Raw genomic sequence first — 55,456 nt, 5'->3', positions numbered from 1 at the left:
GCCCCGGACTGCAAACGGCCCCGCACGCGCGCGTGCTCACCGTCGTAGGCGCTCTCGACGGCGGAGGTGAGCCGGAGGGCGGCGGCGTACTGAGCGGCGACGGCGGCGGCCAGCTCGGGCATGCGCGACTTGAGCGAGTCGAGCAGGCCGTGCGCCGTGCGGGCCATGACGTGCTCGCGGGCCGCCGCGTCCTGCGCGTGGTGCACGAGCCAGGTCCGCAGGGCCGCCACGGCGGTGCTGGGCAGCAGACCGGCGCCCCAGGCCGACTCGGGCAGCTCGGGCACGGTGAAACGGGGCACGTCGCCGAGCCCCGCCTTCGTGAGCAGGGCGCCGTACTGCCGGGAGACCTCCGAGACCACCTGGTGCGGCACCCGGTCGAGGACGGTCACCAGGGTGACGTCGTACTCCTTGGCCGTGCGCAGCAGATGCCAGGGCACGGCGTCGGCGTAGCGGGCGGCCGTGGTGACCATGATCCAGATGTCGGCGGCGCAGATCAGCTCGGCGGCCAGCACACGGTTGTCGGCGAGCAGCGAGTCGATGTCGGGGGCGTCCAGCAGGGCGAGCCCGCGCGGGAGGCTCTCGGCGGTCTCGACGCGTAGCACGCGCGCGGGGGCCACGCCGGGGAGCAGCAGATCGTCTCCGCTGTCCGCCTGGGGTCCCCACACGCGCGTGAGGTCGGGGAGCACGCGCATGCCGCTGAACCAGTGATGATCCTCCGGATGGCAGACCAGGACCGGTGTCCGGGTCGTCGGCCGGAGCACGCCCGCTTCGCTGACCCGGCGCCCCACGACGGAGTTCACGAGGGTCGACTTACCCGCCCCGGTGGACCCGCCGACGACGGCCAGCAGGGGGGCACCGGGATCTTTGAGCCGGGGCACCAGATAGTCGTCGAGCTGCGCGAGCAGCTCGTCACGGTTCGCACGCGCGCGTGGGGCCCCGGCCAGGGGCAGCGGAAAGCGTGCGGCGGCGACACGGTCGCGCAGAGCGGAGAGAGTGTCGAGCAGCTGAGGCCGAACGTCCAAGGTCACCACATGTGAAGAATGCCCAATTTTAGGGGAATTCTGAAGCATATGGACATCTCAGCGCGCCGATGGAACACATCGGACGTAAGGGACGACTGGTACGAGGGCACAGTCCAGGCATAACGAGTGCACAACACCCGGTGCGTCGGAGGCCAAAAGCGATGCACGATTCGTACCTGCCTGCGATTATCAGGACCGCTTCACCGAACCTCCACATCGAGCCACGGAGGCGAAGCGACAGGGTCGGGGAACAAGGAGCTTTATCCTTGTCCCGCCACCAGGCCCCCGTAGCTCAGTGGATAGAGCAGGCGCCTTCTAAGCGCTTGGCCGCAGGTTCGAGTCCTGCCGGGGGCGCTCACCCTCAGCCCTCCCCCCGGGAGGGCTTTTCGCTGCTCAGGACGGGCGCCGGCCGACACGACGAAGCCCCGGACGCCCTCTCGACGATCAAGGGCGGGCTCCGGGGCTGTCCGGCTGTCACCGGGTTTTCGCGGGTGGCTGTGTCGAATACGTGTCGAAGTTCTCGACCGGCGGGAGATCAGCCAGCGCCCGGCTCCTCCTCCGGAAGGCCACCCGCAGCTTCCAGCCGCCGTTTCAGGTCAGGCAGCTGCCCGTCGACGCAGCGGGCGTAGGTGGTTAGGAGCACCGCGACGTTGTTTCCGGCCCACTCGGCCACCTGGACGGGCGGGATGCCGTCGTTGAGCCACTTCGTCAGGCGCGTGTTCCGGTTGTCATAGACGCGCGTGAGGGCCGGATGCCCGGGAACGGTGCGTGTCTCACCCTCCGCACGTCCTTTCAGATCGCGTCGCTCGTGGATCTCCCCCGTGTCGGTCCACTGCTTCCCGGCCTCCGGGGTCGCCGTGTGATCAGCAGCTCGCACCACTGGTCGTCGGCACCTGGCACGGGCAGCGTCACGTCCTCGACGCGCATGGCTACGGCATTCTCAGGCCGGGGCCCGCAGTGCAAGGTGGCGACGGCGTTCGTGGTCTTCGTGAGGGCCGTGGACTCCTTGCCCTTGGGCAGTGGGCTGGCCCGCAGGATGCGCCGGCGGACCGCGTACTTCATGGCGACGTTGAGGATGCGGCGGTTGCGTTTCCTGGACCAGGCCGCCGCCTGCTTGCCGTCGAGGCGCGTGTCCATGGCGAGCAGGACCTGGTCGACCTTCTCGGGGTCCTCCCAGGACGAGACGGGCAGGGAGTTCCGCTCGACCCATCGAAGGATGGCCGGCACGTCCCGGGGCGCCTCCGGGCGTCGGTTGGTGTTGAACGCCCATTCGCGCAGAGCGGTGCGTACGGCCGCTGGTGCGAACTGGGTGGGCTTGGCCCGCAGCAGCGCGATGGTGGTCGCGGTCAGGGTCTTGGCCATGTTCTTGCGGCTGTTGCCGCCGAGTTGGGGCCAACGGGCGTCCACGTACTCGACGGCGAACGGAGGGGAAGCCCTCGGCGAGCGCGACGGTGTCGAAGGGCTCGCGCCAGCGCGAACGGGAGCGGTTGTCTCCGGGCATCGTGTCAGTGGCGCTGAGCGTGTGGTCCGTTCGCGTTCACGGCACCAAGCGCCGATGGAGGCCGTGGGAGGACGAGTTCACCTGCCCGTGCTGCGGCGAAGGCCGGGCTCGGGACAAGCTGCAAAAGGCTCTGTTCATGCTGCCGCCGAGAGCCGCCACCGAACTCCAAGGACAGATCGAGCGCCTGCACGCGGTGCTGCTCAGGCGAACGCACCACGACCCAATGACAGATCGACGGCTGAGCGGCCTCCGGACGAACAGCGCGCCGATCGGGCCGCGGACGACGCGTCCGCGGCCCGATCGCCATGTCACCGTCAGGCCGACGACCGGCAGGGCGAGCTGAGGTAGCAGGTGCCGCAGGAGGTGTAGCCACCGACCACATGGCAGATCTGCCGGTAGTAGAAGCTGTTGCGCTGGCTGCAGTAGCAGATCTTCTCGAAGGTGGTGTCCGCCTGGGCCACGGCCTTGGGCACGAGCCTGCCCAGAATCTTGTCGCCCATCGCCCCCATGAATCCCATCACTGCCGTTTCCTTTCGAGTACGCACTGCCGGAAAGAAGCAGATTCGACCGTAGCAACGGCAGATACGGCGCTTCCTACAGTTCGGATACAGCGAGCGGAAGAGGCCGGTCCGCAAACCGTGTCCAGCGAACCGCCCGATACGCCCATATACACTCAACTTCTACGCGAATTGCAAAGGGCGCGAACAGGGCGCGACGCACCCCCGGGTTTCCCGCGGGGGCAAGAAGAAATACATTGACAGGCAATACGGCGGGCGGGCACGATCACACCGACCGGCGGAACCCACGGGGGGTGTCTGTGCCTGTTCTGTTGATTGCCGTTGGGTTCCTTGTCGGCCTCGCCGGCGCCGTCCTTGCCGCGCTCCGCATACGCGGCCGATACACCGTGGTCACCGTGGAAGGCACCAGCATGGCGCCGACGCTTTCGCCCGGCGACCGGGTGGTGGTGGAACGCCGCACCGTCGACCGGGTGCGGACCGGGGACATCGTCGTACTGCAGCCCCCGCGAAGGACGGGCGACTACGAACCGCTGAGCGACCGTTGGAACATCAAGCGGGCCGCCGCGCTTCCCGGGGACCGTATTCCGGAAGGAATACCGGGAGGCGGAGACCTCACCGAGGTCCCGGACGGGCGGCTGGTGGTGCTCGGCGACAATCCGGACAGTATTGATTCCCGTCATCGGGGATTTTTCGAGGCCGACCGGATCATGGGCGTGGCGGTCCGCCGACTGGGCGGCAGTGCTTTATAAAAATCACATACCGGGGGACAGCCACAAGCATGACCGTCGAGTTCCGGGCTCTCGGCCCGCTGGAAATCGTGGACGGTGGCCAGACCGTCCGTATAGCCGCTGACAAACAGCGCACCATTCTCGCGATGCTGGTCGCCCACCGGGGCGGCGTCGTCTCCGTGCCCGCCCTCGTGGAAGAACTCTGGGGCGGCACGCCGCCCCGGTCGGCGGTGCCCAATCTGCGCACGTATGTGATGCAGTTGCGCCGGCTCCTGCCGCCCGCCGCGGACGGCACGCACCCCCGGCTGATCACGTCCCGCTCCGGCTACGCGCTCCGGACGGACGACGGCGAGACCGACATCGCCCGCTTCGAGGCCCTCGTCGAGCGGGCACGGCAGGCGGCGGCCGGGCACGACCTGGCGGGGGCCACCCGCGCACTGGGCGGCGCCCTGGCACTCTGGCACGGGGCGCCACTGGAGAACGTCGTCAAAGGACCCGCCCTGGAGGGCATCGCGGCGGACCTCACCGAGCGGTACCTGAGCGCGATCGAGGCACAGGCGGACGTGGAACTCGCGCGCGGTACCGGGGCGGCCGTGGTCGACACCCTGCGCCGGGCCGTGCGCCGGCATCCCCTGCGCGAACGGCTGCGCAGCCGCCTGATGCTCGCCCTGCACCACAGCGGCGACACGGCCGGGGCGCTCGCCGCCTTCACCGACGCCCGCGAAACGCTGCGCAACGAACTCGGCCTGGACCCGGGGCCGGAGCTGTGCCGCACCCAACAGGCCGTGCTGCGCCGGGAACCGGATCCGACGTCCGTCCCGGAGGTCACCGCCCTGACGACGGCGCGGCCCGCGCACCCGGCCACCGGTACGGTACCGCGCCAGCTCCCCCGGGCTCCCGGGCCGTTCGCCGGACGGGCGCACGAGACGTCCCTGGTGCGGGACGCTCTGCGCACCCGGGACGGGACGACCGCCGGGGCGCCGGTCGTGGTGCTGCACGGGCCGGCCGGACGCGGGAAGTCGGCGCTGGCCCTGCACGTCGCCCACCGGGCCGCCGCGGACTACCCCGACGGCCAGCTCTACGTCGATCTCGACAGCCCGCGGGCCGGCGCCAGCCCCCTGACCCCGGTCACCGTGCTGCGCCACTTCCTCCGCTCGCTCGGCATGCCCAGGGCGGACGTGCCGACCGCCCTCTCCGAGGTCTCGGCCTACTACCAGTCCATGGTCGCGGGTCGGCGCGTCCTCGTGGTCGTCGACAACGCCTTCCACCGCGGCCAGGTCCTTCCGCTGCTGCCCGCAGGCCCGGGGTGCGCGGTGCTGGTCGCGAGCCGGAGCGTCCTGCCCGCGCTGGATGCGGTGCATGTGCCGGTGGACCCCCTGGACGAAACGGACTCCGTCCGCCTGCTGTCCCTGCTGGCCGGGGACGCGCGCGTCACCGCGGAGCCCCGGGCGGCGCGGGAGATCGCACGGCTCTGCCACGGAAACCCCCTCGCGCTCAGCATCGCGGGGGCCCGCTGCGCCGGCCGCCCGCAGGGGAGCCTCGCCGGACTCGCCGCCCGGCTGCGCGACCCGGCGCGCACCCTCGACGAATTACGGGTCGCCGACCTGACGATGCGCTCGTCGTACGCCAGGAGCTACCGGGAGCTGTCGGCCCACGACCCCGAACACCGCGCCGCCGCACGGGCGTTCCGCCGGCTGTGCACCCTCGGGGCGTCCTTCAGCGCGACGCGCGCCGCCGAGGCCATCGGCGCCGCCCTGCCTGCCACCGAGCGGGCCCTGGACTGCCTAGTGACCGTCGGGCTGCTCACTCCGGTGGCGCGCGAGGGGTTCCGGATGCCTGATCTCGCGGGCCTGTACGCGCGAGAGCTCGCCGCCCGCGACCAGGTCCGCTACAGGGAGCCGGTGCTCAGCCGATCGGCGATATGACCGCGTGCGACGGCTCCGCCGCCGGGGCCCCGGGCCGGTCCGCCACGTCCGGACGAGCCGGTGCGTCCACGGCCTCGGGTGCGTCCGGTGCGTCCACGGCCTCGGGTGCGTCCGGGGCGTCCGGGGCGCGATAGCCCTCGGCCTGGATGGCGAACAGACGCGCGTACTCGCCCTCCCCGGCCATGAGCTGCTCGTGCGTTCCCCTTTCCACGATCCGGCCGCCCTCCAGCACGACGATCGCGTCCGCCTCGCGGACCGCGCCGAGCCGGTGGGAGACGAGCAGGCTGGTGCGCCCCGCCCGGTGTTCGCGCAGCCGGGCGTGGATCTCCGCCTCCGCCTGGGCGTCCAGGCCGGCACTGGGCTCGTCCAGGATCAGCAGGTCCCGGTCGTCGCGCAGCAGGGTGCGGGCGAGCGCGAGCCGCTGCCACTGGCCGCCGGAGAGCACGACCCCGGACTGCGGGTCGTCCTCGGCCTGGTCGGCGAATATGCGGCTGAGCATGGTGTCGTAGCCACGGGGCAGCCGCTCCACGGTGCCGTCGGCATCGGCGAGCCGGGCGGCCTCGCGCAGCCGCGGACGGTCGTCGAGCGCCTGGAGTTCCCCGACGCCGATGTTCTCCGCCGCCGTCAGGTCGTAACACATGTAGTCCTGGAACAACACGCCCATACGACGGCGCAGTTCGGCCGGCGGCACGTCGCGGATGTCCACTCCGTCCCAGTAGATCACCCCTTGGGTCGGATCGTAGAAACGGCAGAGCAGTTTGATCAGGGTGCTTTTCCCCGCGCCGTTCAGCCCGACGAGGGCGACCGCGGTTCCGTGCGGGACGGTCAGGTCGACGCCCCGGAGAATCCACGGATGGTCCTCGGCGTACCGGAACCAGACGCCGCGCAGTTCGATGCCCCGGCGCAGGGCCGGCAGTCGCCCCGAAGGGTCCGCCGACGGCAGGTCGTCGGGGAGCGACATCACCTTGTCGTGGTACCCGAAGACGAGCAGCGCCTCGTGCGCCATCGCGACGTTGTCCACCAGACCGGTCAGGGCGGCCTGGGTACCGGCCACGGCGGCGACGAACGCCGTCACGTCGCCCACGCTCAGGGCCCCGGTCGTGGCGGCCCGCACCGCCCACACGAGTCCCAGTCCCGCGACCACCGTGGACAGCAGCGCGAGGAGGGACTGCGTCCGCGCCTCCTGGCGGTCGAGCCGCTGTTCACCCTCCTGCCGGATCGCGAGCTCCGTGAGCATGCGCCCCTTGAGGAAGTCGCCGAGGCCGAACAGCCGGGTCTCCATCGCGCTGCGGACGTCGGTGAGAAGCAGCGAGTAGAAGACCTGGCGGCGGACCGCGGGGGAGACTCCCGCGAGCATGCCGACCCTGCGCCGGGACAGGGAGAGCCGCGCGAGGAGCGCGGGGACGGCGGCCACTGTGACGAGTGCGGCCATCGACGGGCTCAGCAGCGCCAGCGTCCCGAGCAGGCTCACGAGCGTGATGACGTTGCGCGCGGTGTCGAACAGGCCCGTGGTGACGGGGCCGAGCCCGCCCCCGGACGCCTGCATGGCCATGTTGAGGTCGTTACGGAACCCCGGGTTCTCGAACCGGGACAGCCCCTGCAGCCGGTTGACGGCGCCGTACAGGCGGTCCTGCATCAAGCGGTCCAGCCGGCGGCCCAGTTCGTTCTGCAGGTAACCGCTCAGGTGCGGCAGCGCACCGGCCGCGAGGCCCACGGCGGCCAGACCCGCCGCCAACTCCAGCACGTGGTCAGGTCGTCCGCCGACCAGGTCGTCCACGACGAGTTTCGTCAGCCATGCCGTGGCGGTGGGCAGCAGGCCGAGGACGACGGTGACGAGCGAGTACGCCAGCGCGTGCCACGGTCCCGCCCGCCAGCACATCGACCAGGCGACCCCGAGGTGCCGCACGGTCCGCCTCGGACCCGCCGTGACCGCCCGCCCGGTGGGCCCGGCCTGCGGTCCGTTCCCCACGCTCACGCCGCCGGGGCCGGCTCGGGCAGCTCGGCCAGCTCGGTGGACGCCTGCACCACGGAGCCCTCCCCGTCGACCAGGACGAAGGTGGGGAAGGCCTGGATGCCCATGTCGTCGGCCACGGCGTGGGCGTCCTCACCCCGGATCACCGCCGTGTCCGGACCCACCGCGGCGACCAGCTCGTCGGCGCGCGCCCCGTCGCCCGACACCACCGCCAGCGCCCCGTACCGGCGAGCTCGGACGGCGAACTTCGGCGCGTGGTCGTGGCAGGTGTCGCACTGCGCGTCGAAGAAGGCCACGAGGGTGGCGCCGGATGCCCGGGCGGCTTCCGGAAGCCGGTGGCCCACCAGCATGCCCGGGTCGTACGAGGAGAAGCCGGGCCGACCCGCCAGCCGTTCGAGTTCCGCGGTGTGCTCGCGCAGCCGGCGCAGCACCGCGAAGGTGAGGAGCAGGTCGAACAGGCACAGCACACCGACCAGGACGACGGCGGCAATCAGAAAAGGCATGAAGGGGACCTCACTTGTGGACGGCGCGTGGACGGGCGGCGACCGGGGCCGGCCGGCCGGTGCGGAAGAGGGCGGCCAGGTCGTCGAGCCGGGCGACCAGCAGGGCCGCGACGATCGCCGCGACCGCAGCGACCGCGCCGCCGCCGGCGTGAGCCGGCCATCCGGCGGCGGGCAGCGCGGTCATCACCGCGAAGCCGGCCGCGCCCGTTCCGGCCAGGATCAGGTTGCGGACCACGTGCAGCGGTCCCAGCGGAGTGGCCGATGCTCCGAAGCAACGGCACGGGGCGCGGCGTCCGCCGCGCAGTGCCACCACGATGCCCGCGGTGAAGGCGAGCAGCAGGAGCACCGCGGCCGCCAGCCCCAGGGGCGCCGTTCGCGGGGGCACGAGCAGCAGAAGTACCGCGACTTCTCCGGCGATCACCGCGGCGCCCGCCGCCCTCGACACCTTCCGGGGAAAGAGCCGCAGGTCAGTGATCGACCGGGCGAACGAGGCGAAGGCGGTCCTGCTGCGCACCTTTCCGGCGAGCGCCAGCAGAAAGACACCGAACAAGAGAATCCGGCATGCGAAAGCGACGTAGGTCATGCGCGAAGTCCTCGTATGTGGGGCACGGGAGCGGACGGCCCGGACGCGTGCCAGCGCCGCCCACCCCGCACTCGTGTTCTGTCAGCAGCCGATGTAGCGGACGTTCTCGCACTTTCCGCACGAGGTCCGTCCGCCCACCACGTGACACAGGCGGTAGATCTTGCGCCAGTCGGCGGTGCAGTAGCAGTAGTCCCACCAGCTGGTGTCCGCGGACGCGGACGCCTTCGGCACGAAACGCTCGAGCACCCGGTCGGCGACCTTGCTCAATGACGGCATCATGAGTTCCCCTCCTCCTTTCGGCAGACGGTACGCACGGGCCATAGACCGGCCCGTACAGCGGACATACAGCGGCCGCCGGGCCCGCGCCGGTACGGGAATCCGGGGCGGGGCCCGGGGCCGGCTCCTCAGCTTCCGGCCGGGAGCGTCACGCTGCTGAGCCCGGTCCTTACGGTCATCCGCGTGCCGGGCCGGGTGGTGCAGCGTGTAGCCGTGGTCGGTGGAGATCAGCACCACGCCGAGCCGGTGCCCCTTCTCGACGGCGTAGTCCTGGGGCTGCATGGCCCAGCGCAGCCGGCCTGATGCGGTGTTGGTGGATTCCGGGTTCGTTGCGCGGGTCCCGTGAGTCGTGTTTGGCTCGCCCGATGAACTTTCTGTTGACGGCGAGTGGCCTGCGTAACGAGACGCTGCGGGATGCGCTGCGGGACATGCTGGGTAGGCCGTTCGGATCGGCGAACGCCGTGTACGTTCCCACGGCATCGGTCGCCGAGTCCGGGGACCACGGGTGGTTCCTCGCGGACATGAACCGGGTGCACGGCCTCGGCTGGCGGGAGTTCGACGTCCTGGAGCTGAATGGGCTGCCCCGGCAGATGGTCCTCGACCGGCTGCTCCACGCCGACGTCATCTATGCCGGGGGCGGCAACCATTACCACCTCGCGCGCAGCATCACCAGGAACGGCCTGACCGACGGCTTCCTGGAAGCGCTGGAGAGCCGGGTCTATGTGGGGTTCAGCGCCGGATCAATGATCTTCAGCCGTCATCTCGCCGAACACTCGGCCGACGTCATCGGGGACACCACTGACCTCCACGTGCTCGGCGCGGCGACCGTGGAGCCGCCGTTCGGCCTCTTCGACTGGTATCTCAAGCCTCACCTGTACTCGCCGGATTTCCCCGAGCGGGACGACGCCTGGGCTGATCGCATCGCTGCGCGGGCGGACTTCCCGATCTACTTCATCGACGACGAGACGGCCGTTCGAGTCAGGGACAACGAGGTGGAAGTCATCTCTGAAGGGCGGTGGCGGTTCCATCCGTGACCACGGCGTGCGCGTGGGGCCCCGGGTGCCGCCTGCCATGCGCCGTCCCCTACGTGTGCCGGATGAGGAACGCGGCGGGTCGTGGGAGTACTGCCGCCGGAAGGGCGTCGGTGTGCACGGGTCACGGAGGCTCGGGTGGCCAGTCGGTCAGGCGCGCTCGGGCTCGCGGCTGATCAAACGGGGATCCAGTCGGGCCACCGGGGCGGGACGTTGCTTGCGGGGCAGAGGCCGGAGTCGCCGGGGTAGCCGTCCAGTGTTCCTCGGCTCGCGAAGAACCACCAGGCGAGTCCGACCGTCGCGGCGACCACCAGCAGTGTCGGCAGTGCGGCACGGACTGCCCTCGGCACGCTGGACACCAGGCGCTTGCCGAGGGCCCGTGCCAGGAGTCCGACCAGTGCTTCGCCTCCCACCAGCAGAGGGAGCAGGAGGTTGAGCTCGAAGCGCCCGCCGGGGTCGTAGCCCGCGTCGCAGTAGGCGCGGGCCCAGACCGTCAGTGACCAGGCGGCGCCCCCCATGGCGGCTCCGAACAGCGCGGAGCCCGCCCAGGGGAGACAGGAGTCGGATTCCGGCTGCACTGTGTTCACGACATGACACGACACCGGACACACGACGCACGGTTCCGCCATGGGCGAGTGAGTGTCCGACCGCGTGACCGGCGACTCCTTCTCAGCGCAGTTGCTCGGCCAGTCCGACGATGACGCCCTCCGGGCCGCGGACGTAGCAGAGCAGATAGCTGTCCTCGAACCGGGCGATCCGGCCCAGGAGTTCCGCGCCGTGGGGGCGCAGGCGGGCGACGGTGTCCTCGATGTCGTCGACGGCGAACATGACGCGGTGCGTGCCCAGGATGTTGTGCGGCCGGTCGCGCGGACCGGCGCTGATGGCCGCGGGGCTGCGGTACTTCGCCAGCTCCAGCCTGCTGTGTCCGTCCGGGGTACGGACCATCGCGATGTCACAGCGGACGCCTTCGAGCCCGGTGCACTGGTCGGCGAAGGGGCCCTCGATCTCCGCCCTGCCCTCCAGCTCCATACCGAGTTCCACGAAGAACGCGATGGCGGCGTCCAGGTCCTCGACGACGATGCCTACGTTGTCCATCCGCTGAATCGCCATGCCGGCCTCTCCTGTCCTGCTTCCTGGTGCGGCCGGTGCCGGCCGCTGATGTCCCTGGGACGGAGCCGGTGGCACGTTCTCGACATCCCCGGGCCGCGGACTGCCCCCGACCTCTGCTCGGCGGCCCGGCTGTGCTCCGGGGACGTTGTGAGGCAGCGCGGGTCGGTGGCGGAGTCGGAGAGACGTTACCGGCTGCCCTCGGTGCTTCAGGCGGCCGACGCGGGAAATCGCGTGGCGGCGCGGGCGCGGAGAGGCGGAGACTCGGGGCGTGGCTGACATGGGGGCGTTGCGGGATGCGGTCGGTGTGTGGGCGGCCGGTGGGGACGGTGAGCGCGCGCGGGAGCTGGCCGGGCAGGTGTCCGTGCGGGTGGCCGTGCTGCTCGAAGGGCCGAGCGACGTCGCTGCCGTCGACGCTCTCGCGGCGCGCCGGGGGCGGGACTTGGCGGCCGAAGGCGTCTGCGTGGTGTCGATGGGCGGCGCCATGAGCGTCGGGCACTTCGCCCGGGTCCTCGGACCGCCCGGTCTCGGGCTGCGGCTCACGGGGCTCTGCGACGAGGCGGAACGTGGTCACTACGTCCGCGGGTTGGAGCGGGCCGGTGCCGCGTGGCAGGGGTTCTTCGTCTGCGCGGCGGATCTGGAGGACGAGCTGATCCGCGCGCTGGGCGTGACAAGGGTGGCGGAGCTCGTCCGGGCGGAGGGCGACGAGCGGGCACTGCAGACCTTCCTGCGCCAGCCCGCGCAGCAGGACCGCACCGCGCAGCAGCGGTTGCGGCGCTTCTTCGGCACGAAGAAGGGGCGGAAGATCCACTACGGACGGGTGCTGGTGGAGGCTCTCGACGCCGATCGCGTTCCGGCGCCGCTCGACGGTCTGCTCGCCGCTCTCTGACGGGCGGGACGCAGCCGCGCGGGGCCACGACGTCGGGCCACGACGTGGGGGCCACCACGTGGGGCCCCCTGACCGTGTCCACCGCCCAGGTCCGCCGCCCGGCTCCCTCGAGTCCGCCGCGGCTCCCCCGAGCTTCAGACTCCGGCACCCCGTCGTTCGCCCCGCGTCGCCGTCGTGATCACGGCGGACACGACCGTGGTCGCGGCGAGGCTGCCCAGCATGACCATGCCCACGCCGACCACGAAGAGGCCGCTGGAGTCGTCCGACCAGTCGTAGTACGCGGCGGCGGTCAGGCCTGCCGAGGTGCCGAGCACCGCGGCGGCGACGTGGTCACGGAACGCCGCCCAGCACACCGGTACCAGGAGGGTCAGCACGAGCCCGATGACCTGCCACGCCTCGTACGGGCCGGTCGTCGAGCCGTCGGGGTGGACGTCCCGGTGCTGGTCCCAGCCCAGCCAGGCCGCCCACAACGCCATCGACACGCAGGCCAGGACGAGGACCGACAACAGCTGGAGGGCGGGCTTCCGCGGTTCTCTGCTCATGGGTCAAGCGTCGCGGCCCGCCCCGGTACGCGAACAGGGCGCTGGTACTCAGGTCCACCCGAGTACATCAGCGCCCCGTCCGCCGGGTCTTCCGCTCAGGCCGCCAGTTCCGGCGTCGCCTCCTCGGCGCGCTCCGCCGCCGCCTTCGCGGCCAGGGCGTTCGCGGCGGCGTTGAAGCGCTCCATGGAGGTCGGGTGGTCCGGGCCCAGGACGTACTCCTTGAGGGTGCGGCGGTCCAGGGCCATGGGGTCGGTGTGCGGGGCACGGACGGAGTCGAGGATCTCCGTGAGGCGGGCGCACTCGCTGTCGAGGAGGTAGGCGCCGCCGGCCGTGGTGTAGGCCGCCCGGAACTCGTGGTCGGGCAGGTCGTGGGCGTTGGTCAGGACGTACGGCTTGAGGCTGGCGACGAAGTCGGCGACGACCGAGGAGACGTCGCTGATGAGCATGTCCGCCTGGTTGAAGCACTCGTAGAGGGTGGGGAGCTGCTTGAGGATCACGTTGTGGCGGACCGGGCCCTGGGCCTCCCAGAAGATCCGGTGCCACTCGGCGCGCAGCTCCTGCCATTCGGCCGCCGCCGCGCGGTCCGGCACCCGTGCCTCGCGCATCTGCTCGGCGTCGTCTCCGCCGAGCCGGCCGGACAGCTCGTCGAGGCGGGCCTGGATCTCCTTCAGCCGGGGCTTGGCGGCGGCCGCCGCGGCCTCCGCCTCGGCGGCGCCGCGCCGCTCGTTGTCGGTGCGCAGCAGTTCGCGGATCGCCTTGTCGGCCGCGGCCGCCTCGGCCGAGCGCTTGCCGGTGAGCGGGTGCGGCTTGTAGACGACCCGGACGTTCTCAGCGAGGAGCTTCTCGATCAGGCGTACGCCCATCGGGATGAGCGAGGTGTGGCAGTCGTCGTCGCTCCAGCCCTCCCACGTGGGCGCGTACAGGACGACGGGCAGCGGGCCGGGCGTGTGGTCGGCGTGCAGCCGGATCGGCGAGAGCTGGGGACGGCCCACCTCCACGATGGCGCTGTCGCTGATGGCGTGCCGCACCCGCTGGTAGCGGTCGCGGCCGGCCCGGCCGGCCACCCAGATCTCGTCGTACACCTTGCTGACCCGGTTGCTGCTGGCGAGCTTGTCGCTGTCGCCGTGGCCGATGAAGACGTGCTTGGCCTCGGCCACCCGCAGCATGTGCACGTTCTTGCCCGCGTTGCCCGGGTAGAGCACGACGCGCACCCCGGACAGCTCGAGTTCGGCCAGGTCGTCGGCCTTGGGGACGCAGACCACCGGGATCCAGGTGCGGCTGAGGTAACGGAACGAGGCCCGTTCCCGGAGGATGATCACCGGGCGCATGTCGAGCTGCTCCAGCGTCTCGATCCACATGTTCACCTGGTACATGAAGTCACGGGAGACGGACGCGAAGCTGAAGTAGAGCGCGACCTCCGGGCGGTACCCGGCGAGCTGCCGGTTGACCTCGGCGAACACCTCGTCCTGCGCGGGCATGCGCAGGACCCTGCGGTACTGGTCCAGCAGCGCGACGACGGCCGCCACGGTCACGCCGACGGTGACGGCGAAGGCCCCGTACGCCGGCTGCCAGGAGCCGACCGCCAGCGCGACGAGGAGTCCGGCGTGGGCCGGCAGGTCGAGGTGGAGGAGCTTGCGCAGGAAGCGCCGGTAGAGGAGAGCGGGCGGCTGCTTGGGTATGGGCAGCCCGCTCAGGTCCAGATTGCGCACGACCAGCGGCATCACCCGGCGCCTGCGGACGGCGTGGTGCACCGCCGTGTACAGCATCATCATCGCGAAGTGGGCGCTGAAGACGGCGAGCGCCGCCACCAGGACCGCCTCCGGCGCGTCCATCCGGGTGGCCAGCGCGAGCAGCATCACCGTGCGCACCGCGAACCGCAGCGGCCTGGTGAGCTGCAGCGCCGCGAGCCTGCGCACGAAACCGGGAGCCCGGGAGTGCAGCACCTCGTCCACGACGTACGTCACCGTCGACGCCACGGCGAAGCCCCGCCAGTCGGGCAGCAGCGCGAAGACGGGCAGCGCGGCGAAGCCTGCGCCGAGCAGGAGCACGAGAAGCAGCTCGGTCACCCCGCGCACGCGCAGGGCACCGCACAACCGACGGATCGTCATGGTCAAGGTTTCCTCTTCCGGGCAGGCGTGCACGTTGGGGGCAAACGCCGTTGTTCGTCGGTTCGACCTCGGAAGGGGGTGAAGAGTTGTACACCAGAACGAAAGAAGCAGTTCAGGTTCCGTTTGCCTGGGTATTCGAATGAGTTCGGGCCTTCCGACCGGCAGGTAGGGTCGCCGTGGGGAAGGGAGAGATCACGTGCGACTTCGCTGCGCGGTGCTGGACGACTACCAGGGGGTGGCCACCACCTCCGCCGACTGGTCGGTGCTCGGGGACCGGGTGGAGGTCGTCGCGCTGCGCGAGCACCTGGAGGGCGAGGACGCCCTGGCCGCGGCCCTCGCCGGCTACGACATCGTCGTCACCCTGCGCGAGCGCGTCCCCTTCCCCGGTTCGCTGATCGCCCGCCTGCCCCGGCTGAGGCTGCTCGTCGCCTCCGGGATGCGCAACAGCGTCATCGACTACGCCGCCGCCGAGACGCACGGCGTCACCGTGTGCGGTACGGCGAGTTCGTCTACGCCCCCTGTGGAGCTGACCTGGGCGCTGCTGCTGGGCCTGGCCCGCAGGATCGTCGAGGAGAACGGCGCGCTGCGCTCGGGCGGGCCCTGGCAGTCCACCGTCGGCGCCGATCTGCACGGGCGCCGGCTCGGTCTGCTCGGACTCGGGAAGATCGGCAGCCGGGTGGCGCGGGTCGGGCTCGCCTTCGGCATGCGGGTGAGCGCCTGGAGCCGGAACCTGACGGAGGAGCGGGCCGAGGAGGCCGGCGTGGAACTGGCCGCCGGCAAGGAGGACCTGCTGGCGAACAGCGACTTCGTCTCCGTCCACCTCGCCCTCGGCGAACGCACCCGCGGACTGGTCGGCGCCGCCGAGCTCGCCCTCATGAAGCCGACCGCCTACCTGGTCAACACCTCCCGTGCGGCGATCGTGGACCAGGACGCCCTGCTGGCCGCGCTGCGCGAGGGGCGGATCGCCGGGGCCGGCGTCGACGTCTTCGACCTCGAGCCGCTGCCCGCGTCCCACCCGATGCGCACCGCGCCCCGCCTGCTCGCCACACCTCACCTCGGCTATGTCTCACAGGCCAACTACGCGACGTACTACGGCCAGGCGGTGGAGGACATCCAGGCGTACCTGGCGGGTTCGCCGGTACGCCGGCTGCCCTGACGCTCGCGGGTACGGCGGCTGCGGCTGCCGGCGTTCGGCCTTCGACCGCGGGGCCTTCGGCCGCGGCTGCCGGTGTCCGACCGGCCGGCTCAGCGGGCCTTCAGCCGGCTGGGGGGACTTCCGGGCGGCGGTAGATTCCCTCGCTCCGGTGCAGATGGTGGAGGTCCACCAGGTAGCGCCGGAGCGTCACATGGTCGATGCCGTCGGCGTCCTCGCACCAGGCCCGCAGACGCTCGTTCACGACCCGCTCCGGGTATGCCACGCCCGGCTCGAAGGTCTGCTCGGCGATGTGCCGCAGCACCAGCTTCTTCCGGGTCCACTGTGCGGGCAGCCGTACCAGCCGCCCGTGCCGGACGAAGGTGTCCAGGACGGCGGCGTCCGGCCCGGTCCCGGCCCGGGGTGCGGGCCGCTCCCGCCGGGCCAGTTCACGGAACAGGCCGTAGGAGACGGCGAGCGCGCCCGCCGGACCGTCCGTCACCGCGCCCTGTTCGCGCAGCCGGAGCAGCGCCAGCGCCGTGTCCTTCGCGGACAGCCCGGCCGCCTCGGCGACCCGTTCGGGGATGTCCGCGCCCAGGGCCACGGCGGCGAGGGCGCGCAGCCGGCGCTCCTCGGCCAGCAGCCCGATCAGCTGCCGGGCCCGCTCGCCCGTTCCGGTGCCGTCGTCGCCCGGGCCGGAACATGCCTCGGCGGCGGTGTCAGAGTGCGTGGTCATGACCGGAGGCTAGGCGGACCGCCCCGCCGGACGCCTCCCAATTACCGCGTGCCGACGTACGCGCGCCGGGCGGGCGCCGGGCACCCGTCGGCCCCCTGGTGCACTGCGGCCCCGGCGTCCCGCGCGCCCCGCCCCACGCCCCGCCCGGCTCCGCCGTCCGCTCGTCCCGTTGAACGGGTGATCCCCGGCAGGTCGGCCGTGACCAGCCCACTCCCGGGCCGTTGAACGGGGAGTGCGGCGGCTCGTCCTGCCGCCGTACCCCCCGAGCAAAAAGGAGAACCTGATGTCTCGCATCGCGAAGGCGGCCGCTGTCGCCCTCGGCACGGGTGCCGTGGTGATCGGCGGCGCCGGCCTCGCCCTGGCCGACGCGGGCGCCGAGGGCGGAGCCCTCAATTCGGCCGGCGTGCTGTCCGGGAACGCGGTCCAGGTTCCGGTGCACGTCCCCGTGAACGTGTGCGGGAACACGGTCGACGTCATCGGCGCGCTGAACCCGGCGTTCGGCAACGTCTGCGCGAACGGCGGCGACCACAAGGCGACCCCGGGCAACCCCGGCCCCGGCGCCTACGGCAACTGATCCGGCCGTACGCACCGCGAAGAGCCCCGGCGCCTCGAGCGCCGGGGCTCTTCCCGTGTCCGTGCTCCGCTCACGCGTACCGGTAGATCCCGCTCACGTCCTCGAGCTGGTCCGGCGTGACGTTCCAGGGCGGCAGCTTCTGGTGCCGGGCGACGATCCGGCCGTGCTGCCGGTCCCCCGCGGGGGGCGGACTCGCGGGCAGGTAGCGGTGGTTGCGGTGGGCGAGCTGCCACCGGTGCCACTGCATGTCGAGGAAGGCGTGGTGCAGCCAGAACACCGGGTCGTTGACGGACGCGCCGCCGAGCATCACTCCGCCGACCCAGCGGTGCACCCGGTTGTGGTTGCGCCAGGAGGCGCTGCCGCTGCCGGGTCCCCAGCCCTCCAGCTTGTTGCGGAATCCCGTGCCGGCCGTCGAGTCCCAGGGCCGGGCGTCGTAGACGGGGTCGTCGAGGGCCCACTGGAGCTGGCTCCTGGTGGGCAGCGCGATCGGATTCGCGGCCCGGCCCAGGTCGCGGGTGAGGAACTTGCCGTCCGTGATCCCCACCCTGATGGTCCAGTGCCCCGCCGTGTAGGCGAACGGGCCGGTCATCACCTGCCGGTCGGAGCGCCGCCCGTTGCCGCCGAGCACGTCGGACGTCCACGGCACGGAGGTCGCCGTGCGGTTCCGGGTCCAGTCCCAGTACGGCACGGTCACCGAGGAGTCCACCCGGCGCAGCGCGCGCTCCAGGTCCAGCAGGAACTGGCGGTGCCAGGGCAGGAAGGACGGGGCCATATGGGCGGAGCGCAGCCCGGTCTCGCCGTCGGCGGCGTAGTGGTCGATGTGCATGCGCACGAACTCGTCGTACTCGCCGCGCCGTTTCAGCTCCAGCAGCGCGTTGACGAACCGGCGGCGCTCGGTTCGGGTGAGCGTGCTGACGTCCTTACGCACGTACGCCATGTCGGCCTCCCATGTGGTGCCCGGCCATCCCGCCGCCGACCGGGCCGGGGGCGAGGTCGCGCAGTTGCTGTCCAGGGCCGATCTCGTCCACCGCGGCCCGGGTCGCCTCCAGCGCGGTCGGGTACGAGGCGTAGTGGTCGACCATGCTGAGCCAGGTGCCGTCGGCCCGGCGCATGAGGTGCAGGGGGTGCCCGTCGATGGTCACCTCCCATTCGCCGTCGGCCCTGCGGCGCCCGGCGATCGGCACCAGGGCGCCCTGGATGCGGCGGCCCCGGTACGTCTCGTCGAAGGAGCTGCGCCCGGGGCCGGGTCCGGCCGGCAGGGGGCGGGAGGCGGCGACGACCGGGGCGAGCGCCAGGGCGGCCCCGGTGGCCAGCAACGCCCGGGCCGCCTCTCTGCGGGAGACTCTGCGACCGCCCGCCGCGACCTGCTGACTCGCCCCCACCGCGACGCCTCCGGCACCGACGACCATCTCTCACTCCTCGCTCGGGATCAGATGTCCGTATCGGTAACCGACGGGACCCGGGACGAGTCACCGGTGAGGGCCATCCGGCGGTACGCGGCGTGCGGAACCCGGGCGTGTGCCCCGGCTGTTCCGTCCGGGGAGGCCCCGGACGGGCGGGCGAGGTCTCGGCTGCGGGGCTTGAACGGACCGGCCGGGGCCTGCGGTGGTCAGCCGCGCAGGCGGCGGGCCGGCAGGACGACGTGCGCCGCGGCCGTGAGGGTCTCCTCGGCGCCGGCGAACGCGGCCGGCGCGGCCGGGTCCAGCGCCCTGCCGGGCTCCCCCTCGGGCCAGGCACGGGTGGTGAGGACCAGGCAGGCGTAGCCGCGTGCGGCCACGGCGGCGAGCCACTCCGGCGGGGCGTCGGCCTGCGCGACCGGCTGGGGCATGGTGACGACGGCCTGCCCCGCCTCGACGAGCAGGGTGACGGGGAGGCCGGGCCGGCCGGCGCCGTCGACCGGATCGCCGCCGACCGGCAGCCCGTTGCTCACCAGCAACCGCTCGACCGCGGCGGCCGTCGCCTCCGGGCCGCCCTCGGCGTCCCCGAGCGAGTAGCCCAGCAGGCCTCTCACCCCTTCGGCCCGGTGCCGGATGCCGCTCCACATGATCGGGGGAGGCGGTGTCGAACGCGAGGGGGGCCGGTCGCGCGGAGGCCGGTCACACGAAAGGCCGGTCGCTCGGAGGCCGGTCGCGCGGAGGGCCGGTCCCGCGTGGTGCGGGACCGGCCCTCCCGAGGCCTCGCCGATGCGTCAGCCCTGCAGGGGGACGCCGCCGAGCAGCGGGGCCTGCTGGTTCACGGTGGTGGTGGCGTCCTTGACCGAGTGCAGGACGGAGTCCTTGTTCTCGGTGCTGAGCGCGTCCGACTGGTGCTTGAGCGGCATCACGTCGTGCACGGTGAGGGGGTGGTGGGCGAGCGTGTCCACGGCGCCGTTGAGGCTGGTGGGCCTGAGGTCGGCCGAGTTCTGGGCGAACGCGGGCGCTGCGGCGCCGGCGAGGGCCAGGGAACCGGCAACGACGGCGGCGGCCTTGAGGGACTTCATCGTGTTCCTTCCTTCGGCAACTCACGTCACCCCGGGGAGATCTGACGCCGTGCCTAACGAGTCGCCGCCGGACCGGAAACCCCGCGAGGGAAAGGCATATGAGATGCCTTCGGGTCTGGGGAAGGGAAAGGCCTCGGCCGTCGTGCGCTCGGGTGCGCAGGACGGCCGGGGCGGAGGCGGGGAAGCCGTCACCCGGTCGGCAGCGCCGGGACCGCCGGCAGGCTGGGCAGGGCGGGCAGGCTGGGCAGGGCGGGCAGGGCCGCCGTGCTCGGCGTCGGGGTCCCGGTGCCGGGGAGGACTGGCTTGAGCAGGCCCAGCAGGCCGTTCACCACGCCGGTGGCGGCCGGCAGGACGTCGTCGAGGGTGGAGACGACGGCCTTGACCAGGGCGTCGATCGCACCGGTCAGCGCGGCGAGCGCGTCGCCGGCGGCGTCCCGGGCGGTGGGCGCCGCCGTGCGGACGGCGTCCTTCGCGGCCGGCTGAGCCGGCGCGGGTACGGGCAGGCCGAGGGTCTGGCTCATGGCGCCGTCCGCGGGCAGGGCGGGCGTGGCGGGAGCCGCGGGGCCGGTCGCCGTGGAGGGCGCCGCCGTGGGCGCGGCCGACATGGAGGGCGACGCGGCCGTGGACAGCGTCGGGTCCATGGAGGGCGCCGGGGTGTTCGCGGGGGCCGCGGGCGTCGCCGCCGTGGTGGGCGTGGCGGCGGTCGCGGGGGCGGCGGCCGCCTCGGTGACGGAGCGTTTGGCCGCCTCGCCGAGCCGGTGGGCCTCGCCGGGGGTCAGCCGGCCCTTCTGGAGCGACTGTTCGAGGAGCTCCCTGACGGGCGCGGGGACGGAGCCGGTATCGCTCAGCGCCTTGATCCGGGCGAGCAGCGGCTCGGCGCCGGGGACGGCCGGGTGCGAACCCGCCGGGGTGCGCTCCCGGGCCAGGTCGGTGGCGACGGCGGCGGAGCCGGCGACGCCGACCAGGAGGGCGGCGCAGAGGGCGGCGGACGCGAGACGCCGTGGGGGCAGCACACGCATGTGGGTTCCTTTCGGTGGGGCTGGGTCTCAGCCCACCGTTGAACCGCGGGTGGCGTACCGCAACCGCTCGGAGCCCGGGTGGGGCATCCGGGGGAGGACGGAACGTGCACCGGCCGCCCGTCCGTGCGTGACACACGGGCGGGCGGCCGGCGAAGGGGGTGCGTCTCGGCGTCAGTCGTTTTCGCAGCCGTTGCCGAAGGCGGGGTTCAGCAGGCCGATGACATCCACGGTGTCGCCGCAGACGTTGACCGGCACGTGGATCGGGGCCTCGATGACGTTGCCCGACAGCACGCCCGGGGAGTTGGCGGCGAGGCCGTCCGCACCCGAGTCGGCGGCGGCCACGCCGACACCGCCGGCGACGGCCGCGACGGCGGCGGAGGTCAGAACCAGACCCTTCGCGATACGCGACATGGAGAAGTGCTCCTTGGGATCGACACAAACATCCGGGCGGGATGCCCAGCGCTGTGTCAACGCGTGGCAGCCACCGGGGTTCCGCCGCCAAAGGGGTGATGTGTGCCGAAGTACCCCTTCACGAATCCGACACACTTGTCCGGTTTCTTCCGATTAATCCGCATGCCCCATACAGTTGCTGCCCTCTCCGCGATGTTGCGGGAGAGGCACGGCGTGCCCCGCTCACCGCCACGCAGGTGTGTTCGAAACCGGCCCGGCGCGGCGGCGCGGTGGTGACCAGCCGGGCCCCCGGCTCGTTGCTCATCGGGACGTGGCGTGGACCGGCGCACACCTCATGGCCGTGGATGCGCCGGCATCACACGCGTACCCACCCTCAGCCCCGATCGCCCCCCGTGAGCGAGGAACTCGAGAATGCATCAGCCGGCACCCGACCCTCGGCCGCGGGTTCTGCATCTCGCGCAACCCGTCGACGGCGGGGTCGCCCGTGTCGTGCTCGACCTGGCGCGGGCCCAACTGGCGTCCGGCGCAGCGGTCACGGTCGGCTGCCCCGGCGGCGAACTGGGCTCGGAGCTGCGCGGGACGGGTGCCGCCCTCCGCCACTGGCGGGCCGAGCGGTCGCCGGGTCCCGGGCTGGCCGGCGAGGTACGGCGGCTTGCACGCCTGATCGAAGAGGTACGGCCCGAACTGGTGCACGCGCACAGCGCCAAGGCCGGGCTCGCCGCCCGGCTGGCGGTGCGCGGCCGCGTCCCGACCGTCTTCCAGCCGCACGCATGGTCGTTCGAAGCGGTCGGCGGAGTGACCGCCGGCCTCGCCCTGCGCTGGGAGCGCTGGGGCGCCCGGTGGGCCGACCGGGTGGTGTGCGTGAGCGAGGCAGAGCGCGCGACCGGAGTACGCGCCGGCGTGCACGCCTCGTACGCCGTCATCCCCAACGGCATCGACACCGCCCGCTTCTCCCCCGCGCCGGCGACGGCCGCGCCCGCCGCCCCCACCCGCGCCGCGCTCCTGCCGGACCTCGATCCGTCCGCACCGCTCGTCGTCTGCGTCGGGCGGCTGTGCCGGCAGAAGGGCCAGGACGTGCTGCTGCGCGCCTGGGAGCAGATCAGGAGCGCGGCGCCGGCCGCCCGGCTGGTGCTGGTAGGCGACGGGCCCGACCGGGACGCGCTGCGCGCACGGGCGCACCCCTCGGTCCGTTTCGCGGGCGCCGTCGCCGACACCGTGCCCTGGTACCGGGCCGCCGACCTGGTGGTCCTGCCCTCGCGCTGGGAGGGCATGGCCCTCGCCCCGCTGGAGGCGCTGGCCTGCGGACGGCCCGTCGTGCTCACCGATGTCGACGGCGCCCGGGAGAGCCTGCCACCGGCCCTCGCGCCCCACTGTCTGGTGCCGGCGGCGGACCCCTCGGCGCTGGCCGGGGCCGTCACCGCGCTGCTCGCCGACGCATCCCTGCGTGCCGCCCTCGCGGACCAGGGGCGCCGGCACGTCCTGTCCACGCACGACGTGCGGCACACCGCCGAGCGGGTCGCGGACCTCTACCGCGACCTCCTCGGGTCCCGGCCACCCGTGTCCTTCGAGCGCAGGGAGTCCATCCACTCGTGACCGCGGAAAGTACCGTCCCCTCCACCGGCGGCCAGCCATGGGACCACGGACTCTCACCCCTGTCGGTGCTGCCGGCCCGCGCCGCCGGCGGGTCCCGGTTCCCGGTGCGCAGGCCGCCCGCGCGGCCCGCCTCGCCGCTGCCCCTGCTCGCCGCCGACGTGCTCGCCGCGTGCGCGGGCGCGCTCGCCCTTGAAGGCGCCGTCCACGGCCCGTTACTGGCCGCCGCGCTGGTGGCGGGCGCCATACTGCTGCGTCCGCGCGCGGCGCGACCGGTGCTCGGCGTGCTCGACGAACTGCCCGCCGTCTGCGGCCGGATCGCGGTCACCTGGCTCGCCCTGGCCGCGCTGCGGGCCGCCTACGACCCGGACCTGGCGCTGTCCGCGCGCAGCCTGCTCCTCGGCTGGACGCTGCACGCGGCGGTGGCCTGCGCGGGGCGCGGCGCCGTGCACTGGCGGCGCCGTGCCGCCCTGGCCGGACACCCGCGCCCGGCGCTGGTCGTCGGCCCCGCCGCGACCGCCCAGCGGGTGGCCGCCGCGCTGCTGCGGCATCCGCGCTGCGGGGTGCGGCCGGTCGGCGTGGTCGCCGAACACCCCGAGGACCGGGGCGGACTGCCGGTGCTCACCACGGACGAGGAGGTGGGGCGCGCCCTCATCCAGAACGGCGTGGGCGTCGTCCTCACCGTGGCGCCGGCCGTGCGCATCGAGCGGGCGCCGCTGCTGCGGACGCTGCTCGAAGCGGGCTGCACGGTGTGGGAGGTGGACCCGGAGAGCCCGGCGCACGAGTCGCGCGACCAGCTCGCCGGGTTCGCCGTGCGCCGTCTGGACCCGGGTGCGGGGCGGCGCGGGAGCCTCGGCAAGCGGCTGCTGGACCTGCTGGTGTCCGGGGCGCTGCTGGTACCGGTCTCCCCCGTGCTGCTGGTGTGCGCGGTGGTGCTCCGGCTCACCGACGGGCCCGGGGTGCTGTTCCGGCAGGAGCGCATCGGCAAGGACGGGCGTCCCTTCACCCTGCTGAAGTTCCGCACCCACCGCCCGGTCGACCAGCACGAGTCGGCCACCCGCTGGAGCGTGGCGGGCGAGCGCGACATGAGCCGCTTCTGCCGCTTCCTGCGGCGGACCTCGCTGGACGAGCTGCCGCAGTTGTGGAACGTGTTCCGGGGCGACATGAGCCTGGTCGGGCCGCGGCCCGAGCGGCCGTACTTCGTCTCCCTGTTCAGCCAGGCCCATCCCGGTTACGCGGCCCGCCACCGGATGCGGACCGGCATCACCGGGCTCGCGCAGATCAACGGCCTGCGCGGCGACACCTCCATCGAGGACCGGGCCCGCTTCGACAACGCCTACATCGACAACTGGTCGCTGTGGCAGGACGTCTGCATCATGCTGCGCACCGCGGTCGCGCTCGTGCGGTCGGCGGGGAGCTGACCGATGAGCCTCGCCCTGCCGCTCCACCGCCCGTTCAGGCCCTCGCCGGTGCTGTCCGTGGTGGCCGTGGTCGCGCTGCTGGCGCTGCCGGGCCAGCCCGGCGGCGAGGGCGGCGCCGGCCCGGCGGACGCCATGTCCGCCGTGGTCGTCGCGCACTGCGCCGTACGGCTCCTGCGGGAGCGCCGGCGCCCGCTGTCCCGCACCGCCGCCGTGGTGCTGGGGCTGCCGGTCGCCGGCCTCGCGTTCGCCGCGATGGGCGCGGTGTCGCCGAGCGCCGGGCTCACCGGCCTCGGCCGCTACCTGCAGATCTTCGTCCTCGTGCCCGCCGCCGTGCTCCTGCTGGTCCGCGACCGGCGCGACTTCCGGCTGCTGGCCTGGTCGCTGGTGGCGCTCGCGCTGTGGCAAGGGGCCCTCGGAGTGCAGCAGTACGTCACCGGCACGGGGGCGTCGTACGAGGGCGAGGACGTCCGCGCGGTGGGCACCTTCGGCGCGTCGGACGTGATGGGCATGGCGACGGTGGTGTCCTTCGGGCTGGTCTGCGCGGTGGGCCTGGCGCTCGGCCGCGCCACGGGACGCGAGCGGTGGACCGCCGCCGCCTGCGCCCTGGCCCTGCTGCCGCCGCTCGCCCTGTCCTTCAGCCGGGGCGCCTGGATCGCCACCGTCGCGACCGTCACGGTCCAGCTCGTGCTGGCCGGGCCGCGCCGGGCGCTGCGGGTGGGGGCGGCCGCGGTGGCCGCGGGCGTCGTCCTGGTGGGCGGGTTCGGGGTGGGCACGGCGATGCTGCAGGAGCGGTTCGACAGCATCACCCAGGTCGCCGACGCGCCCGACCAGTCCGTCACCGACCGGTACACCATGTGGGCGGCGGCCACCGACATGTGGCGGGAACACCCGCTGACCGGCGTCGGCCTCAAGGGCTTCCCCGAGTACCGCGACGGCCACGCCTCGCTGGCGCTGTCCTCGGGCAGCGACACCGCGGGCGCGGGGGCGGCCTTCCGCCGCCAGCCGTTGCTGTCCCCGCACAACATGTACCTGCTGGTACTCGGCGAGCAGGGCCTCCTCGGGCTGCTGGGCCTGGCCGGCGGCTGGCTGGCCCTGCTGGTGTGCGCGCTGCGGAACCGCTGGCGGACCCGGCGCTCACGCGAGGGCCGGGAGTGCGCGCTGGTCGCCTGCGGGCTGCTGGTCTGGCAACTCGTCGACTTCGCCTACGCCGACATCGGCGGCCCCTCGACCGTGCTGACCGCGGTGTGCCTCGGCCTTGCGGCCTGGTGGGCGCTGTCCGGCACCACCACGGACCCGGGAGAGGCGGCCGTACGGTGACGGCGATCCCCTCCCGCGACCCACGGGACCCCCGAACGCCGGCCGGACCGGCGGCGAGCCCCGAACCCGGCGGGCGCGCGGCGGCGGCCGAACGCGCCGACGCGGAGCCGGCGGGCGGAGTGTCCCTGCCGGCCGCTCGGACGGCCGGAGAAGCCGACGCGACACCCGACACGACCGCCGGCACCCAGGGTGCGGAGGACACGCCGGGTGCGGGGACCACTTCCGGTGCGGGGGTCACGTCCGGTGCGGGCGCGAGGCTTGGCGCGGACGCCGCGCCTGGTGCGGAGGGCACGCCCGGTGCGCAGGTCACGCCCCGTGCGGGCGCGAGGCTTGGCGCGGACGCCACGCCCACTGCGGACGCCACGCCCGGTGCGCAGGTCACGCCCCGTGCGGGCGCGAGGCTTGGCGCGGACGCCACGCCCACTGCGGGGATCACGCCCAGTGCAGGCGCGAGAGTCACACCCAGTGCGGAAGTCACGCCCGGTGCGGGCGCAAGGCGTGGCGCGGACTTCACACCCACTGCGGGGGTCACGCCCAGTGCAGGCGCGAGGCCCGGCGCGGAAGTCACGCCCAGTGCGGAGATCACGCCCGGTGCGGGCGCGAGGCGTGGCGCGGACGTCACGCCCACTGCGGACGCCACGCCCAGTGCAGGCGCGAGGCCCGGCGCGGAAGTCACGCCCAGTGCGGAGATCACGCCCGGTCCGGTCGCGAGGCCCGGCACGGACGTCACGCCAACTGCGGGGGGCACCCCTAGTGCGGAGGTCACGCCCAGTGCAGGCACGAGGCCCGGCGCGGACGTCACGCCCCTTGCGGAAGTCACGCCCGCCGAGGACGCGAGACCCGGTGGGGGCGCGGCCACGCCCCGGGCGGAAGCAGCCGCCGGTACGGGGGGCACGCCCCGCACCGGCGAGGACGCCCCGCCCATCCCCCGGTTCCTCGCGCGTGCCGCCCTGGTCACCGCCTCGCTCTCGATCGCCGGTTCTCTCCTCGGGCTGGTGCGGGACCAGTCGCTGGCGCGGTTGTTCGGGGCCGGGCGGGACACCGACGCCTTCCTGGTCGCCTGGACCGTGCCGGAGTTCGCGGCCACGCTGCTCATCGAGGAGGGGCTGGCGTTCGCGCTGATCCCGGCGTTCAGCGCCGCCCTGGCCCGGCGCGCGCAGGGCGCCCCCGGCGATCCCGTGCGGTCGCTGGTGGCCGGCAGCCTGCCCCGGCTGTCGCTGGCCTTCGCGGCGGTGGGCGCGCTGCTCGCCGCCGCCGCGCCGCAACTGGTGGGGGTGCTCGCGCCCGGGCTGCCCGACCCCGCGCTCGCCGTCGACTGCACCCGGCTCACCGCGACCTGCGTGCTGAGCTTCGGGCTCGCCGGGTACTGCAGCGCGGCGCTGCGGGCCCACGGCCGCTACCTGGCCCCGGCGGCGATCTACGTCGTGTACAACGCCGGCATCATCACCGCGATGTACGCGCTCGGCGGGCACTGGGGGGTGCGTTCGGCGGCGTTCGGGGTCGCGGCCGGCGGCTTCCTGATGGTGGCGGTGCAACTGCCGGACCTGGTCCGCCGGTTGCGCGACCGCCAGGTGACACGGGCCGTCTCAGGGGACGCCGCCGCCGTCCGGCCCGTGGACGTCACGCTGATGGCCACCGTGCTGCTGTTCGGGCTCTGCCGGCAGTCGCAGGTGCTCATCGAGCGGTTCCTCGCCTCGCAGCTGCCCGCCGGGGCCATCTCGCACCTGAACTACGCCCAGAAGGTCGCGCAGATCCCGATGATGCTGTCGATGATGCTGTGCACGGTCACCTTCCCGGTGGTGGCCCGGGCCCTCGCGGACGGCGACACCGAGCGGGCCCGTACGAGGGTGGAGCGCGATCTCGCGGTGGCCGCGGGCCTGGTGCTGCTCGGCGCCGCGGCCGTCCTCGCCTGCGCCCCGCAGCTCATCGGGTTCCTCTTCCAGGGCGGCGCGTTCACCGCCGCCGACACCGCGGCGACCGCGGACGTCATGCGGGTGTACGCGCTCGGCCTGCTCGGCCAGACCCTGACCGGCGTGCTGGTCCGTTCCTACTTCTCGGCGGGCCGCGCCACCTGGTACCCGCTCGCCGCCATGGCCGCCGGCATCGTCGTGACCTCCTGGATCGGCGCGGCCGCCATCGGCGCCTGGGGCGTCACCGGCATCGCCGCCGCCAACGCCGCCGGGATCACCGTCACCGCCCTCCTGCTGCTGTCCGGGCTGGCCTCGCGCGCCGTGCCCGTGCGGGCCCGGGGCGTGCTGCGCGAGCTGAGCCGGCCGCTGGGGGCCGCCGCGGTGGCCGCCCCGGCCGGGGCGTTCGCCGCGAGCCTGCCCACCGCCCCGCTCGTCGGCCTGCTGGCCGGCGGCACCGCCGTGACCGTCGTGTTCGTCCTGCTCGGGCACGCCCTGGGCGCCCAGGGCTGCACCTTCGCCATCCGATTCGTCCGCACCCTCGCCGGAAGGCTCGCCCATGCCGTCCTCCGTTGAGTCGCCCCGGCGCACCGCCGCCGCGGGCCCTGGCCGTGTCCCGTGGATCGCCATGTACCACTCGGTCGGCGACCGCACCGACGACCCGTACCGGATCACCGTCACACCCGACCGGCTGGAGCGGCAGCTCCGCTGGCTCCGCGACCGGGGCCTGCGGGGGGTGTCGGTGCGCGAACTGCTCGCCGCCCGCGCCCGCGGCGAGGGGCGCGGCCTCGTCGGGCTCACCTTCGACGACGGCTACGCCGACTTCCTCACCGGCGCGGTCGACGTGCTGACCCGCTGGGACTGCACGGCCACCCTGTTCGCGCTGCCCGGCCGGCTCGGCGGCGACAACGCCTGGGACCCGATGGGCCCGCGCAAGCCGCTGCTGACCGCCGACGGGGTCCGGCGCGCGGCCCGGGCCGGCGTGGAGATCGGCTCGCACGGCCTGACCCACGTCGACCTGACCCGGGCCGACGACCTCACGCTCAAGGCCGAGACGGTCGAGAGCCGGGTCCTGCTCGAAGGGCTGACCGGTGCTCCGGTCACCGGCTTCTGCTATCCGTACGGCGCGGTCGACGCCCGCGCGGCCGAGGCCGTGCGGGAGGCCGGGTACGAGTACGCCTGCGCCATCGACCCCGGCGCGCTGACCGGCCCGTACGCCCTGCCCCGGGTGTACGTCGGGCAGCACGACACCGGTGTGCGCCTGTCGCTGAAGTACCGGCTGCACCGGCTGCGCCGCCGCCCGGTGGAGGGGCCGCGGTGAGGGCGCTGCACGTCATCACCGGGCTCGGGGTGGGCGGCGCCGAGCAGCAGTTGCGGCTGCTGCTGCGGCACCTGCCCGCGCGGTGCGACGTGGTGACGCTGACCAACCCCGGGCCGGTGGCCGACGGGCTGGCCGCCGACGGGGTGCGGGTGACGCACCTCGGCATGAGCGGCAACCGGGACGTGGCGGCGCTGCCCCGACTGGCCCGCGTCATCCGGCGCGGCCGCTACGATCTGGTGCACACCCACCTCTACCGGGCCTGCCTGTACGGCCGGATCGCCGCCCGGATCGCCGGGGTGCGCGCGGTCGTCGCCACCGAGCACTCCCTCGGCGACTCGCAGATGGAGGGCCGGCCGCTCACGGCGGGGGTGCGCGCGCTGTACCTGGCCGGCGAGCGGCTGGGCCGGACCACCGTCGCGGTCTCCCCCACGGTCGCCGACCGGCTCACCCGGTGGGGCGTGCCCCGGCCGCGCATCGCGGTGGTGCCCAACGGGGTCGACCTCGACGGCTTCCGCTTCGACCCGGAGCGGCGGCAGCTCACCCGCGCCCGGCTCGGGCTGCCGGACGACGCGTTCGTCGTCGGCGGCATCGGCCGGCTGGCCCCCGGCAAGCGCTTCGACGTCCTGATCCGGGCCCTCGCCCTGCTCCCGGACGACTGCAGGCTGCTGCTGGTCGGCGGCGGCCCGGAGGAGGCCGCCCTGCGCCGGGCCGCCGAGCGGGCCGGCGTCGCCGGCCGGGTGCTGTTCACCGGTGAGCGGCCCTACGCCCCGGACGGCTCGCCCGGTCCCGAACTGCCCGCGCTGACCTCGGCGATGGACGTGCTCGCCGCGCCGTCCCCGGAGGAGGCCTTCGGGCTGGCCGTCGTCGAGGCGCTGGCGGCCGGGCTGCCGGTGCGCTACGCCTCCTGCCCGGCCGTCGAGGACCTGCCCCCCGAGGCCGCCCCGGACGCGCTGCGCGTCACGGGCGGCGCCGACGCCTACGCCCGCGCGCTCGCCGGGGTGCGCGCCGCCGGGCCCGGCCCCCGCACCGCCCCCGAAGCGCCCCGCCACTACTGCATCACCCGCAGCGCCGCCCGGCTGATGGACGTCTACACGGCGGCGCTCGCCGGCACGTTCCCCAGGTCCCGATTCCCCGAGGAAGTCAGCTCGCCATGACCGAGAATCCCACCCGGCACTCCCGCCCGGCCCGCTTCAGGCGCCTGCGCGCGCTTCCGCCCTGGTCGCTGGTGGCGGCCGGCGTCCTCACGGGCGGGCTGCTGGGCGGCGCGTACGGCGTGCTGAAGCCGCCGGTGTACACGGCCACCAGCTACGTCATCGCCGTACCCACCGAGAGTTCCGACTCCGCCGCCGCGGTCGGCTTCGCCCAGGCCTACGGCCGGGTCGCCACCGACCTCGCGGTGCTCGGCGACGCGCAGGTGTGGGCCGGGGTGCCGGTGAACACCCTGCGCGCGAGTGTGCGCACGGCCACCTCGCCGGACGCCCCGATGGTGTCCGTCTCCGCCACCTCGGGCCGCCCGGCCAAGGCCGCCGACATGGCCAACGCGGTGGCCCGCTCCCTCGCCCAGCACGCCAACGCCACCAAGGCCGACACCCATGTCGAGCTGGTGCAGTTCTCCCGGGCCCCGCGGCCGACCGCGCCCACCTCGGCCTCGCCCGTGGTCACGGGCCTGGTCGGGACCAGCGCGGGCGGGCTGCTCGGCGCCCTGGTGCTGCTGGTGCGGCCGCGGCGCAGGCCCGAGGACGAGGCCGGGGCCGAGCTCCGCCCGGCGTCGGTGCCCGGTCCGGCCGTCGCCTCCGACGCCCACGGCCAGCTGTGACGGCCCTCTGCCCGGCGGTCCGGGCCCACACCACCGACCTCGTCACCGACGCGGCCGCCTTCGCCGCGCTGGCCCCGGCCTGGGGGCGGCTGTACGAGCGGTGCGCCGCCGCGACCCCGTTCCAGCACCACGCCTGGCTGCACTCGTGGTGGCGGTCGTACGGCGCACCGGGCCGGCTCCGGGTGCTGGTGGTGCGCCGCGGTGACGAACTGGTCGGGGCGGCGCCGCTGATGCTGGTGCACCGTCCGCTGCCCGCGCTGGTGCCGCTGGGCGGGGCGATCTCCGACTACGGGGACGTGCTGCTGGACGACGCCGACGACGGGCGCGCGGCGGACGCCCTCGCCGACGCCCTGTGGGACGCGGCCCGTACCGCCCTGGTCGACTTCCGCGAGGTACGGCCCGGTGGCGCGGTGGAGCGGGTCTACGACCGCTGGCGCGGGCCGCGCCGCACGGTCCGCGACTCGCTGTGCCTGGAACTGCCCGCCGTTCCGCTGGCCGAGCTGGCCGCCCGGCTGCCCACGAAGCGGGCCCAGCGGGTCCGCGCGCAACAGCGCCGGCACGCGTCGCTGGGCGTGGAGCGGCACGTGGCCGGGCCCGACGAGGCGGCCGCCGCGCTGCGCCGGATGCTGGAGCTGCACCGGCTGCAGTGGCAGGAGCGCAAGGTGACGGCGGAGCACATGCTGCCCCGGTTCCGTGAGCACCTGGTGCGCGCGGTGCCGGAGCTGGTCCGCTCCGGGAACGCGGTCGTCACCGAGTTCCGGATCGGCGACGACGTGGTCGCCGTCGACCTGACGCTGTGCTCCCGCAGCCTGGCCGGCGGGTACCTGTACGGAGCGCACCCGCGGCTGCGGGAGAGCAAGGCGGATGTGGCCGTGATGCTGCTGGACGCCTGCAGCGAGCAGGCCGCGAGCACCGGCGGCGCGGACGGGGGCGGCACGCTGAGTCTGCTGCGCGGGAACGAGCCGTACAAGATGCACTGGCGGCCCGAACCGGTCGCCAACCAGCGGCTGCTGATGGCCAGGCGGCGGACCGCGCCGCTGCTGTCGGCCACGCTGTTCGGCGCGGCCGCCCGGCAGCGGGGCGGCAGGGTGCTGCGCCGGTGGCGGGAGCAGCCGTCGGGCTGACTCCGGGGTCCGCCGGCCGCCGCGTCACCGGTCGAGGTCGAGGCAGAACTTCCGGCCGAGCCAGTACTGCAGCCAGTCCGCCGGGTCCGGGGCCGGGCAGTCGTCGGCCGGCGCGGGCGCGGTGGACTTCGTGGGCCTCGGGGCCGGCGTGGACACCGTCGGCGCCGGCGCGGCCGGCTGCTCGCCGCGGCCGTACAGGAAGGACCGGTAGACCTGCGACGAGCGGGGGTTCTGCGCGCACTGCCACACGCCGTGCGGGCAGTAGTCCGTGAGGGTGTTGTACACCGGCCTGTGTTCCTCGATCCAGGCCAGCATGCCCCGCATGTAGTCGGTGTCGTCGCCGTTGCGGAAGAGCCCCCACTCCGGGTAGGAGACGGGCTTGTTGTGGGCCTTGGCGAAGTCGACGTGCTGCCGCAGTCCGTAGGGCTCCTTCACCTGTTCGGCGAACGAGAGCCCGGCCGGCTGGTCGTAGGCGTCCATGCCGATGATGTCGACGGTGTCGTCCCCGGGGTAGCACTCGGTCCAGGGGACGGCGTCCCGGCCGCGGCTCGGGGTGAAGTCGAAGCGGAACCGCTGGCCCGGCACCGACCGCATGGTCCTGACGATGCGCTTCCAGTACGTCTTCCAGGCCGCCGGGTCCGGTCCGCAGCGGTGGGTGTAGGTGATGCCGTTCATCTCCCAGCCGAGGACCACCACGGTGTCGGGCACCCTCTGCTCCACCAGCCGCTCGGCCAGCGTGCGGAAGTGCTGGTCGAACTCTCCGGCCGCCCCCTGCCGGAGCAGCTGGCGCACCTGGTCGTCGGAGACGTTCTCCTCGTTGTGCTCCTGCATCGGCACGTTGAGCACGAGCGTGCGGTCCGGCTTCGCCAGCCGCCACGCCGCCCACGCGTCCAGGAAGCCGGGCGGGCCCTCGATGTCTCTCCAGGTGCCGCCGGGGAGGTAGGTGTGGCCGACCTTCACCTCGGTGCCGCCCAGCCAGTGGCGCAGCCCCGCCATACGGGTCACCCCGAGCGGCCCCGAGTCGAGGAAGGCGCCGAACGGAGCGAGCCCGGCGGTCCCCTTCGTGGCCTGGGGCGAGGCGGAGGCCGGGGGCTTCGCGGGCGCGGAGGCCGCGGGTGGAGAGGTCGTGGACGGGGAGGCCGTGGGCGCCGGTGGCGCCGGTGCGGGGGTCGCCGGGTGCTGGACCGGCCCCGCGGCCAGGACCGCCGCGACGGTGGTCCCGGCCGCGATGAGCGTCAGCCGGTACCGGGCCCTTCGCCGCTGTGGAGCCATGCCGGGATCCTCCCTCTCCCGCACGCCCGCCTGCTCGCCCGGCGGTTCCTGTTACTGACACCCAGTCATACGAACACCGGCTCCGCCAACGCGGTTACGGCTTACAGGTGGCCGCGCCCCCCGTACGGCCGAACAGGCGGGGTGCCGGGCCCGGGGCGCCGGCACCCGGCACCTCAGCGGCGGGACGCGGTGCGGCGGCCCCGGCGGTAGAGCACGGTTCCGGCCACGATCAGCGCGGCGCTCGCCGCCGAGGTCGCGATCATGGCCTGGGCGTTGCCGCCGGTGTGCGGCATGTGGGGTCTGCCCCCGTGATGGTGGTGGTGATGGTGCCCGCCGCCGTAGGACGGGGAGTCGTCATCGCCGTAGGAGGGCTTCTGCGAGTGGTCCTCGTCGCCGTACGAAGGCTTCTGCGAGTGGTCCTCGTCGCCGTAGGAGGGCTTCGGCGTGGGCTCGTCGTCCCCGTACGAAGGCTTGGGGCTGGGCTCGTCGTCCCCGTAGGAGGGCTTCTGCGAGTGGTCCTCGTCCCCGTAGGACGGCTTGGGCGTGGGCTCGTCGTCGCCGTAGGAGGGCTTCTGCGAGTGGTCCTCGTCCCCGTAGGAGGGCGGAGCCGAGTGCTCCTCCTTTCCGTACGAGGGCGCGGTCGAGTGCTCCTCGTCGCCGTACGAGGGCTCATGGCCGGGCTTCTCCTCGCCGTACGAGGACTCGGAGGAGTGCTCCTCGTCGCCGTACGAGGGCGCCTGGGTGGGCTCCTCCTTCCCGTACGAGGACCCGGTCGGGTGCTCCTCCTCCTTCGAGGGGCCCTCGGCCTTGTCCTCCTCACCGTACGAGGACTGAGGCGAATCGTTTCCCTTGCTCTGCGAGGAGGCCGGGGTCACGTCGTCGCTGTAGTCGGGCTCGTCCTGCGGGTCCGCGTTCGCGGCGCCCTGGCCCTTGTCGCCGTCCGAGCCGGACTCGTGGCCGCCGGCGCAGGAGCCGCCGGAAGCGGGGTTCAGCGCGGCGGTGCCGTTCGCCGAGTCACCGCAGGCGTCCGCCGGGGCGTCCGCCGGGGTCTGGACGGTGTTGCCTGACACCATCCCGGACGATTGCCGTGCGGCGCCGTGCGCGTCCGAGTCGGCGAGTGCCAGGCCGCCGTACAAGGACAGCATGCCCGTCGCGGCGGCCGCCACGAGAATGCCCTTGCTGAGGGTCTGTCGCAATGTCGTCGTCTTCCTGCTCGTAGAAATGGGAAGGCCGGCCCCGGAACGAGAAAGAGGTCCGGGGCCGGCCACGACACAGCCGGTGGGCTGGAGCGTCGGGTTACCGCTCTCAGTCGTTCTCGCACTTGTTGCCGAGCGCCGGGTTCAGCGCCCCGATGACGTTCACGGTGTTGCCGCAGACGTTGACCGGAACGTGCACCGGCACCTGCACGACGTTGCCCGAGATGACGCCGGGCGAGTTGGCGGCGGCGCCCTCCGCGCCGGAGTCCGCGAAGGCGGGAACCGCCCCGCCCAGAGCCAGGATCGCACCGGTGAGGACAGCAGCGCTCTTCTTCATGAAACATTCCCTTCTCTGCGGTCATGCCCTTTTGACGACCGAGACCCAGCGAGCGGCTTCAGCCGAGCGAGCGCATCTTCAACGGCTCGCACCATGACCGGCAGTTGTAAAACGAGGAATAGACAGCGGAAGAAACTACGGAACGCATACCACCCGTCAATTCACTCGAACGCCCCCACAGAATTGACAGCTCGGCCGACACCGACGGGGTGGCTCACGGCTGAGCGCACACGAAACGGCGGCGGCCACCGGTGACCCCGGTCGCCCGCCGCCGTTTCGTGTGCTCACCCGCGGTACAGCGCCTCGATGCGTTCGGCGTAGGCGGCGGTCACCGCGTGCCGCTTCACCTTGAGCGACGGGGTCAGCATCCCGTTCTCCTCGGTGAACTCCCCCTCGATCAGGACGAAGGCGCGGATCGACTCGGCGCGCGAGACGGCCTCGTTGGCGTGGTCCACCGCCTTCTGCACCTCGCGGCGCAGCCTTTCGTCGTGGACGAGTTCGGCGAGCGGGGTGTCCGGCGGGAGCTTGCGCACCGTCAGCCAGTGCGCGACCGCCTCCGGGTCGAGGGTGATCAGCGCGGCGACGAACGGCCGGTTGTCCCCGACGACCAGGCACTGGCCGACCGGTGAGCGGCTGCGCAGCCGGTCCTCCAGGATCGACGGGGAGACGTTCTTGCCGCCGGAGGTGACCAGGATGTCCTTCTTGCGGCCGGTGATGGTGAGGTAGCCGTCCGCGTCGAGGCGGCCGAGGTCGCCGGTGGCGAACCACCCCCCGGACAGGACGGCGTCCGTGGCCGCCGGGTCGTTCCAGTACGCGCCGAAGACCACGCCGCCGCTGATCAGCACCTCGCCGTCGTCGGCGATGCGCACAGCCACGCCCGGGACGGGCAGGCCGACCGTGCCGGGGCGAGGGGAGAGCGGGGGCACGATGGTGGCGGCCGCGGTGGTCTCGGTGAGGCCGTAGCCCTCGTAGACGACGATCCCGGCCGCGTTGAAGAAGAGGTTGAGGTCGCGGTCCAGCGGGGAGCCGCCGCTGATGGCGTAGCGCATGCGGCCGCCCAGTTCCTTGCGGATGCGCCGGTAGACCAGCAGGTCGTACAGGGCCCAGGCGGCGTACAGGCCGGGGCCGGGGCCCTTGCCGGTGCCGAGGAACTTCCGCAGGTACGCCTCGGCGAAGCGCACGGCGATCCGTTCGGCGCGGTCGAAGGAGGCGCCGCGGCCGATCTTCTCGGCGGTGGCGCGCCCGGTGTCGTGGATCTTCTCGAAGAGGTACGGCACCCCGACCAGAAAGGTGGGCCGGAACTCCCTGAGCGCGGGCCTGAGTTCGTCGGGCCTGACGCTCGGGAAGTGGCCGGTCTCGATGCGGGCCATCAGGCAGGCGAGTTGCAGGGTGCGGCCGAGGATGTGGGCGAGCGGCAGGAAGAGCAGGGTGGAGGCGGTCTGTCCGGTGACCGCCTGGAAGACCGGGTGCAGCAGCTCGACGGTGTTGGCGGCCTCGGCGTGCAGGTTGGCGTGGGTGAGGACGCAGCCCTTGGGGCGGCCGGTGGTGCCGGAGGTGTAGCAGAGGGTGGCGACGGTGTCGGGGGTGAGGGCGGCGCGCCGCTTGGCGACCTCGTCGTCGCCGATGTCACGGCCGAGGGCGGTGAGGTCGTCGAGGGTGTCGCCCGGCGCGGCGGACGTCCCGGCGTCCCCCGGCGGGGTCAGTTGCCACACGCGCGGCCGGCGGGCGTGGCTCGCGGTGCCGGCGAGGACGGTGGCGGTGTTCTCGGCGGTCTCGGTGACCACGTACCGGGCGCCGGAGTCCCGCACGATCCACTCCACCTGCGCGGCGGAGGACGTCGGGTAGACGGGCACGGACTGGCCGCCGGCCGCCCAGACCGCGAAGTCCAGCACCGTCCACTCGTAGCGGGTGCGGGACATCACCGCGACCCGGCCGCCCGGTTCCAGGCCGGCGGCGATCAGGCCCTTGGCGACGGCGGTGACCTCGGCGGCGAAGGCGGCCGCGGTCACCGGACGCCAGGCCCCCTCGGCGCGGCGGCGCAGCAGCACCGCGTCGGGCGTCGTGGCCGCGTGGCCGAACGGGAGGTCGGCCATGGAGCCGGTGGCGAGCGGGGCCGCGAGGGGCGCGGCCCGCACCTCGCGCACGTCGCCCCCGGGATCTCTGACGATCTCCACCGACCCGCGTGCCGCCAGGTCGGCGCGCCGCCGTGCTCGCTTCAGATCCCTGCGTACGCCCATGACGGCTCCCGGTCGCGGCTGTGGCGAAGGTTCTTACTGCCGGGTCAACTTACTCATAAGTAAGGGAACGTCAATGGGGCCCGCCGCCGCGCGTCCGGGCCGCGGTCACGAGACGATGTCCTTGCGCGCGAACCCCCGGAAGGCCAGGGCGAACAGCACCACGGCGTACGTCACGGAGACCGCGGCGCCCTGGACCATGCCGGACCACTCGGGGTCCTGCTGCACGGCGTCGGCCCAGGCGAACTGCCAGTGCGCGGGCAGGAAGTCGCGCCAGTGGCCGAGGGCGGTCACGGCGTCCAGGACGTTGCCGACGATCGTCAGGCCCACCGCGCCGCCGACCGCGCCGAGCGGGGCGTCCGTCCTGGTGGAGAGCCAGAACGCCAGTCCCGCGGTGACCAGTTGGGACACGAAGACGTAGCCCACGACCACCACGAGCCGCTGCGCGGCCGTGCCCGGGTCCAGCGCGCCGCCGGTGGGGATCTGCAACGGGCCCCAGCCGTAGGCGGCCGTGCCGACCGCGAGGGCCACGACCGGCAGCAGCACCATCGCGGCGAGGCTCAGCCCGAGACCCACGGCGAGCTTGGACAGCAGCAGCCTGGTTCTGGGCACGGGCGCGGCGAGCAGATAGCGCAGCGAGGACCAGCCGGCCTCGGAGGCGACCGTGTCCCCGCAGAACAGCGCGACCGGGATCACCAGCAGGAAGCCGGCCGAGACGAACAGGTTGACCGCGGCGAAGTTGGCGCCGGACGCGGTGGCCGTGTCCATCAGGGTGACCCGGCCGTCGCGGCCCGAGGGCTCGCCGCCGATCGCGAACGCGACGAGCAGCACGAACGGCAGGACCGCGAGGACGCCGCCCATGATCAGCGTGCGGCGCCGCTTGAGCTGGCGGACCAGCTCCACGCGCAGCGGCAGGGTGCGGCCCGCGCGGTAACCGGGGGCGGCCTCGACGGGCTCCACGGGCTCGGTGAGCGTGCTCACGGGGCACCTCCGATCAGGGTGAGGAAGGCGTCTTCCAGGCGCCGGTGGGGACCGACCGAGGCGACGGGCACCTCCAGGCGCACCAGCTCCACGACCAGCGCCTCGGCGGTGCCGCCCGGTTCGAGCCGGACCAGCAGCCCGTCGTCGGTGCGGACGGCGGAGGCGACGCCGGGCAGGGCGGTGACCTTCTCCACCACGGGTTCCTCCACCGGCGTGCCGGTGCCGACCAGCAGCGTGTCGCCGGAGCCGACTATCTCCCGCACCGGTCCCGCCTGGACGAGCCGGCCGCGGTCCATCACCACCAGGTGGGTGCAGGACTGCTCGACCTCGGCGAGGAGGTGGCTGGAGACGATCACGGTGCGGCCGGCCGCCGCGTAGCGGATCATCACCTCGCGCATCTCGCGGATCTGGGGCGGGTCGAGGCCGTTGGTGGGTTCGTCCAGGATGAGCAGGTCGGGCAGGCCGAGCATGGCCTGGGCGATCGCCAGGCGCTGGCGCATGCCCTGGGAGTAGGTGCGCACGGCACGGGCGAGCGCGTCGCCCAGGCCCGCGATCTCCAGTGCCTGGTCGAGACGGGCGTCCTCGGGCGGCCGGCCGGTGGCCCGCCAGTAGAGCTCCAGATTCTCCCGGCCGGACAGGTGGGGCAGGAAACCCGCGCCCTCCACGAAGGCGCCGACCCTCGACAGCACCGGCGCGCCGGGCCGTACGGCGTGGCCGAAGACGCGGATCTCCCCGCCGTCGGGTCCGATGAGGCCCATCAGCATGCGCAGAGTGGTGGTCTTGCCCGCGCCGTTGGGTCCGAGCAGGCCGAGGACCTGGCCCTTCTCCACGCGGAACGACAGCTCGCGCACCGCGTAACGGTCGGCTGACCTGGCGTACCGCTTGCTCAGGTCCGTTATCTGCAGCGGGACGTCGGCGAGCGCCGGATCGGGCGCGGGGGCGGCCGTGGGGCGGCGGCCGGTGACCAGCAGGGCGAGCGCGCCCACGGCACCGGCCAGGGGCAGCCACCACACCCAGGAGGGCAGCGGGGCCGCCGCGGTGGTGACGGCGGGCGCGGTCGGCACGCTCAGGTCCGACCTGAGGGCGACGGTGTACGTGGCGGGGGCGGCCGGTGAGGCGTAGCCGAGGTCGGTGGAGGCGAGGACCAGGCGGAGCCGGTGGCCCTTGCGCACCTCGTGGTCGATCGCCGGGAGGGTGACCGTGACGTCCTTGCCGGTCCTGGCGCCGGTGACCCGCAGGGGTGCGACGAGCTGGGACGGCAGCACCTGCCGGGTGCCGTCGGGGCCGACGTCGTACACCTTGCCGAACAGGACGGCGTCGTCGGTGGTGGAGGTGACGTGGACGGTGGCGGTCGGGGACCCGGTGATCCGCAGGTCCCGGGTGAGCGGGGCCGAGTCGAACCGGGCGTACTGGCCGGGGAAGTCGAGGGAGACCCCGACGCCGAGCGCGGAGAGCTGGGAGAGGCCGCCGGAGCCGCCGAGGCCGGGCAGCGCGGAGACGCCGGGCGGGCTGGCGCCGGCCGGGTTGGCCACGTGCTGCTCGCGGCCGGTCAGGGCGATGGCGCGCGGGTGGTCGCGCAGGCCCGGGTAGGCGCCGGCGCTCGCGCCGCGGAGCCGGGCGGCGCCGTCGGTGGAGTCGACTCCGCCGGTGCGGGTGACGCGGAAGGCGGGGCCGGTGCCGGTGGCGTGGTCGCCCTTCAGGTAGTGGTCGAACCAGGCGGTCACCCGCCCCTGCACCCGGCTGTCCTCCATGTCGCCGCCGTCGTGTCCGCCCGCGATCCAGTCGACGTCCACGGGGGCGCCGTTCGCGCGGATCGCCTTCTCGGCGGCGTCGGACTGGGCGAGGGTGAACAGGGAGTCGGTCTGGCCCTGCACCAGCAGGGTGGGCACCTTGACACGGTCGGCGACCGCGACCGGCGAGCGCTCCCGGAGCAGTTCGCGGGCGGCGTCGTCCGGGGTGCCGGACTCGGCGACCCGGTCGTACATCCGGCACAGGGCGGGCTCGAACCTGGCGCAGCCGCCGCCGGTGTTGAAGAAGACGCCGGCCCAGAGCTTCTTGAAGACGCCGTTCGGGAAGAGGGCGTCGGCGAGGTTCCAGTAGGTGACGGCCGGGGCGATGGCGTCGACGCGGCGGTCGTGTCCGGCGGCGAGCAGGGAGATCGCGCCGCCGTAGGAGCCGCCGGTCACGCCCACGCGCGGGTCGCCCCTGCCGTCGAGGCGGACCTGGGGCTGCTCGGCGAGCCAGTCGATGAGCCGGGAGACGTCGGCGACCTCGTGCCGCGGGTCGTTCAGGCCGATCCTGCCGGTGGAGCGGCCGAAGCCGCGGGCCGACCAGGTCAGCACGGTGTATCCGGCGCGGGTGAGGTTCTCGGCCTGCTGCCGCACGTCGTTCTTGCTGCCGCCGAAGCCGTGGGCGAGCAGGACGGCGGGGCGGCGGCCGGCGGCGCCGGTGAAGTACGAGGTGTCCAGCCGGGTGCCGTCGGCCATGGTCATGACCCGGTCGGTCCGGCGCACCACCGGCGGGTCGTCGGACGCGACGGCCGACCACGTACCGGCGCCGGCGAGCACCACGACCGCGGCCGCGGCGGCCAGCAGCCGGCGCGGCCCCTTCAGCAGTCCCCGCGGTACGGGCACTCGAAGATCCATGCATCAACGGTACGGGCCGCCGCCGACACCGCATGCGGCCCAGGGGCCGAACCTCCGCCCTCCTTGCGGCGTACGGGACCGTTCCTCGCGTACTCCAGGCGTGGTACCAAGGCACATGCGCCCTCCGGACATCCGCCGTGCCACGACCGTCGCGCAGCTCGTCGCGGCCGGGCACCTGTTCGACCAGCCGGTCCGCCCCGAGTGGGCCGAACGGTTCCTGACCACCGCCGGGCACCATCTGTTCCTCGCGCACGCGGAGGAGGGCGGCAGCCCGGTCGGGTTCGTCAGCGGCGTGGAGACCCTGCACCCCGACAAGGGCGCCGAGATGTTCCTGTACGAGCTGGAGGTCGCCGCGCCCTACCGCCGCCGGGGGATCGGCCGGGCGCTGGTGCTGCGGCTGGCCGCGCTCGCGCGGGAGCGGGGCTGTCACGGGATGTGGGTCGGCGTGGACCGCGGAAACGACGTCGCCCTCGCCGCCTATCGCAGTGCGGGCGGCGAGGACGACGGGTCGTGCTCGGTGGTGACGTGGGACTTCGGCTGAGCCGTCAGTCCTGCTCGTCCTCGGGGATCGACACCAGCCAGCGGGTGTCGCGGCGCGGGCGGAGGTAGAAGGCCCAGTAGAGGGTGGCGACCGCGGTGATGCCGCCGGTCCACAGCAGGTAGCTCGCCTCCTGCTGGGTGAGGATGTAGGCGAGGACCACGATCAGCAGGACGGGCATCGCGGGCCACAGCGGCATCCGCCAGGCGGGGGTGTGCTTGTGGGTGCCGCGGCGGCACAGCAGGGCGGCGACCGCGACGAGGATGTACATGCCGGTCACGGAGACGCCGGTGACGCCGTACAGGGTGTCCAGGTTGACGAAGCAGAGCAGCGCGCCGGGGACGCCGACCGCCAGGGTGGCGACCCAGGGCGAGCCGAAGCGGCCGAGCCGGGAGAAGAGGTTGTTGACCGGCTCGGGCCAGGCCTTGTCGCGGGCGGAGGCGAACAGGACCCGGGAGTTCTGGATGACCATGACGATGCCCGCGTTGATGATCGCGAGGGCGACGCAGAGGCTCACGAACGTGCCGACCGCGGAGTTGGACCAGGCGGTGACCATGGAGCTGATGTCGCCGCTGGTGAGCTCCTTGACGTCGGAGGCGCCCATGGTGATCGCGGCGACCGGCACGATGATGACCACCGAGGAGATGGCGAGGGTGGCCAGCACCGTGCGGGCGACGTTGCGGCGCGGGTGCTCCAGCTCCTCGGAGAGGTAGACGGCGGTCGAGAACCCCTGGGTGGCGAAGAGGGCGATGGCGAGCCCGGATATGACCAGCATGGCCGTCACCGGGTCGGTGTGGCCGCTCGGGCCGGCCACCTGCATGGAGACCAGGCTGCCGACGCCGCGGTGGCTGTGCGAGAAGCCGAGCAGGGCGACCACGCCGGCCGCGATGACCTCGAGGACCAGGAAGATGCCGGTGATCCAGGCGTTGGCCCGCAGGTCGAGCAGTCCGGCGAGGGTGGCGAGCAGCATCACGCCGGCGCCGGTCATGGCCGGGTCCAGGTGCACGATCGGGGCCAGGTAGTCGGCCGTGCCCATCGCGATCACGGGCGGGACGATCATCACCACGAGCAGGGACAGCACGAAGACCAGCCAGCCCGCGAGCCGCCCGGCCATCGTCGACACCATGGCGTACTCGCCGCCCGCGCTGGGGATGAGGGTGCCCAGCTCGGAGTAGCAGAACGCCACGGCGATACACAGCAGGGAGCCGATGGCGATCGTCAGGGCGGTGGCGGTGCCGAGGGAGCCGAACAGGTCCGGGACGACCACGAAGAGCGTGGAGGCGGGCGTGACGCACGAGAGCGTCAGCAGGGTGCCGCCGACGACGCCGATGGAACGCTTGAGCTTCTGGGGGCCGTCGGAGATGCCGGGGGCGTCTGCGACGGCTGTGTCGACAGGGCGGAGCGTGTCGGTCATGCGGCGTGGTTCCGATCGACTCGTGCGACTGAGGGTGGGGGTCGGGAGCGCTATCGCCTCCGGCGGCTCGTCTTACGTTCGTCTCGTCCGCTCCCGGCGCTGCTTAGAGAACCCCTTCGAAAACCGCCGCGTCAATGGGGGTTCACCTTCGGATTCCGCACTCGTAAAGCGACGCAGTTCACATAACTTTCGCAGGCGCTGATCACGCAACAGCTCATTCAGCAAGCTGATGGGATCTATGACCTTGCTTTCGAAGGTGATCAGGAGATCCCTCATGGCTTGCCCGTTTCATCCGCGAAAACGGGAACCGCAGGAGGCGGGGCAAAAAAATGTCGGGCCGTCCGGTATCCGGACGGCCCGACGGGGTGTTCTCAGTGGTTGCGCGGGAAGCCCAGGTCGACGCCCGCGGGGGCGTCCGCCGGGTCGGGCCAGCGAGTGGTGACGACCTTGCCGCGGGTGTAGAAGTGCGTGCCGTCGTTGCCGTAGATGTGGTGGTCGCCGAAGAGCGAGTCCTTCCAGCCGCCGAAGGAGTGGTAGCCGACGGGGACCGGGATCGGGACGTTGACGCCGACCATGCCGGCCTCGACCTCGAGCTGGAAGCGGCGGGCCGCGCCGCCGTCCCGGGTGAAGACGGCGGTGCCGTTGCCGAACGGCGAGGCGTTGATGAGCGCCAGGCCCTCCTCGTACGTCTCGGCGCGCAGCACGCACAGGACGGGGCCGAAGATCTCGTCCCGGTAGGCGCTGGCGGTCGTCGGCACCCGGTCGAGCAGCGAGATGCCGATCCAGTGGCCGTCCTCGAACCCGTCCACGGTGTGGCCGGTGCCGTCCAGCACCACTTCGCAGCCCTCGTCCGCCGCGCCCTTCACGTAGGAGGCGACCTTGTCCCGGTGGGCGGCGGTGATCAGCGGGCCCATCTCGGACGTCGGGTCGTTGCCGGGGCCGATCTTGATCTTCTCGGCCCGCTCGCGGATCTTCTCCACCAGCTCGTCGCCGATCGCGCCGACCGCCACGACCGCGGAGATCGCCATGCAGCGCTCGCCCGCCGAGCCGTAGGCCGCCGAGACGGCCGCGTCGGCGGCCGCGTCCAGGTCGGCGTCCGGCAGGACCAGCATGTGGTTCTTGGCGCCGCCGAGGGCCTGCACCCGCTTGCCGGCCGCGGAGGCGGTGGCGTGGATGTAGCGGGCGATCGGGGTCGAGCCGACGAAGGAGACGGCCTTGACGTCCGGGTGCTCCAGCAGCCGGTCCACGGCCGTCTTGTCGCCGTGCACGACGTTGAAGACGCCGTCGGGGAGCCCGGCCTCGGCGAGCAGCTCGGCGAGCCTCACCGCCGCCGACGGGTCCTTCTCGCTCGGCTTCAGCACGAAGGTGTTGCCGCAGGCGATGGCGATCGGGAACATCCACATCGGGACCATCGCCGGGAAGTTGAACGGGGTGATGCCCGCGACGACACCGAGCGGCTGGCGGATCGACGACACGTCCACCCGGCTCGCCACCTGCGTGGACAGCTCGCCCTTGAGCTGCACGCTGATGCCGCAGGCCAGGTCGACGATCTCCAGGCCGCGCGCGACCTCGCCCAGGGCGTCCGAGTGCACCTTGCCGTGCTCGGCGGTGATCAGCTCGGCGATCTCGTCCCGGTGCGCGTCGAGCAGCGCCCGGAACTTGAAGAGGATGCCGGTCCGCTGCGCCAGCGAGGACTGGCCCCAGGTCGTGAAGGCGTCCTTGGCGGCGGCGACGGCCGCGTCCACCTCCTCGACCGACGCGAACGCGACCTTGGTGGTGACCGCGCCGGTCGCCGGGTCCGTGACCGGCCCGTACGTGCCCGACGCGCCTTCGGCGGTCTTGCCGCCGATCCAGTGGTTGACGATCTTCGTCATGCCCTAAGACTCCTTCTACAGATGGCGGCGTCGGGTCGAGACGTGCCGTTCGTACAGCTCACGTGCCTTGACCGCGGACGGTCGGGTCGCGGTCTCGGCCACAGGAACATCCCACCAGGCCTGCGCCGGAGGCGCGCCCGACACAGTGTCGGACGTTTCGGTCTCCACGTAGACACATGTGGGAGTGTCGGCCGCGCGTGCCTCGGCGAGCGCCGCCCGCAGGTCCCGGACCGTCCGCGCGCGCAGCACCCGCATGCCGAGGCTGGCCGCGTTGGCGGCGAGGTCCACCGGCAGCGGGGCGCCGGTGAAGCCGCCGTCGGCCGCGCGGTAGCGGTAGGCGGTGCCGAACCGCTCGCCGCCCACCGACTCCGACAGGCCGCCGATCGAGGCGTACCCGTGGTTCTGCAGCAGCAGGACCTTGATCGCGACGCCCTCCTGGACGGCGGTCACGATCTCCGTCGGCATCATCAGGTAGGTGCCGTCGCCGACCAGCGCCCAGACGTTCCGCCCGGGCGCGGCGAGCTTGACGCCGATCGCGGCCGGGATCTCGTAGCCCATGCAGGAGTAGCCGTACTCCAGGTGGTACTGGTCCCGGGACCGGGTCCGCCACAGCTTGTGCAGGTCGCCGGGGAGGGAGCCGGCCGCGTTCACGATGATGTCGGACTCGTCGACCACTGCGTCCAGGGCGCCGATGACCTGGGGCTGGGTCGGCCGTACGTCGGGCTCGTCGGCCTCGAAGCAGGCGTCGACCCGCTGTTCCCAGCGCTCCTTGTCCTCGGTGTACTCGGCGACGTAGCTGTCGGCGACCCGGTGCCCGTGCGTCGCCAGGGCCTCGGTCAGCTCGCCCAGACCGCTGCGGGCGTCCGCGACCAGCGGGAGACCGGCGAGCTTGTGGCCGTCGAAGGGCGCGATGTTGAGGTTGAGGAAGCGGACGTCCGGGTTCTCGAAGAGGGTCCCGGAGGCGGTGGTGAAGTCGGTGTAGCGGGTGCCGACGCCGATGACGAGGTCAGCGGTGCGGGCCAGTTCGTCGGCGGTGGCGGTGCCGGTGTGGCCGACGCCGCCGACGTCCTGCGGGTGGTCGTGACGCAGGGAGCCCTTGCCGGCCTGGGTGGAGGCGACCGGTATGCGGGTGGCCGCCGCGAACTCCGCGAGGGCCTCCTCGGCGCGGCTGTGGTGGACGCCGCCGCCCGCGACGACGAGCGGCCTGCGCGCCCGGCGGACGGCCCGCACCGCCTCGGCCAGCTCGGCCGGGTCCGCGCCGGGACGCCGTACCGTCCACACGCGCTCGGCGAAGAACTCCTCGGGCCAGTCGTACGCCTCGGCCTGCACGTCCTGCGGCAGGGCGAGGGTGACCGCGCCGGTCTCCACCGGGTCGGTGAGCACCCGCACGGCCTGCAGCGCGCCCGGGACGAGCTGCTCGGCCCGGGCGATCCGGTCGAAGTAGCGCGACACCGGGCGCAGGGTGTCGTTGACCGAGACGTCGCCCGCGTACGGCGTCTCTAGCTGCTGCAGGACCGGGTCGGCGGGGCGGGCGGCGAAGACGTCGCCGGGGAGGAGCAGGACCGGGAGGTGGTTGACGGTGGCGAGGGCGGCGCCGGTGACCAGGTTGGTGGCGCCGGGGCCGATGGAGGTCGTGACGGCGTGGGCGGACAGGCGGTTGGACTGGCGGGCGTAGCCGACCGCCGCGTGCACCATGGCCTGTTCGTTGCGGCCCTGGTGGTACGGCATGACCTCGGCGTACTCGACCAGCGCCTGGCCGAGCCCGGCTACGTTGCCGTGCCCGAAGACGCCCCAGGTGGCGCCGATCAGCCGGCGGCGCTCGCCGTCGCGTTCGGTGTACTGGGCGGCGAGGAAGCGGACGAGTGCCTGGGCGACGGTCAGCCGGATCGTCATCGGTAGCCCCCTGTGCTCATCGCTTGGTCGGGGTGGAAGCGGATCCGCCACTCCCGCGTCTCGCCGGGTCCCGCCATGACGTTGAGGTAGTACATGTCGTGACCGGGCTGGGCGATCGACGGGCCGTGCCATCCGTCGGGGACGAGGACGGCGTCGCCGGAGCGGACCTCGGCGAGGACGTCGGAGCCGCCCTCACGGGAGGGGAACACGCGCTGGTAGCCGAACCCGTTCGGGCCGTCGATCTCGAAGTAGTAGATCTCCTCCAGCCGGGACTCCTCGCCCGGCACGTGCTCGTCGTGCTTGTGCGACGGGTAGGACGACCAGTTGCCGCCGGGGGTGACGACCTCCACGGCGATCAGCCGGTCGCAGTCGAAGGCGTCGGCGGCCGCGAAGTTGCGCACCCGGCGCGCGCAGGTGCCGCTGCCGCGGTGTTCGACGGGGACCTCCGGCGCGGGGCCGTAGCGGGCGGGGAGTCGTCGCTCGCACTTCGCTCCTGCCAGGGCGAAGCGGCCTCCCGCGCCGGAGGCGATCTGGACCCGGGCGTCGCGGGGCGCGTAAACGAAGTCGGAGACCCCGGTGAACACGCTCTCACGACCCAGGAGTTGGAACTCGTCTTCCTCGATTCGCACCGTACATCCGCCTTGCAACGGAAGCACGATCCATTCACTGCCCCCGGTGGTGAACGTATGGCTGCCGCCGGGTGTCAGCTCCACCACGCGCAGGCCGCTGTACTCCCAGCCGGCGCGCTCGGGGCCGATGTCGACGGAGTACCCGCCGCTGGCGGTGGTTCCCCGGGGCAGGTGCAGTTCGTCGCCGGTCATGCGGCCCCTCGCAGCAGTGCGGTGGCGGTGTCCACGGCGGCGGCCACGTCGCCGTCCGCCGGGTACAGCAGCGAACGGCCCACGACCAGGCCGCGCACGGTGGGCAGCCGGAGCGCGCCGCGCCACTTCTCGTAGGCGGCGACCTGCTCCCCGGGGGAGTCGCCGACGTCACCCCCGAGGAGTACGGCCGGCAGGGTCGAGGTCTCCATGACCCGGGCCATGTCGTCGGGGTTCTCGGTGACCGGCACCTTCAGCCAGGTGTAGGCCGAGGAGCCGCCGAGGCCGGAGGCGATGGCGATGGACCTGGTGACGGCGTCGGCGGACAGGTCGTTGACCAGCCGGCCCCCGGGGGTGCGGCTGGTGATGAACGGCTCCACGAAGACCGGGAGCCGGCGGGCGGCCATGTCGTCGATGACGCGGGCGGCCGACTCCATGGTGGTCAGCGAGCCCGGGTCGGCGTAGTCGATGCGCAGCAGCAGCTTGCCGGCGTCGAAGCCGAGACGCTGGATGTCCTCGGGACGGTGGCCGGTGAAGCGGTCGTCCAGTTCGAAGCCGGCGCCCTGCAGCCCGCCGCGGTTCATGGAGCCGAGGACGACCTTGTGGTCGAGGGCGCCGAGCAGCAGCAGGTCGTCCAGGACGTCGGCGGTCGCGAGGACGCCGTCGACGCCGGGTCGCGACAGCGCGAGGCACAGGCGCCGCAGCAGGTCGGCGCGGTTGGCCATGGCGAGGGCGCGGTCGCCCACGCCGAGCGCGCCGCGGGCCGGGTGGTCGGCGGCGACGATCATCAGCCGGCCGCTCGTGTCCAGCAGCGGGCGCCGCACGCGCCGGGCGGCGGCCTCGGCGACGGCCTCGGGGTGGTGGATGCGGAGGCGGACCAGTTCGGAGACGTCGACGGGCGGCGGCCGCGTCCCCGACCCGTCCTCGGCGTGCGTCCGCGGCGCGTCCCCGGTGGGCTTGCGCGGCGCATCCCCGGCGTGCGTTCCCGGCGCACCCCCGGTGGGCGTACCCGACCCACCCTCTGTGGGCGTCCCCGGTGCGTCCCCGGCGTGCGTTCCCGACCCGCCCTCGGTGTGCGTCCCCGTCACCCGGCCGGCCCTCACAGCACCGCTCCGGCGTCGAGTGCGGCGGCCACCTCGGCGGGGGTCGGCATCGCGGAGGAGCACTCCAGGCGGGAGGCGACGATGGCGCCGGCCGCGTTGGCGTGCCGCATGGTCGTCTCCAGGTCCCAGCCCGCCAGCAGGCCGTGGCACAGGGAGCCGCCGAAGGCGTCCCCGGCGCCGAGTCCGTTGAGGACGGTGACCGGCAGCGGCGGGACCTCGGCGCACTCGCCGCTGCGGTCGACGGCGAGGACACCCTTGGGCCCCTGTTTGACCACGGCGATCTCGGCCCCGGCGGCCAGCAGGGCGCGGGCCGCCGCATGGGGCTCGCGGACGCCGGTCGCGATCTCCACCTCGTCCAGGTTGCCCACGGCGACCGTGGCGTGCCGCAGCGCCTCGGCGTAATAGGGCCGGACCCGGCCGGGGTCGGTCCGGGCCGCGTCGTTCCAGAGGACGGGGCGCCAGTCGAGGTCGAAGACGGTCGGGCCGGACCGGGCCCGGTGGGCGAGGGCGGTGAGGGTGGCCGTGCGGCTCGGCTCCTCGCTCAGGCCGGTGCCGGTGACCCAGAAGATCCGGGCGGCGGCGATGGCGTCCAGGTCCAGGTCGCCGGCGTCGATCTCCAGGTCCGGCGCCTTGGGGCGGCGGTAGAAGTAGAGGGGGAAGTCGTCCGGCGGGAAGATCTCGCAGAAGGTGACCGGCGTGGCCAGTCCGGGGACCGGGGTGACCCAGCGGTCGTCGACGCCGAAGCCGCGCAGGGCCTCGTGCAGATAGGCGCCGAACGGGTCGTCGCCGGTGCGGGTGATGACGGCCGTCCGGCGGCCGAGCCGGGCGGCGGCCACCGCGACGTTGGTCGCCGACCCGCCGAGGAACTTGCCGAAGGCCGACACCTGGGCCAGCGGGACGCCGGTCTGCAGCGGGTAGAGGTCCACTCCGATCCGCCCCATGGTGATCAAGTCGTACGCCATCGGCTTCCCTTCCGCGCTGTCCGGTTCACCCCGCGTATCTCCTCCCGGGCTTTCTAGTCCTGTCAGACGAACCCTGTCAATCTTTTGTCCGGACATTCGGACGACAGCTTGACACCGCTTTCCGGGCGCCCGCAGGCTGGCGGCCATGACGTCCTCGGCACCCTCCTCACTTTCCCGCATCCGGATCGGTTCGGCGCCCGACTCCTGGGGCGTGTGGTTCCCGGACGACCCGCGGCAGGTGCCCTGGCGGCGGTTCCTCGACGAGGTCGCCGGCTCGGGCTACGAGTGGATCGAGCTCGGCCCCTACGGCTATCTGCCCACCGACCCCGCGGTGCTCGCCGAGGAGACCGGCCGCCGCGGCCTGAAGGTGTCGGCAGGCACCGTCTTCACCGGCCTGCACCACGGCGCCGCCGTCTGGGAGAAGACCTGGGAGCACGTCTCCGGCATCGCCGCCCTGACCCAGGCCATGGGCGCCCGCCACCTGGTCGTCATCCCGTCCTTCTGGCGGGACGACCGGACCGGCGAGGGGCTGGAGCCCGACACGCTGACCGCCCCGCAGTGGCGCGACCTCACCTCGCTGACCGAACGGCTGGGGCACGAGGTGCGGGAGCGGTACGGCCTCACGGTCGTGGTCCACCCGCACGCCGACACGCACATCGACACCGAGGAGAACGTCACCCGGTTCCTCGACGGCACCGACCCGGACCTGGTCTCGCTGTGCCTGGACACCGGGCACTACGCCTACTGCGGCGGCGACAGCGTCAAGCTGATCGAGACCTACGGCGAACGGATCGGCTACCTGCATCTGAAGCAGGTGGACCCGGAGATCCTCGCCGACGTGCGGGCGCAGGGGACGCCGTTCGGCCCGGCGGTCGCCCGCGGAGTGATGTGCGAACCGCCGTCCGGCGTCCCCGCGCTGGGGCCGGTGTTGGAGGCCGCCGGACGGCTGGGCGCCGACCTGTTCGCGATCGTCGAGCAGGACATGTACCCGTGCGACCCGGACAAGCCGCTGCCGATCGCCCGGCGCACCCGGGCGTTCCTGAGGTCCTGCGGAGCCTGAGCGCCCACCCCGACCGGCAGGCATCGCGCGCCGCTTTGCTGCGGCCGTGTCACAAAGTCCCCCTTCCTGTCACAGATGTCGCACCTACGCGGGTTATCGGTCACACCCGGCCGACAGCCGCTTCCCCGCCGCCTCCCGGTGTCGTTCACCGGGCAAAGGCTTGGTGATCACCAGCGCACCGCCCGGCTCCCCCGACGGCCGCCCCCGGCCGCGCCGCGGCGCGCGCGGGGAGGTACGACGCATGACCGACCGAAGGCTCTGGGGCTACAAGGAGATCGCGGCGCACATCAGGGTGCAGCCGGACACCGTGCGGTCCTACCGCAAGCACGGCCTGCTGCCGCCGCCGGACCAGGTGGAGTCCGGCAAGCCCTACTGGTACGCCGACACCGTCCGCGCCTGGGTCGCCTCCCGGCCGGGCAACCGGGGCCGAAGAGGGGACTGAGCGCGGAAAAACCACCTGTGCCCCACCTGCGGCGTGGGGCACAGTCGCCCCATGAGCTTCTCCGTCAAACCCGTCCTGACCGGCCGCAGGACCGTGCTGCGGCCGTTCACCGAGGCCGACGCCGCCGCCATGGGTGAGATCGTCGCCGACCCCGAGGTCGTCCGCTTCACCTTCGATCCCTCCACGGAGCTGACCCCGGAACGGCTGCGCACCTGGTACGGCTCCCGGGCCACCGCCCCCGACCGCCTCGACCTGGCCGTCACCGATCCGCAGACCGGCGAGGTCCTGGGCGAGGTGGTGTTGTACGAGTACGACGCGGCCGCCCGGAGCTGCGTCTTCCGCACCCTCATCGGCCCCCGCGGCCGGGGCCGCGGCATCGGCACCGAGGCGACCCGGCTGATCGTCGGCCACGCCTTCGAGTCGCTCGGTCTGCACCGCGTCGAGCTGGCCGCCTGGGCCCACAACCACCGGGCCCTGCGCGTCTACGAGAAGGCCGGCTTCGTGGTCGAGGGCGTACGGCGGGAGGTGCAGGTGCGCGACGGCGAGTGGGCCGACGAGGTGATCATGGCGATCCTGGACCGCGAGTGGGCCGCGCTCAGCGCCACGGCTCGATGACGGTCACGCCCGCGCCCGGCGTGGTCCCCATGGCGGCGAGGGCGGCCGGCGCCTCGTCCAGCGAGATCGTCCGCGTCACCAGCAGGTCCGGGCGCAGCGCCCCGGAGCCGACCAGCTCCAGCATCCCGGGATAGGCGTGGGCGGCCATGCCGTGGCTGCCGAGGATCTCCAGCTCCAGGGCGATGGCGCGGGCCATCGGGACCGGGGTGGTGCCGTCCGCCGAGGGCAGCAGGCCCACCTGGACGTGCCGGCCGCGGCGGCGCAGGGAGCCGACGGAGGCGGCGCAGGTGGCGGCCGAGCCGAGGGCGTCCAGCGAGAGATGCGCGCCCCCGCCGGTCAGCTCCCGTACGGCCGCCGCCGTGTCCGGTACGGCTGAGGCGTCCACCGTCGCGGCCGCGCCGAAGGTCCGGGCCAGTTCGAGCGCCCGCGGCGAGACGTCCACCGCGACCACCCGGGCCCCCGCGGCGGCCGCGATCATCACCGCCGACAGCCCGACCCCGCCGCACCCGTGCACCGCGACCCACTCCCCCGCCGCCGACCGGCCCTGCCGCACCACCGCGCGGAAGCCGGTGGCGAAGCGGCAGCCGAGGGCGGCGGCCGTGCCGTACGCCATCGAGTCCGGGATCGCGACCAGGTTCACGTCGGCGTGGTCGAGCGCCACGTACTGGGCGAAGGAACCCCAGTGGTGGAAGCCGGGCTGGGTCTGGCGCTCGCACACCTGCTGGTCGCCGGCCGCGCAGGACGGGCAGCTTCCGCAGGCGCAGACGAAGGGCACGGTGACCCGGTCGCCGGGGTGCCAGCCGGTCACCCGGGCGCCCACCGCCTCGACGACTCCGGCGAGTTCGTGGCCGGGGACGTGCGGCAGGGTGATGTCCGGGTCGTGGCCCATCCAGCCGTGCCAGTCGCTGCGGCACAGTCCCGTCGCCTCGACCCGCACCACGACCCCGTGCTCGGCCGGCTCCGGGTCCGGCACCTCCCGCACCTCGGCCGGCTCCCCGTACTTCTCGAACACCGCCGCTCTCATGCGGCCCACCTTCGCACGGGGGGACGCCGCGCCACACCCCGCCTCCCGCTCATACGCCCGCCGGCTCCTTCTCCGGCGCGGACGCCGGCGCCTCGCCCTCGCTGAGCCCGAACCGCCGGTGGAAGCGGCGCAGCGGGGCGGGCGCCCACCAGGTGGCGCGGCCGGTGAGCCGCATGATCGCCGGGACCAGCAGGCTGCGGACGACCATCGCGTCCATCAGGACCGCGAGCGCGATGCCGAAGCCCAGCATCTTGGTGTTGGTCACCCGGGAGGTGCCGATGGCGACCATCACCACCGCGAGGATGACCGCCGCCGCGGTGATCAGGCCGCCGGTGCGCTGGAGACCGTGGCGGACCGCCTCGTCGTGGTCGCCGGTGCGGTCGTACTCCTCCTTGATGCGGGAGAGCAGGAACACGCCGTAGTCCATGGAGAGTCCGAAGGCCACGCAGAACATCAGCACGGGCAGGGTGGTCTCGATGGAGCCGGGGCTGGTGAAGCCGAGCGCGCCGGACAGGTGGCCGTCCTGGAAGACCCAGACCACCGCGCCGAACATCGCCGTCAGGCTGAGCGCGTTGAGCACCACGGCCTGCAGGGGTATCAGCACGCTCCCGGTGAGCAGGAAGACCAGCAGCAGGGTGACGACCGCGATGAACGCCCCCGCCCAGGGCAGGCGTTCGCCTATCGCGTGCTTGGAGTCGACCAGGACGGCGGCCGTACCGGTCACCTTGGTGTCGAAGGGGGCCTTCAGCGCGCGCAGTTCGCCGACGAGGCGCTGGGCCCCGGTGTCGACGGCCTCGCCCTCCGGCTGGACGGTGAAGTAGCCCGTGCCGCCCTTGACCAGGGGGCCGTCGACCCGGGCGACCTCGGGCAGGGCGGCCACCCGCTGCTTGTAGGCGGCGTACTGCGCCTTGGTGGCGCCGCCCTCGGTGAGGATCTCGAGGCCGCCGCCGGGTGTGCCGGGGAAGCCGTCGCGGAGGTGCTGCTGCACCACGTGCGACTCGGCGCCCGAGGGCAGTTGGCGGTCGTCGGCGGTGCCGAATCGGACGCCGAGGAAGGGGAGGCCGAGGACGACGAGGAGGGCGCTGGTGCCGATCGCGAAGAGCGGCGCACGGCGCATCACCAGCGTGGCGGTGCGCGTCCAGCCGGTGCTGCCCGCGGCCTCGCCCGCGGAGCCTGCGGTCTCGCGGCCGCGGCGGAACAGGCGCCGCAGGTCGAGGGAGTTGACCCGGTGGCCGAGCAGGATCAGGGCGGCCGGCAGCAGGATCAGGGCGGCAGCGGCGGCCAGCAGGACCACGGCGATGCCGGCGTAGGCGAAGGACCGCAGGAAGTACTGCGGGAAGACCATCATGGCGGCCAGGGAGACCGCGACGGTGAGGGCGGAGAACAGCACCGTGCGGCCCGCCGTGCGCAGTGTGGTGCCGACCGCCGTCAGCGGATCGGCCCCGCCGGACAGTTCCTCCCTGTAGCGGCGCACGATGAAGAGGGCGTAGTCGATGGCCAGGCCGAGGCCGAGGGCCGTGGTGAGGTTGAGCGCGAAGACCGAGACGTCGGTGAAGGCGGTCAGGCCGCGCAGCACCGCGTTGGTGCCGAGGATCGCCACGATGCCGATGCCCAGCGGCAGCAGGGCCGCGACGGCGCTGCCGAAGACCATCACGAGGAGCACCAGCGTGATCGGCAGGGCGATCATCTCGGCCCGGGTGAGGTCCTCCTTGATGATGGTCTGCATCTCGTGCCGGACGGCGACGATGCCGCCGACCTTCACCCGCACCGGGCCGTGCGCTCCCCGGTAGTGGGGCGCTATGCGGTCGAGGGTGCGGCCCATCGCGTTCTCGTCGCCGGTGATGCGGGCGGCGATCAGCGCCTCGTGGCCGTCCTCGGCGCGCAGGCCGGGCGCCGCCGAGGGAGCGGCCTGCCAGTAGGAGCCGACGCCGGTGATGCCCCGCTCCCCGGCCAGCCGCTCGGCCAGGCCGCGGGCCTCGGCGGCGACCGCCGGGTCGTCGACGGAGGCGCGGCCCGCGTCGACCAGGAGCAGCAGATTGGGCTGGGAGCCGGGGAACTCGCGCTCCAGCGCCTTGGTCGCGTAGGTCGACTCGGCGGCCGGGTCCTCCCAGCCGCCGCTGCCCAGATGGTCCGCGACCCCGCTGCCGGCCAGCACGGCGAGCGCGGTCAGCACCAGGGCCGCCAGCAGCGACAGGCGTGGGCGGGCGGTGACGAGACGGGCCCAGCCGCCGGCTCGGGGAGGTCCGTCGCCGGGGCGCGGCGCCTTGTTGACTTCGGTCATCGTGCGGTGTCCCCTTCACCGTGACCCGTGTCCGTGCAGGCAGGCGGCATGGGTCGGTCATTGCCATAAACTGGCAAACACGAGAGATCGCTCGCGTTTCACAAGAATGCGAGCGACCGCTCGTGTTTGTCAATCGCCTTCGAAGGGCTGGGGATAACGCGTGTCCGACACCTCGGAGAACGAGCAGCCGCGCCGCCGCCAGGCGCGCGGCGAGCGCCGTATCGCCCAGCTCCTCGAGGCCGCCGCCCAGGTCTTCTGCACCACCGGCTACACCGCCGCCAGCACCAACGCCATCGCCCGCGAGGCGGGCGTCTCGCCGGGCACGCTCTACCAGTTCTTCCCGAACAAGGAAGCGATCGCGATCGAGCTGGGCGACCGCCTGATGCACGAGATGCGGGAGACCTACGGCGAGGCCCTCGCCCCGGTCGATCCCGCCACCCCGCTGGAGGAGGCCATCGGCGCGGCCGTCGACCGGTTCATGGCCTTCAACACCGAGCACCCGGTGTTCTTCGCGCTGATGCACGGCCCCGACCTGCCCGGCGGGATCACGGAGGCGCACGACCAGCTGCACGCCACCCTGATCGGCCGCGTCGAGGACCTGCTCGCCTCGCTGCTGCCCGAGGCCCCGCCCGCCGGCCTCACCCGCACGGCACACGTCTGCCTCGGCATCTACAAGGCCGGCCTGGAGCTGGTCCTGGCCCACGAGGGGGACGAGCGCGCGGCCTACGTCCAGGAGATCAAGCACGTGCTGGTCCGCTATCTCGACCCCCTGGTGGGCGACCGGCTCGGCCGCGCCTGACCCCACAGGGTCACCCGGACTGCGGCACAAGGCGCACCTGCATAGGGTGCGGATAAATCGCCCCGCAGCAGTCCGAGGGGGACACGTGACCCACTCCCCGCCGCCCGGCAGGCCCCGGGCCCGCATCCCCGGCCCGCAGCAGCCGCCACCGCCGTTCCCCCGCATCGGCGCGGGCCTGTGGCGGCGCTGCCTCAAAGGCGGGCTCGCCCTGTGGGCTCTGACCGCGGCGGTGGCGTACACGACGCGCGGCGTCGCGCCGCTGCCCGCGCTCGCCCTCCTCGGCGGCTTCCTGATCCCTGTCGTCTTCGTACTGTGGGCGTACGAGCGGCACGGCCGCGACCTGGGCGTCAGCGCGGTCCTCGGCTGCTTCCTGGCCGGCGGCGCGCTCGGGGTGCCCGCCGCCGTGCTGATGGAGT

52 protein-coding genes and 1 tRNA gene (2 of these 53 cut by a window edge) are annotated in these 55,456 nt (G+C 73.4%); 21 read left to right on the top strand and 32 right to left on the bottom strand.

The features are described from left to right. A protein-coding gene (locus tag ACZ7JA_RS05870) for a dynamin family protein (protein WP_351659104.1) crosses the window boundary here: on the bottom strand, positions 1 to 1,031 show its 5' portion. It extends 577 nt beyond the left edge of the window; the window shows 1,031 of its 1,608 coding nt (coding positions 1–1,031); its start codon is at positions 1,029 to 1,031; its stop codon lies off the left edge, out of view. A 272-nt stretch (positions 1,032 to 1,303) separates the two neighbouring features. Here ACZ7JA_RS05870 and ACZ7JA_RS05865 point away from each other — a divergent pair. Further along, positions 1,304 to 1,376, top strand: a tRNA-Arg gene (locus tag ACZ7JA_RS05865). A gap of 438 nt (positions 1,377 to 1,814) precedes the next feature. Here the strand turns inward: ACZ7JA_RS05865 and ACZ7JA_RS05860 are convergent. Continuing rightward, complete coding sequence (locus ACZ7JA_RS05860) at positions 1,815 to 2,429, bottom strand: hypothetical protein (RefSeq protein WP_470807353.1); 615 nt, start codon at positions 2,427 to 2,429, stop codon at positions 1,815 to 1,817. A gap of 408 nt (positions 2,430 to 2,837) precedes the next feature. Next, positions 2,838 to 3,041, bottom strand: coding sequence for a hypothetical protein (locus ACZ7JA_RS05855; RefSeq protein ID WP_351659098.1), 204 nt, complete (start codon positions 3,039 to 3,041; stop codon positions 2,838 to 2,840). 293 nt (positions 3,042 to 3,334) lie between these two features. Here ACZ7JA_RS05855 and ACZ7JA_RS05850 point away from each other — a divergent pair, with 293 nt between their 5' ends. Both ACZ7JA_RS05850 and ACZ7JA_RS05845 read left to right on the top strand, forming a co-directional pair. Beyond that, a complete protein-coding gene (locus ACZ7JA_RS05850; protein WP_470807351.1) occupies positions 3,335 to 3,790 on the top strand; it encodes a S26 family signal peptidase in 456 nt (151 codons plus the stop codon). 29 nt (positions 3,791 to 3,819) lie between these two features. Further along, the gene (locus ACZ7JA_RS05845; protein WP_470807349.1) at positions 3,820 to 5,694 is read left to right on the top strand and encodes an AfsR/SARP family transcriptional regulator; all 1,875 of its coding nucleotides are present in this window, start codon (positions 3,820 to 3,822) and stop codon (positions 5,692 to 5,694) included. On the opposite strand, the gene ACZ7JA_RS05840 is transcribed toward ACZ7JA_RS05845, so the two are convergent. The 4 genes from ACZ7JA_RS05840 to ACZ7JA_RS05825 all read right to left on the bottom strand — a co-directional run bounded on the left by ACZ7JA_RS05840 (position 5,675) and on the right by ACZ7JA_RS05825 (position 9,031). Then, the gene (locus tag ACZ7JA_RS05840; RefSeq protein WP_470807348.1) at positions 5,675 to 7,600 is read right to left on the bottom strand and encodes an ABC transporter ATP-binding protein; all 1,926 of its coding nucleotides are present in this window, start codon (positions 7,598 to 7,600) and stop codon (positions 5,675 to 5,677) included. The two genes, ACZ7JA_RS05845 and ACZ7JA_RS05840, sit on opposite strands and share 20 nt — an antisense overlap. 65 nt (positions 7,601 to 7,665) lie before the next feature. Then, the gene (locus tag ACZ7JA_RS05835; protein WP_351659087.1) at positions 7,666 to 8,169 is read right to left on the bottom strand and encodes a TlpA family protein disulfide reductase; all 504 of its coding nucleotides are present in this window, start codon (positions 8,167 to 8,169) and stop codon (positions 7,666 to 7,668) included. 10 nt (positions 8,170 to 8,179) lie between these two features. Further along, complete coding sequence (locus tag ACZ7JA_RS05830; protein ID WP_351659085.1) at positions 8,180 to 8,752, bottom strand: MauE/DoxX family redox-associated membrane protein; 573 nt, start codon at positions 8,750 to 8,752, stop codon at positions 8,180 to 8,182. Between the two features lie 81 nt (positions 8,753 to 8,833). Next, positions 8,834 to 9,031, bottom strand: a complete 198-nt coding sequence (locus ACZ7JA_RS05825) for a hypothetical protein (protein ID WP_351659082.1) — start codon at positions 9,029 to 9,031, stop codon at positions 8,834 to 8,836. A gap of 362 nt (positions 9,032 to 9,393) precedes the next feature. On the opposite strand from ACZ7JA_RS05825, the gene ACZ7JA_RS05820 reads away from it, so the two are divergent. Further along, positions 9,394 to 10,062 (top strand): Type 1 glutamine amidotransferase-like domain-containing protein, encoded by a 669-nt coding sequence (locus tag ACZ7JA_RS05820; RefSeq protein WP_470807346.1) that lies wholly within the window; start codon positions 9,394 to 9,396, stop codon positions 10,060 to 10,062. A 173-nt stretch (positions 10,063 to 10,235) separates the two neighbouring features. On the opposite strand, the gene ACZ7JA_RS05815 is transcribed toward ACZ7JA_RS05820, so the two are convergent. Together ACZ7JA_RS05815 and ACZ7JA_RS05810 are read right to left on the bottom strand one after the other, a co-directional pair. Continuing rightward, entirely contained in the window at positions 10,236 to 10,646 is a 411-nt protein-coding gene (locus ACZ7JA_RS05815; RefSeq protein WP_470807345.1) for a hypothetical protein, read from the bottom strand. An 82-nt stretch (positions 10,647 to 10,728) separates the two neighbouring features. After that, positions 10,729 to 11,169 carry a VOC family protein gene (locus tag ACZ7JA_RS05810; protein ID WP_351659074.1) on the bottom strand — a complete coding sequence of 147 codons (441 nt, stop codon included), beginning with the start codon at positions 11,167 to 11,169 and terminating at the stop codon, positions 10,729 to 10,731. 268 nt (positions 11,170 to 11,437) lie between these two features. Here ACZ7JA_RS05810 and ACZ7JA_RS05805 point away from each other — a divergent pair, with 268 nt between their 5' ends. Next, positions 11,438 to 12,055 carry a TOPRIM nucleotidyl transferase/hydrolase domain-containing protein gene (locus ACZ7JA_RS05805; protein WP_351659072.1) on the top strand — a complete coding sequence of 206 codons (618 nt, stop codon included), beginning with the start codon at positions 11,438 to 11,440 and terminating at the stop codon, positions 12,053 to 12,055. Between the two features lie 134 nt (positions 12,056 to 12,189). Here the strand turns inward: ACZ7JA_RS05805 and ACZ7JA_RS05800 are convergent, their stop codons facing one another. After that, complete coding sequence (locus ACZ7JA_RS05800; protein ID WP_389446638.1) at positions 12,190 to 12,597, bottom strand: hypothetical protein; 408 nt, start codon at positions 12,595 to 12,597, stop codon at positions 12,190 to 12,192. 95 nt (positions 12,598 to 12,692) lie between these two features. After that, positions 12,693 to 14,705 (bottom strand): hypothetical protein, encoded by a 2,013-nt coding sequence (locus tag ACZ7JA_RS05795; RefSeq protein WP_389299294.1) that lies wholly within the window; start codon positions 14,703 to 14,705, stop codon positions 12,693 to 12,695. A 196-nt stretch (positions 14,706 to 14,901) separates the two neighbouring features. Between ACZ7JA_RS05795 and ACZ7JA_RS05790 the strand changes: the two genes are divergently transcribed. Next, positions 14,902 to 15,861: a D-2-hydroxyacid dehydrogenase family protein gene (locus ACZ7JA_RS05790; protein WP_470807344.1), complete on the top strand. Its 960-nt coding sequence runs from the start codon at positions 14,902 to 14,904 to the stop codon at positions 15,859 to 15,861. Positions 15,862 to 15,961: 100 nt separating this feature from the next. On the opposite strand, the gene ACZ7JA_RS05785 is transcribed toward ACZ7JA_RS05790, so the two are convergent. Beyond that, a complete protein-coding gene (locus tag ACZ7JA_RS05785) occupies positions 15,962 to 16,573 on the bottom strand; it encodes a DUF2087 domain-containing protein (RefSeq protein ID WP_470807342.1) in 612 nt (203 codons plus the stop codon). A 283-nt stretch (positions 16,574 to 16,856) separates the two neighbouring features. On the opposite strand from ACZ7JA_RS05785, the gene ACZ7JA_RS05780 reads away from it, so the two are divergent. Next, complete coding sequence (locus tag ACZ7JA_RS05780; RefSeq protein ID WP_351659057.1) at positions 16,857 to 17,147, top strand: chaplin; 291 nt, start codon at positions 16,857 to 16,859, stop codon at positions 17,145 to 17,147. A gap of 70 nt (positions 17,148 to 17,217) precedes the next feature. Here the strand turns inward: ACZ7JA_RS05780 and ACZ7JA_RS05775 are convergent, their stop codons facing one another. The 6 genes from ACZ7JA_RS05775 to ACZ7JA_RS05750 form a co-directional block, all read right to left on the bottom strand. Then, entirely contained in the window at positions 17,218 to 18,084 is an 867-nt protein-coding gene (locus ACZ7JA_RS05775) for a tyrosinase family protein (protein ID WP_403678864.1), read from the bottom strand. Next, complete coding sequence (locus ACZ7JA_RS05770) at positions 18,068 to 18,556, bottom strand: tyrosinase family oxidase copper chaperone (protein ID WP_351659051.1); 489 nt, start codon at positions 18,554 to 18,556, stop codon at positions 18,068 to 18,070. Before ACZ7JA_RS05770 ends, ACZ7JA_RS05775 begins: the two co-directional genes overlap by 17 nt. A gap of 200 nt (positions 18,557 to 18,756) precedes the next feature. Beyond that, entirely contained in the window at positions 18,757 to 19,191 is a 435-nt protein-coding gene (locus ACZ7JA_RS05765) for a DUF5949 family protein (RefSeq protein WP_470807341.1), read from the bottom strand. 144 nt (positions 19,192 to 19,335) lie between these two features. Continuing rightward, entirely contained in the window at positions 19,336 to 19,626 is a 291-nt protein-coding gene (locus ACZ7JA_RS05760) for a hypothetical protein (RefSeq protein WP_351659046.1), read from the bottom strand. 188 nt (positions 19,627 to 19,814) lie between these two features. Continuing rightward, the gene (locus ACZ7JA_RS05755) at positions 19,815 to 20,645 is read right to left on the bottom strand and encodes a hypothetical protein (RefSeq protein ID WP_470807340.1); all 831 of its coding nucleotides are present in this window, start codon (positions 20,643 to 20,645) and stop codon (positions 19,815 to 19,817) included. Positions 20,646 to 20,816: 171 nt separating this feature from the next. Continuing rightward, positions 20,817 to 21,056 (bottom strand): chaplin, encoded by a 240-nt coding sequence (locus ACZ7JA_RS05750; RefSeq protein ID WP_351659041.1) that lies wholly within the window; start codon positions 21,054 to 21,056, stop codon positions 20,817 to 20,819. A gap of 411 nt (positions 21,057 to 21,467) precedes the next feature. On the opposite strand from ACZ7JA_RS05750, the gene ACZ7JA_RS05745 reads away from it, so the two are divergent. From ACZ7JA_RS05745 to ACZ7JA_RS05710, 8 genes are all read left to right on the top strand, one after another. Further along, the gene (locus tag ACZ7JA_RS05745) at positions 21,468 to 22,649 is read left to right on the top strand and encodes a glycosyltransferase (protein ID WP_470807338.1); all 1,182 of its coding nucleotides are present in this window, start codon (positions 21,468 to 21,470) and stop codon (positions 22,647 to 22,649) included. Then, positions 22,646 to 24,067 (top strand): sugar transferase, encoded by a 1,422-nt coding sequence (locus tag ACZ7JA_RS05740; RefSeq protein WP_470807336.1) that lies wholly within the window; start codon positions 22,646 to 22,648, stop codon positions 24,065 to 24,067. Before ACZ7JA_RS05745 ends, ACZ7JA_RS05740 begins: the two co-directional genes overlap by 4 nt. Positions 24,068 to 24,070: 3 nt before the next feature. Then, positions 24,071 to 25,384, top strand: a complete 1,314-nt coding sequence (locus tag ACZ7JA_RS05735) for an O-antigen ligase family protein (RefSeq protein WP_470807335.1) — start codon at positions 24,071 to 24,073, stop codon at positions 25,382 to 25,384. Positions 25,385 to 26,073: 689 nt separating this feature from the next. Then, entirely contained in the window at positions 26,074 to 27,867 is a 1,794-nt protein-coding gene (murJ, locus tag ACZ7JA_RS05730; protein WP_470807709.1) for a murein biosynthesis integral membrane protein MurJ, read from the top strand. Continuing rightward, on the top strand, positions 27,851 to 28,612 hold the full coding sequence (locus ACZ7JA_RS05725) for a polysaccharide deacetylase family protein (protein ID WP_389299268.1): 762 nt from the start codon (positions 27,851 to 27,853) through the stop codon (positions 28,610 to 28,612). The genes murJ and ACZ7JA_RS05725 overlap by 17 nt, the downstream gene beginning before the upstream one ends. Continuing rightward, positions 28,609 to 29,766 (top strand): glycosyltransferase, encoded by a 1,158-nt coding sequence (locus ACZ7JA_RS05720; protein ID WP_470807333.1) that lies wholly within the window; start codon positions 28,609 to 28,611, stop codon positions 29,764 to 29,766. The genes ACZ7JA_RS05725 and ACZ7JA_RS05720 overlap by 4 nt, the downstream gene beginning before the upstream one ends. Then, a complete protein-coding gene (locus ACZ7JA_RS05715) occupies positions 29,763 to 30,428 on the top strand; it encodes a YveK family protein (protein WP_389446616.1) in 666 nt (221 codons plus the stop codon). The genes ACZ7JA_RS05720 and ACZ7JA_RS05715 overlap by 4 nt, the downstream gene beginning before the upstream one ends. Then, positions 30,425 to 31,552: a GNAT family N-acetyltransferase gene (locus ACZ7JA_RS05710; RefSeq protein ID WP_470807332.1), complete on the top strand. Its 1,128-nt coding sequence runs from the start codon at positions 30,425 to 30,427 to the stop codon at positions 31,550 to 31,552. The genes ACZ7JA_RS05715 and ACZ7JA_RS05710 overlap by 4 nt, the downstream gene beginning before the upstream one ends. Before the next feature lie 24 nt (positions 31,553 to 31,576). On the opposite strand, the gene ACZ7JA_RS05705 is transcribed toward ACZ7JA_RS05710, so the two are convergent. The 6 genes from ACZ7JA_RS05705 to ACZ7JA_RS05680 form a co-directional block, all read right to left on the bottom strand. Further along, a complete protein-coding gene (locus tag ACZ7JA_RS05705) occupies positions 31,577 to 32,824 on the bottom strand; it encodes a glycoside hydrolase family 26 protein (protein ID WP_470807330.1) in 1,248 nt (415 codons plus the stop codon). A 173-nt stretch (positions 32,825 to 32,997) separates the two neighbouring features. Further along, the gene (locus tag ACZ7JA_RS05700) at positions 32,998 to 34,020 is read right to left on the bottom strand and encodes a chaplin (protein ID WP_470807328.1); all 1,023 of its coding nucleotides are present in this window, start codon (positions 34,018 to 34,020) and stop codon (positions 32,998 to 33,000) included. Positions 34,021 to 34,129: 109 nt separating this feature from the next. After that, positions 34,130 to 34,357, bottom strand: a complete 228-nt coding sequence (locus tag ACZ7JA_RS05695; RefSeq protein ID WP_351659011.1) for a chaplin — start codon at positions 34,355 to 34,357, stop codon at positions 34,130 to 34,132. Positions 34,358 to 34,641: 284 nt separating this feature from the next. Then, positions 34,642 to 36,594: an AMP-dependent synthetase/ligase gene (locus ACZ7JA_RS05690; protein WP_470807326.1), complete on the bottom strand. Its 1,953-nt coding sequence runs from the start codon at positions 36,592 to 36,594 to the stop codon at positions 34,642 to 34,644. Positions 36,595 to 36,699: 105 nt separating this feature from the next. After that, positions 36,700 to 37,572, bottom strand: coding sequence for an ABC transporter permease (locus ACZ7JA_RS05685; RefSeq protein WP_351659005.1), 873 nt, complete (start codon positions 37,570 to 37,572; stop codon positions 36,700 to 36,702). Then, positions 37,569 to 40,217: an alpha/beta fold hydrolase gene (locus ACZ7JA_RS05680; RefSeq protein WP_470807324.1), complete on the bottom strand. Its 2,649-nt coding sequence runs from the start codon at positions 40,215 to 40,217 to the stop codon at positions 37,569 to 37,571. The genes ACZ7JA_RS05685 and ACZ7JA_RS05680 overlap by 4 nt, the downstream gene beginning before the upstream one ends. 115 nt (positions 40,218 to 40,332) lie before the next feature. Between ACZ7JA_RS05680 and ACZ7JA_RS05675 the strand changes: the two genes are divergently transcribed. After that, positions 40,333 to 40,758 carry a GNAT family N-acetyltransferase gene (locus tag ACZ7JA_RS05675; RefSeq protein ID WP_470807322.1) on the top strand — a complete coding sequence of 142 codons (426 nt, stop codon included), beginning with the start codon at positions 40,333 to 40,335 and terminating at the stop codon, positions 40,756 to 40,758. A gap of 4 nt (positions 40,759 to 40,762) precedes the next feature. On the opposite strand, the gene ACZ7JA_RS05670 is transcribed toward ACZ7JA_RS05675, so the two are convergent. From ACZ7JA_RS05670 to iolC, 6 genes are all read right to left on the bottom strand, one after another. After that, positions 40,763 to 42,169 carry an APC family permease gene (locus ACZ7JA_RS05670; protein WP_470807320.1) on the bottom strand — a complete coding sequence of 469 codons (1,407 nt, stop codon included), beginning with the start codon at positions 42,167 to 42,169 and terminating at the stop codon, positions 40,763 to 40,765. A gap of 371 nt (positions 42,170 to 42,540) precedes the next feature. Then, positions 42,541 to 44,043 (bottom strand): CoA-acylating methylmalonate-semialdehyde dehydrogenase, encoded by a 1,503-nt coding sequence (gene mmsA / locus ACZ7JA_RS05665; protein WP_393430344.1) that lies wholly within the window; start codon positions 44,041 to 44,043, stop codon positions 42,541 to 42,543. 15 nt (positions 44,044 to 44,058) lie between these two features. Continuing rightward, a complete protein-coding gene (gene iolD, locus ACZ7JA_RS05660; protein WP_470807318.1) occupies positions 44,059 to 45,936 on the bottom strand; it encodes a 3D-(3,5/4)-trihydroxycyclohexane-1,2-dione acylhydrolase (decyclizing) in 1,878 nt (625 codons plus the stop codon). Continuing rightward, complete coding sequence (gene iolB / locus ACZ7JA_RS05655; RefSeq protein ID WP_470807316.1) at positions 45,933 to 46,757, bottom strand: 5-deoxy-glucuronate isomerase; 825 nt, start codon at positions 46,755 to 46,757, stop codon at positions 45,933 to 45,935. The genes iolD and iolB overlap by 4 nt, the downstream gene beginning before the upstream one ends. After that, a complete protein-coding gene (locus ACZ7JA_RS05650) occupies positions 46,754 to 47,635 on the bottom strand; it encodes a Cgl0159 family (beta/alpha)8-fold protein (protein WP_389299921.1) in 882 nt (293 codons plus the stop codon). Before ACZ7JA_RS05650 ends, iolB begins: the two co-directional genes overlap by 4 nt. Positions 47,636 to 47,853: 218 nt before the next feature. Next, positions 47,854 to 48,819, bottom strand: coding sequence for a 5-dehydro-2-deoxygluconokinase (gene iolC / locus ACZ7JA_RS05645; RefSeq protein ID WP_389299246.1), 966 nt, complete (start codon positions 48,817 to 48,819; stop codon positions 47,854 to 47,856). A 145-nt stretch (positions 48,820 to 48,964) separates the two neighbouring features. Between iolC and ACZ7JA_RS05640 the strand changes: the two genes are divergently transcribed. From ACZ7JA_RS05640 to ACZ7JA_RS05630, 3 genes are all read left to right on the top strand, one after another. Beyond that, complete coding sequence (locus ACZ7JA_RS05640; protein WP_470807313.1) at positions 48,965 to 49,879, top strand: sugar phosphate isomerase/epimerase family protein; 915 nt, start codon at positions 48,965 to 48,967, stop codon at positions 49,877 to 49,879. Between the two features lie 241 nt (positions 49,880 to 50,120). Further along, the gene (locus ACZ7JA_RS05635) at positions 50,121 to 50,321 is read left to right on the top strand and encodes a helix-turn-helix transcriptional regulator (RefSeq protein WP_351658978.1); all 201 of its coding nucleotides are present in this window, start codon (positions 50,121 to 50,123) and stop codon (positions 50,319 to 50,321) included. 51 nt (positions 50,322 to 50,372) lie between these two features. Next, the gene (locus ACZ7JA_RS05630; protein WP_351658975.1) at positions 50,373 to 50,936 is read left to right on the top strand and encodes a GNAT family N-acetyltransferase; all 564 of its coding nucleotides are present in this window, start codon (positions 50,373 to 50,375) and stop codon (positions 50,934 to 50,936) included. Here the strand turns inward: ACZ7JA_RS05630 and ACZ7JA_RS05625 are convergent. Together ACZ7JA_RS05625 and ACZ7JA_RS05620 are read right to left on the bottom strand one after the other, a co-directional pair. After that, complete coding sequence (locus ACZ7JA_RS05625) at positions 50,917 to 51,960, bottom strand: zinc-dependent alcohol dehydrogenase family protein (RefSeq protein WP_470807306.1); 1,044 nt, start codon at positions 51,958 to 51,960, stop codon at positions 50,917 to 50,919. The two genes, ACZ7JA_RS05630 and ACZ7JA_RS05625, sit on opposite strands and share 20 nt — an antisense overlap. Positions 51,961 to 52,009: 49 nt before the next feature. Further along, positions 52,010 to 54,241, bottom strand: coding sequence for an MMPL family transporter (locus ACZ7JA_RS05620; protein WP_351658970.1), 2,232 nt, complete (start codon positions 54,239 to 54,241; stop codon positions 52,010 to 52,012). A 160-nt stretch (positions 54,242 to 54,401) separates the two neighbouring features. On the opposite strand from ACZ7JA_RS05620, the gene ACZ7JA_RS05615 reads away from it, so the two are divergent. Together ACZ7JA_RS05615 and ACZ7JA_RS05610 are read left to right on the top strand one after the other, a co-directional pair. Beyond that, complete coding sequence (locus tag ACZ7JA_RS05615) at positions 54,402 to 55,040, top strand: TetR/AcrR family transcriptional regulator (RefSeq protein ID WP_389299235.1); 639 nt, start codon at positions 54,402 to 54,404, stop codon at positions 55,038 to 55,040. Between the two features lie 85 nt (positions 55,041 to 55,125). Further along, positions 55,126 to 55,456, top strand: the start of a protein-coding gene (locus ACZ7JA_RS05610; RefSeq protein WP_450751581.1) for a PrsW family intramembrane metalloprotease. It continues 617 nt past the right edge of the window; 331 of the gene's 948 nt are visible here — the first part of the coding sequence; the start codon lies at positions 55,126 to 55,128; its stop codon lies off the right edge, out of view.

It is taken from the genome of Streptomyces sp. NPDC038135 (assembly GCF_055601245.1).
Note: the sequence above shows the minus strand (reverse complement) of the source record. Positions and strands in the feature narration are given on the sequence as shown.

Coding starts and splice junctions, on each gene's coding strand:
- ACZ7JA_RS05855 (WP_351659098.1), bottom strand. CDS start 3,041: ATGGGATTCATGGGGGCGATGGGCGACAAGATTCTGGGCAGGCTCGTG.
- ACZ7JA_RS05845 (WP_470807349.1), top strand. CDS start 3,820: ATGACCGTCGAGTTCCGGGCTCTCGGCCCGCTGGAAATCGTGGACGGT.
- ACZ7JA_RS05835 (WP_351659087.1), bottom strand. CDS start 8,169: ATGCCTTTTCTGATTGCCGCCGTCGTCCTGGTCGGTGTGCTGTGCCTG.
- ACZ7JA_RS05830 (WP_351659085.1), bottom strand. CDS start 8,752: ATGACCTACGTCGCTTTCGCATGCCGGATTCTCTTGTTCGGTGTCTTT.
- ACZ7JA_RS05825 (WP_351659082.1), bottom strand. CDS start 9,031: ATGATGCCGTCATTGAGCAAGGTCGCCGACCGGGTGCTCGAGCGTTTC.
- ACZ7JA_RS05820 (WP_470807346.1), top strand. CDS start 9,394: ATGAACTTTCTGTTGACGGCGAGTGGCCTGCGTAACGAGACGCTGCGG.
- ACZ7JA_RS05810 (WP_351659074.1), bottom strand. CDS start 11,169: ATGGCGATTCAGCGGATGGACAACGTAGGCATCGTCGTCGAGGACCTG.
- ACZ7JA_RS05800 (WP_389446638.1), bottom strand. CDS start 12,597: ATGAGCAGAGAACCGCGGAAGCCCGCCCTCCAGCTGTTGTCGGTCCTC.
- ACZ7JA_RS05795 (WP_389299294.1), bottom strand. CDS start 14,705: ATGACGATCCGTCGGTTGTGCGGTGCCCTGCGCGTGCGCGGGGTGACC.
- ACZ7JA_RS05785 (WP_470807342.1), bottom strand. CDS start 16,573: ATGACCACGCACTCTGACACCGCCGCCGAGGCATGTTCCGGCCCGGGC.
- ACZ7JA_RS05780 (WP_351659057.1), top strand. CDS start 16,857: ATGTCTCGCATCGCGAAGGCGGCCGCTGTCGCCCTCGGCACGGGTGCC.
- ACZ7JA_RS05775 (WP_403678864.1), bottom strand. CDS start 18,084: ATGGCGTACGTGCGTAAGGACGTCAGCACGCTCACCCGAACCGAGCGC.
- ACZ7JA_RS05770 (WP_351659051.1), bottom strand. CDS start 18,556: ATGGTCGTCGGTGCCGGAGGCGTCGCGGTGGGGGCGAGTCAGCAGGTC.
- ACZ7JA_RS05765 (WP_470807341.1), bottom strand. CDS start 19,191: ATGTGGAGCGGCATCCGGCACCGGGCCGAAGGGGTGAGAGGCCTGCTG.
- ACZ7JA_RS05760 (WP_351659046.1), bottom strand. CDS start 19,626: ATGAAGTCCCTCAAGGCCGCCGCCGTCGTTGCCGGTTCCCTGGCCCTC.
- ACZ7JA_RS05755 (WP_470807340.1), bottom strand. CDS start 20,645: ATGCGTGTGCTGCCCCCACGGCGTCTCGCGTCCGCCGCCCTCTGCGCC.
- ACZ7JA_RS05750 (WP_351659041.1), bottom strand. CDS start 21,056: ATGTCGCGTATCGCGAAGGGTCTGGTTCTGACCTCCGCCGCCGTCGCG.
- ACZ7JA_RS05745 (WP_470807338.1), top strand. CDS start 21,468: ATGCATCAGCCGGCACCCGACCCTCGGCCGCGGGTTCTGCATCTCGCG.
- ACZ7JA_RS05735 (WP_470807335.1), top strand. CDS start 24,071: ATGAGCCTCGCCCTGCCGCTCCACCGCCCGTTCAGGCCCTCGCCGGTG.
- ACZ7JA_RS05725 (WP_389299268.1), top strand. CDS start 27,851: ATGCCGTCCTCCGTTGAGTCGCCCCGGCGCACCGCCGCCGCGGGCCCT.
- ACZ7JA_RS05715 (WP_389446616.1), top strand. CDS start 29,763: ATGACCGAGAATCCCACCCGGCACTCCCGCCCGGCCCGCTTCAGGCGC.
- ACZ7JA_RS05705 (WP_470807330.1), bottom strand. CDS start 32,824: ATGGCTCCACAGCGGCGAAGGGCCCGGTACCGGCTGACGCTCATCGCG.
- ACZ7JA_RS05695 (WP_351659011.1), bottom strand. CDS start 34,357: ATGAAGAAGAGCGCTGCTGTCCTCACCGGTGCGATCCTGGCTCTGGGC.
- ACZ7JA_RS05690 (WP_470807326.1), bottom strand. CDS start 36,594: ATGGGCGTACGCAGGGATCTGAAGCGAGCACGGCGGCGCGCCGACCTG.
- ACZ7JA_RS05680 (WP_470807324.1), bottom strand. CDS start 40,217: ATGGATCTTCGAGTGCCCGTACCGCGGGGACTGCTGAAGGGGCCGCGC.
- ACZ7JA_RS05675 (WP_470807322.1), top strand. CDS start 40,333: ATGCGCCCTCCGGACATCCGCCGTGCCACGACCGTCGCGCAGCTCGTC.
- ACZ7JA_RS05670 (WP_470807320.1), bottom strand. CDS start 42,169: ATGACCGACACGCTCCGCCCTGTCGACACAGCCGTCGCAGACGCCCCC.
- mmsA (WP_393430344.1), bottom strand. CDS start 44,043: ATGACGAAGATCGTCAACCACTGGATCGGCGGCAAGACCGCCGAAGGC.
- iolD (WP_470807318.1), bottom strand. CDS start 45,936: ATGACGATCCGGCTGACCGTCGCCCAGGCACTCGTCCGCTTCCTCGCC.
- iolB (WP_470807316.1), bottom strand. CDS start 46,757: ATGACCGGCGACGAACTGCACCTGCCCCGGGGAACCACCGCCAGCGGC.
- iolC (WP_389299246.1), bottom strand. CDS start 48,819: ATGGCGTACGACTTGATCACCATGGGGCGGATCGGAGTGGACCTCTAC.
- ACZ7JA_RS05640 (WP_470807313.1), top strand. CDS start 48,965: ATGACGTCCTCGGCACCCTCCTCACTTTCCCGCATCCGGATCGGTTCG.
- ACZ7JA_RS05635 (WP_351658978.1), top strand. CDS start 50,121: ATGACCGACCGAAGGCTCTGGGGCTACAAGGAGATCGCGGCGCACATC.
- ACZ7JA_RS05630 (WP_351658975.1), top strand. CDS start 50,373: ATGAGCTTCTCCGTCAAACCCGTCCTGACCGGCCGCAGGACCGTGCTG.
- ACZ7JA_RS05625 (WP_470807306.1), bottom strand. CDS start 51,960: ATGAGAGCGGCGGTGTTCGAGAAGTACGGGGAGCCGGCCGAGGTGCGG.
- ACZ7JA_RS05620 (WP_351658970.1), bottom strand. CDS start 54,241: ATGACCGAAGTCAACAAGGCGCCGCGCCCCGGCGACGGACCTCCCCGA.